This is a genomic window from Halorientalis pallida, from assembly GCF_049605515.1.
Classification (GTDB): domain Archaea; phylum Halobacteriota; class Halobacteria; order Halobacteriales; family Haloarculaceae; genus Halorientalis; species Halorientalis pallida_A.
This window is the reverse complement of sequence record NZ_CP187158.1, coordinates 2,907,219-2,960,410: the sequence shown is the minus strand read 5'-3', so window position 1 is coordinate 2,960,410 and position 53,192 is coordinate 2,907,219. Positions and strand designations below refer to the sequence as shown.

At 67.4% G+C, this 53,192-nt stretch carries 60 protein-coding genes and 1 other RNA gene (2 of these 61 cut by a window edge); 24 read left to right on the top strand and 37 right to left on the bottom strand.

All coding sequences use genetic code 11. The features are described 5' to 3' along the window. The 4 genes from ACOZ4N_RS16885 to ACOZ4N_RS16870 form a co-directional block, all read left to right on the top strand. Positions 1-416, top strand: partial view of a hypothetical protein gene (locus ACOZ4N_RS16885; protein ID WP_424017525.1) — the 3' portion only. It extends 76 nt beyond the left edge of the window; only the last 416 of its 492 coding nucleotides appear in the window; its start codon lies beyond the left edge, outside the window; it ends in the stop codon at positions 414-416. A gap of 178 nt (positions 417-594) precedes the next feature. Beyond that, on the top strand, positions 595-3,234 hold the full coding sequence (locus ACOZ4N_RS16880; protein ID WP_424017524.1) for a valine--tRNA ligase: 2,640 nt from the start codon (positions 595-597) through the stop codon (positions 3,232-3,234). 250 nt (positions 3,235-3,484) lie between these two features. Next, a complete protein-coding gene (locus tag ACOZ4N_RS16875) occupies positions 3,485-3,835 on the top strand; it encodes an SHOCT domain-containing protein (RefSeq protein ID WP_424017523.1) in 351 nt (116 codons plus the stop codon). Next, the gene (locus ACOZ4N_RS16870) at positions 3,835-4,428 is read left to right on the top strand and encodes a DUF4188 domain-containing protein (protein ID WP_424017522.1); all 594 of its coding nucleotides are present in this window, start codon (positions 3,835-3,837) and stop codon (positions 4,426-4,428) included. Before ACOZ4N_RS16875 ends, ACOZ4N_RS16870 begins: the two co-directional genes overlap by 1 nt. Before the next feature lies 1 nt (position 4,429). Here the strand turns inward: ACOZ4N_RS16870 and ACOZ4N_RS16865 are convergent, their stop codons facing one another. Continuing rightward, complete coding sequence (locus ACOZ4N_RS16865; RefSeq protein ID WP_424017521.1) at positions 4,430-5,071, bottom strand: TetR/AcrR family transcriptional regulator; 642 nt, start codon at positions 5,069-5,071, stop codon at positions 4,430-4,432. A gap of 155 nt (positions 5,072-5,226) precedes the next feature. After that, a complete protein-coding gene (locus ACOZ4N_RS16860) occupies positions 5,227-5,466 on the bottom strand; it encodes a DUF7576 family protein (protein WP_424017520.1) in 240 nt (79 codons plus the stop codon). 88 nt (positions 5,467-5,554) lie between these two features. Here ACOZ4N_RS16860 and ACOZ4N_RS16855 point away from each other — a divergent pair, with 88 nt between their 5' ends. The 5 genes from ACOZ4N_RS16855 to ACOZ4N_RS16835 all read left to right on the top strand — a co-directional run bounded on the left by ACOZ4N_RS16855 (position 5,555) and on the right by ACOZ4N_RS16835 (position 9,032). Beyond that, positions 5,555-6,163 carry a class I SAM-dependent methyltransferase gene (locus ACOZ4N_RS16855; RefSeq protein ID WP_424017519.1) on the top strand — a complete coding sequence of 203 codons (609 nt, stop codon included), beginning with the start codon at positions 5,555-5,557 and terminating at the stop codon, positions 6,161-6,163. Between the two features lie 64 nt (positions 6,164-6,227). Next, positions 6,228-6,746, top strand: a complete 519-nt coding sequence (locus tag ACOZ4N_RS16850; RefSeq protein WP_424017518.1) for a GNAT family N-acetyltransferase — start codon at positions 6,228-6,230, stop codon at positions 6,744-6,746. Positions 6,747-6,791: 45 nt separating this feature from the next. Beyond that, entirely contained in the window at positions 6,792-7,901 is a 1,110-nt protein-coding gene (locus ACOZ4N_RS16845; RefSeq protein ID WP_424017517.1) for an aminopeptidase, read from the top strand. An 87-nt stretch (positions 7,902-7,988) separates the two neighbouring features. Then, entirely contained in the window at positions 7,989-8,555 is a 567-nt protein-coding gene (locus tag ACOZ4N_RS16840; protein WP_424017516.1) for a sensor histidine kinase, read from the top strand. A gap of 42 nt (positions 8,556-8,597) precedes the next feature. Then, a complete protein-coding gene (locus ACOZ4N_RS16835; RefSeq protein ID WP_424017515.1) occupies positions 8,598-9,032 on the top strand; it encodes a dCTP deaminase in 435 nt (144 codons plus the stop codon). Here the strand turns inward: ACOZ4N_RS16835 and ACOZ4N_RS16830 are convergent. Together ACOZ4N_RS16830 and rnpB are read right to left on the bottom strand one after the other, a co-directional pair. Next, positions 9,029-10,015, bottom strand: coding sequence for a matrixin (locus ACOZ4N_RS16830; protein WP_424017514.1), 987 nt, complete (start codon positions 10,013-10,015; stop codon positions 9,029-9,031). The genes ACOZ4N_RS16835 and ACOZ4N_RS16830 overlap by 4 nt on opposite strands. 79 nt (positions 10,016-10,094) lie before the next feature. Then, positions 10,095-10,502, bottom strand: an RNA gene (gene rnpB, locus ACOZ4N_RS16825) — RNase P RNA component. 123 nt (positions 10,503-10,625) lie between these two features. Between rnpB and ACOZ4N_RS16820 the strand changes: the two genes are divergently transcribed. Beyond that, entirely contained in the window at positions 10,626-11,231 is a 606-nt protein-coding gene (locus ACOZ4N_RS16820) for a TIGR00296 family protein (RefSeq protein WP_424017513.1), read from the top strand. Here the strand turns inward: ACOZ4N_RS16820 and ACOZ4N_RS16815 are convergent. From ACOZ4N_RS16815 to ACOZ4N_RS16805, 3 genes are read right to left on the bottom strand one after another with little or no spacing between them, the layout of a single operon-like run. Next, on the bottom strand, positions 11,213-12,133 hold the full coding sequence (locus ACOZ4N_RS16815) for a bile acid:sodium symporter family protein (RefSeq protein WP_424017512.1): 921 nt from the start codon (positions 12,131-12,133) through the stop codon (positions 11,213-11,215). The genes ACOZ4N_RS16820 and ACOZ4N_RS16815 overlap by 19 nt on opposite strands. Next, positions 12,134-12,529: a DoxX family membrane protein gene (locus ACOZ4N_RS16810; protein WP_424017511.1), complete on the bottom strand. Its 396-nt coding sequence runs from the start codon at positions 12,527-12,529 to the stop codon at positions 12,134-12,136. It lies immediately after the preceding gene. Then, on the bottom strand, positions 12,526-12,759 hold the full coding sequence (locus tag ACOZ4N_RS16805; RefSeq protein WP_424017510.1) for a SelT/SelW/SelH family protein: 234 nt from the start codon (positions 12,757-12,759) through the stop codon (positions 12,526-12,528). The genes ACOZ4N_RS16810 and ACOZ4N_RS16805 overlap by 4 nt, the downstream gene beginning before the upstream one ends. Positions 12,760-12,864: 105 nt before the next feature. On the opposite strand from ACOZ4N_RS16805, the gene ACOZ4N_RS16800 reads away from it, so the two are divergent. Together ACOZ4N_RS16800 and ACOZ4N_RS16795 are read left to right on the top strand one after the other, a co-directional pair. Beyond that, positions 12,865-13,221 carry a winged helix-turn-helix transcriptional regulator gene (locus tag ACOZ4N_RS16800; protein ID WP_424017509.1) on the top strand — a complete coding sequence of 119 codons (357 nt, stop codon included), beginning with the start codon at positions 12,865-12,867 and terminating at the stop codon, positions 13,219-13,221. Between the two features lie 77 nt (positions 13,222-13,298). Next, complete coding sequence (locus tag ACOZ4N_RS16795; protein ID WP_424017508.1) at positions 13,299-13,718, top strand: CBS domain-containing protein; 420 nt, start codon at positions 13,299-13,301, stop codon at positions 13,716-13,718. Here the strand turns inward: ACOZ4N_RS16795 and ACOZ4N_RS16790 are convergent. From ACOZ4N_RS16790 to ACOZ4N_RS16780, 3 genes are read right to left on the bottom strand one after another with little or no spacing between them, the layout of a single operon-like run. Then, the gene (locus tag ACOZ4N_RS16790; protein ID WP_424017507.1) at positions 13,712-14,860 is read right to left on the bottom strand and encodes a nicotinate phosphoribosyltransferase; all 1,149 of its coding nucleotides are present in this window, start codon (positions 14,858-14,860) and stop codon (positions 13,712-13,714) included. The two genes, ACOZ4N_RS16795 and ACOZ4N_RS16790, sit on opposite strands and share 7 nt — an antisense overlap. 31 nt (positions 14,861-14,891) lie before the next feature. Further along, entirely contained in the window at positions 14,892-16,211 is a 1,320-nt protein-coding gene (locus tag ACOZ4N_RS16785; RefSeq protein WP_424017506.1) for an Hvo_1808 family surface protein, read from the bottom strand. Beyond that, entirely contained in the window at positions 16,208-17,731 is a 1,524-nt protein-coding gene (locus ACOZ4N_RS16780; RefSeq protein WP_424017505.1) for an Hvo_1808 family surface protein, read from the bottom strand. The genes ACOZ4N_RS16785 and ACOZ4N_RS16780 overlap by 4 nt, the downstream gene beginning before the upstream one ends. Before the next feature lie 79 nt (positions 17,732-17,810). Between ACOZ4N_RS16780 and ACOZ4N_RS16775 the strand changes: the two genes are divergently transcribed. Beyond that, positions 17,811-18,383 (top strand): cysteine hydrolase family protein, encoded by a 573-nt coding sequence (locus ACOZ4N_RS16775; protein ID WP_424017504.1) that lies wholly within the window; start codon positions 17,811-17,813, stop codon positions 18,381-18,383. Here ACOZ4N_RS16775 and ACOZ4N_RS16770 read toward each other — a convergent pair. Next, on the bottom strand, positions 18,380-18,823 hold the full coding sequence (locus ACOZ4N_RS16770; protein ID WP_424017503.1) for a PaaI family thioesterase: 444 nt from the start codon (positions 18,821-18,823) through the stop codon (positions 18,380-18,382). The two genes, ACOZ4N_RS16775 and ACOZ4N_RS16770, sit on opposite strands and share 4 nt — an antisense overlap. 81 nt (positions 18,824-18,904) lie before the next feature. After that, complete coding sequence (locus tag ACOZ4N_RS16765) at positions 18,905-19,762, bottom strand: hypothetical protein (protein WP_424017502.1); 858 nt, start codon at positions 19,760-19,762, stop codon at positions 18,905-18,907. 83 nt (positions 19,763-19,845) lie between these two features. Here ACOZ4N_RS16765 and ACOZ4N_RS16760 point away from each other — a divergent pair, with 83 nt between their 5' ends. The 3 genes from ACOZ4N_RS16760 (at position 19,846) to ACOZ4N_RS16750 (ending at position 23,028) form a co-directional block, all read left to right on the top strand. Next, on the top strand, positions 19,846-20,556 hold the full coding sequence (locus ACOZ4N_RS16760; protein ID WP_424017501.1) for a lipoyl protein ligase domain-containing protein: 711 nt from the start codon (positions 19,846-19,848) through the stop codon (positions 20,554-20,556). A gap of 62 nt (positions 20,557-20,618) precedes the next feature. Then, the gene (locus ACOZ4N_RS16755) at positions 20,619-22,052 is read left to right on the top strand and encodes a dihydroorotase (RefSeq protein WP_424017500.1); all 1,434 of its coding nucleotides are present in this window, start codon (positions 20,619-20,621) and stop codon (positions 22,050-22,052) included. Positions 22,053-22,191: 139 nt separating this feature from the next. Next, positions 22,192-23,028 carry an AAC(3) family N-acetyltransferase gene (locus tag ACOZ4N_RS16750; protein WP_424017499.1) on the top strand — a complete coding sequence of 279 codons (837 nt, stop codon included), beginning with the start codon at positions 22,192-22,194 and terminating at the stop codon, positions 23,026-23,028. Between the two features lies 1 nt (position 23,029). On the opposite strand, the gene ACOZ4N_RS16745 is transcribed toward ACOZ4N_RS16750, so the two are convergent. From ACOZ4N_RS16745 to ACOZ4N_RS16735, 3 genes are all read right to left on the bottom strand, one after another. Further along, positions 23,030-23,419, bottom strand: coding sequence for a hypothetical protein (locus tag ACOZ4N_RS16745; RefSeq protein ID WP_424017498.1), 390 nt, complete (start codon positions 23,417-23,419; stop codon positions 23,030-23,032). Positions 23,420-23,467: 48 nt separating this feature from the next. Beyond that, positions 23,468-23,857: a hypothetical protein gene (locus tag ACOZ4N_RS16740; protein ID WP_424017497.1), complete on the bottom strand. Its 390-nt coding sequence runs from the start codon at positions 23,855-23,857 to the stop codon at positions 23,468-23,470. Positions 23,858-24,176: 319 nt separating this feature from the next. After that, positions 24,177-24,971, bottom strand: coding sequence for a DUF5806 family protein (locus tag ACOZ4N_RS16735; RefSeq protein WP_424017496.1), 795 nt, complete (start codon positions 24,969-24,971; stop codon positions 24,177-24,179). 132 nt (positions 24,972-25,103) lie between these two features. Between ACOZ4N_RS16735 and ACOZ4N_RS16730 the strand changes: the two genes are divergently transcribed. Beyond that, a complete protein-coding gene (locus tag ACOZ4N_RS16730) occupies positions 25,104-25,472 on the top strand; it encodes a universal stress protein (RefSeq protein WP_424017495.1) in 369 nt (122 codons plus the stop codon). After that, entirely contained in the window at positions 25,469-25,993 is a 525-nt protein-coding gene (locus tag ACOZ4N_RS16725) for an N-acetyltransferase family protein (RefSeq protein WP_424017494.1), read from the top strand. The genes ACOZ4N_RS16730 and ACOZ4N_RS16725 overlap by 4 nt, the downstream gene beginning before the upstream one ends. Here the strand turns inward: ACOZ4N_RS16725 and ACOZ4N_RS16720 are convergent. From ACOZ4N_RS16720 to ACOZ4N_RS16705, 4 genes are all read right to left on the bottom strand, one after another. Further along, positions 25,985-29,296 (bottom strand): VirB4 family type IV secretion system protein, encoded by a 3,312-nt coding sequence (locus ACOZ4N_RS16720; protein WP_424017493.1) that lies wholly within the window; start codon positions 29,294-29,296, stop codon positions 25,985-25,987. The two genes, ACOZ4N_RS16725 and ACOZ4N_RS16720, sit on opposite strands and share 9 nt — an antisense overlap. A gap of 6 nt (positions 29,297-29,302) precedes the next feature. Next, complete coding sequence (locus ACOZ4N_RS16715) at positions 29,303-30,694, bottom strand: hypothetical protein (protein WP_424017492.1); 1,392 nt, start codon at positions 30,692-30,694, stop codon at positions 29,303-29,305. Positions 30,695-30,832: 138 nt separating this feature from the next. After that, positions 30,833-31,372 carry a hypothetical protein gene (locus ACOZ4N_RS16710; protein ID WP_424017491.1) on the bottom strand — a complete coding sequence of 180 codons (540 nt, stop codon included), beginning with the start codon at positions 31,370-31,372 and terminating at the stop codon, positions 30,833-30,835. 345 nt (positions 31,373-31,717) lie between these two features. Next, on the bottom strand, positions 31,718-32,167 hold the full coding sequence (locus ACOZ4N_RS16705; protein WP_424017490.1) for a universal stress protein: 450 nt from the start codon (positions 32,165-32,167) through the stop codon (positions 31,718-31,720). A gap of 94 nt (positions 32,168-32,261) precedes the next feature. Here ACOZ4N_RS16705 and ACOZ4N_RS16700 point away from each other — a divergent pair, with 94 nt between their 5' ends. From ACOZ4N_RS16700 to ACOZ4N_RS16690, 3 genes are all read left to right on the top strand, one after another. Further along, entirely contained in the window at positions 32,262-32,717 is a 456-nt protein-coding gene (locus ACOZ4N_RS16700; protein ID WP_424017489.1) for a universal stress protein, read from the top strand. 48 nt (positions 32,718-32,765) lie between these two features. Next, a complete protein-coding gene (locus ACOZ4N_RS16695; RefSeq protein WP_424017488.1) occupies positions 32,766-33,875 on the top strand; it encodes a DHH family phosphoesterase in 1,110 nt (369 codons plus the stop codon). A gap of 111 nt (positions 33,876-33,986) precedes the next feature. After that, positions 33,987-34,178 carry a hypothetical protein gene (locus ACOZ4N_RS16690; RefSeq protein ID WP_424017487.1) on the top strand — a complete coding sequence of 64 codons (192 nt, stop codon included), beginning with the start codon at positions 33,987-33,989 and terminating at the stop codon, positions 34,176-34,178. A gap of 1 nt (position 34,179) precedes the next feature. On the opposite strand, the gene ACOZ4N_RS16685 is transcribed toward ACOZ4N_RS16690, so the two are convergent. From ACOZ4N_RS16685 to ACOZ4N_RS16600, 18 genes are all read right to left on the bottom strand, one after another. After that, a complete protein-coding gene (locus ACOZ4N_RS16685) occupies positions 34,180-34,608 on the bottom strand; it encodes a DUF5807 family protein (protein WP_424017486.1) in 429 nt (142 codons plus the stop codon). Positions 34,609-34,966: 358 nt separating this feature from the next. Then, on the bottom strand, positions 34,967-36,721 hold the full coding sequence (gene flaJ, locus ACOZ4N_RS16680) for an archaellar assembly protein FlaJ (RefSeq protein ID WP_424017485.1): 1,755 nt from the start codon (positions 36,719-36,721) through the stop codon (positions 34,967-34,969). 2 nt (positions 36,722-36,723) lie between these two features. Next, on the bottom strand, positions 36,724-38,394 hold the full coding sequence (locus ACOZ4N_RS16675; protein WP_424017484.1) for a type II/IV secretion system ATPase subunit: 1,671 nt from the start codon (positions 38,392-38,394) through the stop codon (positions 36,724-36,726). 2 nt (positions 38,395-38,396) lie between these two features. Further along, positions 38,397-39,161 carry an ATPase domain-containing protein gene (locus ACOZ4N_RS16670; RefSeq protein ID WP_092690932.1) on the bottom strand — a complete coding sequence of 255 codons (765 nt, stop codon included), beginning with the start codon at positions 39,159-39,161 and terminating at the stop codon, positions 38,397-38,399. Then, a complete protein-coding gene (locus ACOZ4N_RS16665; protein WP_424017483.1) occupies positions 39,158-39,613 on the bottom strand; it encodes a flagellar protein G in 456 nt (151 codons plus the stop codon). Before ACOZ4N_RS16665 ends, ACOZ4N_RS16670 begins: the two co-directional genes overlap by 4 nt. A gap of 16 nt (positions 39,614-39,629) precedes the next feature. Further along, complete coding sequence (locus ACOZ4N_RS16660) at positions 39,630-40,085, bottom strand: hypothetical protein (protein ID WP_424017482.1); 456 nt, start codon at positions 40,083-40,085, stop codon at positions 39,630-39,632. Position 40,086: 1 nt separating this feature from the next. Then, positions 40,087-40,524 (bottom strand): flagellin, encoded by a 438-nt coding sequence (locus ACOZ4N_RS16655; RefSeq protein ID WP_424017481.1) that lies wholly within the window; start codon positions 40,522-40,524, stop codon positions 40,087-40,089. Then, the gene (locus tag ACOZ4N_RS16650; protein WP_424017480.1) at positions 40,508-42,346 is read right to left on the bottom strand and encodes a FlaD/FlaE family flagellar protein; all 1,839 of its coding nucleotides are present in this window, start codon (positions 42,344-42,346) and stop codon (positions 40,508-40,510) included. Before ACOZ4N_RS16650 ends, ACOZ4N_RS16655 begins: the two co-directional genes overlap by 17 nt. Before the next feature lie 208 nt (positions 42,347-42,554). Next, positions 42,555-43,073 carry a chemotaxis protein CheD gene (locus ACOZ4N_RS16645; protein ID WP_424017479.1) on the bottom strand — a complete coding sequence of 173 codons (519 nt, stop codon included), beginning with the start codon at positions 43,071-43,073 and terminating at the stop codon, positions 42,555-42,557. Beyond that, complete coding sequence (locus ACOZ4N_RS16640) at positions 43,070-44,275, bottom strand: chemotaxis protein CheC (RefSeq protein ID WP_424017478.1); 1,206 nt, start codon at positions 44,273-44,275, stop codon at positions 43,070-43,072. Before ACOZ4N_RS16640 ends, ACOZ4N_RS16645 begins: the two co-directional genes overlap by 4 nt. A 1-nt stretch (position 44,276) precedes the next feature. Then, a complete protein-coding gene (gene cheY, locus ACOZ4N_RS16635) occupies positions 44,277-44,636 on the bottom strand; it encodes a chemotaxis protein CheY (protein WP_129069963.1) in 360 nt (119 codons plus the stop codon). A gap of 150 nt (positions 44,637-44,786) precedes the next feature. Further along, positions 44,787-45,296, bottom strand: a complete 510-nt coding sequence (locus tag ACOZ4N_RS16630; protein WP_424017477.1) for a hypothetical protein — start codon at positions 45,294-45,296, stop codon at positions 44,787-44,789. 21 nt (positions 45,297-45,317) lie between these two features. Then, positions 45,318-45,971 carry a DUF7500 family protein gene (locus tag ACOZ4N_RS16625; RefSeq protein ID WP_424017476.1) on the bottom strand — a complete coding sequence of 218 codons (654 nt, stop codon included), beginning with the start codon at positions 45,969-45,971 and terminating at the stop codon, positions 45,318-45,320. 92 nt (positions 45,972-46,063) lie between these two features. Continuing rightward, positions 46,064-46,681 (bottom strand): archaellin/type IV pilin N-terminal domain-containing protein, encoded by a 618-nt coding sequence (locus ACOZ4N_RS16620; protein ID WP_424017475.1) that lies wholly within the window; start codon positions 46,679-46,681, stop codon positions 46,064-46,066. Between the two features lie 250 nt (positions 46,682-46,931). Further along, positions 46,932-47,210, bottom strand: a complete 279-nt coding sequence (locus tag ACOZ4N_RS16615; protein ID WP_129069959.1) for a DUF7521 family protein — start codon at positions 47,208-47,210, stop codon at positions 46,932-46,934. Between the two features lie 147 nt (positions 47,211-47,357). Further along, a complete protein-coding gene (locus ACOZ4N_RS16610) occupies positions 47,358-47,693 on the bottom strand; it encodes an ArsR/SmtB family transcription factor (protein WP_077206592.1) in 336 nt (111 codons plus the stop codon). Between the two features lie 163 nt (positions 47,694-47,856). Then, the gene (locus ACOZ4N_RS16605; RefSeq protein WP_424017474.1) at positions 47,857-48,582 is read right to left on the bottom strand and encodes an RAD55 family ATPase; all 726 of its coding nucleotides are present in this window, start codon (positions 48,580-48,582) and stop codon (positions 47,857-47,859) included. A gap of 134 nt (positions 48,583-48,716) precedes the next feature. Continuing rightward, on the bottom strand, positions 48,717-49,175 hold the full coding sequence (locus tag ACOZ4N_RS16600; RefSeq protein ID WP_424017473.1) for a chemotaxis protein CheW: 459 nt from the start codon (positions 49,173-49,175) through the stop codon (positions 48,717-48,719). A gap of 250 nt (positions 49,176-49,425) precedes the next feature. Here ACOZ4N_RS16600 and cheB point away from each other — a divergent pair, with 250 nt between their 5' ends. The 3 genes in view from cheB to ACOZ4N_RS16585 are tightly spaced (at most 3 nt apart) and all read left to right on the top strand, a layout consistent with a single transcriptional unit that may run on beyond the window. Then, on the top strand, positions 49,426-50,544 hold the full coding sequence (cheB, locus tag ACOZ4N_RS16595; RefSeq protein WP_424017472.1) for a chemotaxis-specific protein-glutamate methyltransferase CheB: 1,119 nt from the start codon (positions 49,426-49,428) through the stop codon (positions 50,542-50,544). Between the two features lie 3 nt (positions 50,545-50,547). Then, positions 50,548-52,560, top strand: coding sequence for a chemotaxis protein CheA (gene cheA / locus ACOZ4N_RS16590; protein WP_424017471.1), 2,013 nt, complete (start codon positions 50,548-50,550; stop codon positions 52,558-52,560). A 1-nt stretch (position 52,561) separates the two neighbouring features. Beyond that, on the top strand, positions 52,562-53,192 hold the 5' portion of the coding sequence (locus ACOZ4N_RS16585; RefSeq protein WP_424017470.1) for a CheR family methyltransferase. Its footprint extends 188 nt past the window's final position; 631 of the gene's 819 nt are visible here — the first part of the coding sequence; the start codon lies at positions 52,562-52,564; the stop codon falls past the right edge of the window.

The following is a 53,192-nucleotide window of genomic DNA, read 5'->3' as shown; positions in this document are numbered from 1 at the left end:
CGGACCGCTGGGTCCCGGTCGGGATGGCCGGGGCGGCGATCCCGGATCTGCTCAAAGTCGAACGCCTCGTCGACGAGCGGGTCCTCGAAGGCCTGCTCGGGGTGCCCTTCTCCTACGCGCCGATCAGTTCGCTCGGTGGCGTCCTCGTCGTCGCGGCCGGTATCGCGCTGTGTTTCACCGAGCATCGGGCGCGCGTGTATGGCCTGCTCGTCGCTGGCGGCGCGAGTTCGCTCGTCCTCGACGGACTGCGGATGTACGCCGACGGGCACGCCGGGTTCTGGCTGTACCCGCTCTGGTGGCGGCCGCCGACGCCGAACCTCTACGTGACCTCGGATCCGCGTGTGACCGGCGTCGCAGTCCTCGTGAGTGCCTGCGTGTTTCTGCTGGACCGGCACGTGTTCGAGACGGGCCGGTGACGGAAGAAGCGAAAAGTTATACACTCGACCGGAACAACCGGGAGGTATGGGCCCGATGTCGTCGGTAGTACGTTAGCGCGGCGACCAGTCGCACGTATTTTCGACCGGGCGGGCCGGACGAGGGGCCCGTCGCGGACCACAGCGACGACGTGAAACCGACACCAGGGCAATCTGAACTATGAGTGAGCTACCCGACAACTACGACCCGGACCAGGTGGAGCCGAAGTGGCGCGACGAGTGGCAGGAGATGGACGTCTACGAGTACGACGGCGATTCCGACACGGACTACGTCGTCGACACACCCCCACCGTACCCGACCGGTAACCTCCACATCGGGAACGCGCTGGGCTGGTGTTACATGGACTTCGCCGCCCGCTATCACCGGCTCGTGGGCGACGACGTGCTCTTCCCGCAGGGGTGGGACTGTCACGGCCTCCCGACCGAGGTGAAAGTCGAGGAGAACAACGACATTCACCGGACGGACGTGCCCCGCGACGAGTTCCGCCAGATGTGCATCGAGCACACCGAGGACCAGATCGACGCGATGAAAGAGACGATGCACACGCTGGGCTTCTCCCAGGACTGGACCCACGAGTTCCGGACGATGGACCCCGAGTACTGGGGCACCACCCAGCGGTCCTTCGTCGAGATGGCCGACGACGAGCTGGTCTACCGGGACGAACACCCCGTCAACTGGTGTCCCCGGTGTGAGACCGCCATCGCCGACGCCGAAGTCGAGACCGAGGAGGGCGTCGAGGGCACCCTCTACTACGTCACCTTCGAGGGGGCCGACGAAGACACCGAAGACATCGAGATCGCCACCACGCGCCCCGAGTTGCTGGCCGCGTGTGTCTCGATGGCCGTCCACCCCGACGACGAGCGCTACGAGGACCGCATCGGCGACCGCTTCGAGGTTCCCCTGTTCGGCCACGAGGTCGAACTCATCGCCGACGAGGAGTCCGATCCCGAGTTCGGGACCGGCGCGGTGATGATCTGTACCTTCGGGGACAAACAGGACGTCGAGTGGTGGGCCGAACACGATCTGGACCTGCGGATGGTCTTCACCGAGGACGGCCACCTGAACGAGGACGCCGGCGAGTATGCCGGACTCAGCATCGACGAGGCCAAGGAGGAAATCGCCGCCGACCTCGACGACGAGGGCTATCTCGAAGACACCGAGCCCACCGAACAGGCCGTCGGGCAGTGCTGGCGGTGTGACACGCCCATCGAGATCCTCTCGAAGGAACAGTGGTTCGTCGAGGTCGACCAGGACGCCATCCTCGAACGCGCCCAGCAGGTCGACTGGATCCCCGAGCACATGTACGACCGGCTGGAAGACTGGACGACCGGAATGGAGTGGGACTGGGTCATCTCCCGCCAGCGCGTGTTCGCCACGCCGATCCCCGCCTGGTTCTGCGCGAGCGAGGACTGCGACCACATCCACATCGCCGGGCCCGACGAACTCCCGGCCGACCCGACGGACGAGGACCCCGGTATCGATTCCTGTCCCGAGTGTGGCGGCGACGAGTGGACCGGCGAGACCGACGTGATGGACACGTGGATGGACTCCTCGATCACGCCGCTGTACGTCCGGGGCTGGCCCGAGGCCGAGTTCGAGCCGACGACCCTGCGCGAACAGGGCCACGACATCATCCGCACGTGGGCGTTCTACACGCTCCTCCGGACCGGCGAGATCGCCGACGACATCCCGTGGGAGGAAGCCCTGATCAACGGCATGGTCTTCGGCGAGGACGGCAACAAGATGTCCAAGTCCCGGGGCAACTTCGTCCAGCCCGAGGAGGCCGTCGAGGAGTACTCCGCCGACGCCTTCCGACAGGCCATGGCGCTGGGCGGCCAGCCCGGCAGTGACATCCAGTTCCAGTGGAAGGAGGTCAAGTCCGCCTCCAAGTTCGGCACCAAGATCTGGAACATCACGAAGTTCGCGTCGGGCCACCTCACCGAGGACGACCTCGACCGGCCCGATCCCGCATATCGGGACGCCGACAAGTGGATCCTCTCGCGCACCTCGCAGGTCGCCGACAGCGTGGCCGAGCACATGGACGACTACCGCTTCGACGCGGCCCTGCGGGAACTCCGGGAGTTCGTCTGGCACGACCTGGCCGACGACTACCTCGAACTCATCAAGGGTCGCCTCTACGAGGGTCGCCCCGGCGAGGCAAACGCCGCGAAGCAGGCGCTGGCGACCGCGCTCTCGGCCTCCCTGCGGATGCTCTCGCCCTTTGCCCCCTTCCTGACCGAGGAGGCCTACGACGGCCTGCCCCACACCGAGGGGAGCGTCCACGCCGCCGACTGGCCCGACATCGACATGCACGACGCCGAGGCCGAACTCGCCGGCGAACTCATCGCCGAAGTCGCCGCCACGGTTCGGGGCTGGAAATCCGACGCCGGCATCGCGCTGAACGCCGAACTCGACAAGATCGAGGTCTACCCCGAGGAGACCCCCGAGCGCGCCGTCGACACCTACGACCTGAGCGAGGCCGTCAACGCTCCCGTCCACGTCCGTGAGGGCGTCCCCGCCATCGAACTCGTGCCCGTCGAGATCGACCCCGACCACAGCGTCATCGGCCCCGAATTCGGCGAGCAGACCGGCCAGATCGTCGGCGCACTGGAACAGGCCGACCCCGAGGACGTGAAACAACAGCGACAGCTCGACGGCGAGATCGAACTCGATCTCGGCGAGGAAGTCGCCGTCGTCCCCGGCGATGCCGTCGAAATCCACGAGGAACACCGCGCCGAATCCGGTGAGGAAGTCGAGGTCGTCGAGAGCGAGCGCGCGACGATTCTGATCTACAACTAAATTTTTACTGCGTCGGGTTGCGCGCCGACGGCGCGCAACCACTCCTTGCAAAAATTTAGTATAAAAACATCCCGGACGCGAGCCACTGGCTCGCGTCCGGCGAACCGCGCTCGCTCTGCGAGCGCGGATGCTGGTGGTTCCGCACCGCAACGACGGTCAGCATGGCCTCTGGTCCATCACCGAACCGCCACGGTCACAAAGTAAGTGCTTACTCAGTAGCTTTATTGCGGATGACACCATACGTTCGCGTATGACCACTCATCGAGCGGCGTTCGGCGGAAAACTCGACGGAGCGGCGGGCGAGGCCGTCGCGCGGACGGCCGGGGTCGTCTCGCTCGCGGTGCTGGCGGTCGGACTCGGCGGGCTGGCGCTGGGAATCGACTGGGCCTGGATCGCGTTCCCGGTGGGGTACGGCGGCGTCCTCCCGCTGGCGGTGAGCCGAGCCAGGTCACGGGCCGACACCACCGGCACCACCGACGGCGCGACCGACGTGGACGACGACGCGCTGGCCGCGCTTCGGCGACGCTACGCCGAGGGCGAGATCGACGACGTGGAGTTCGAGCGCCGCCTCGAACGGTTGCTGGAGACGGAGGACGACTGATGGGCGTTCTCGACCGGGTTCGGCGCGGGCTGGCCGCGCTGGTCGGCCCGGAACGGCGCGCGGACGGCGGTCGGGACGAGGATCACGTCGTCACGGAGAAAGTGCAGGCCGACCGCGACGGCGAGTTCGTCGTCTTCCAGATCGGCATGCGGATCAACCGGTTCTGGAAGGTCCACCGCTGGCTCCCCGTCGCGCTGGCGGCACCGCGGATGGTCCGGGAACTGCAGTCCGACCCCGACTCCGGCCTGCTGGGGAGCCGAACCGTCGTCGGCCCCGGCCTCCGGAACATCGGCTTCGTCCAGTACTGGGACTCCTTCGAGGACCTTCGCGAGTACGCCCACGACGCGGAGCGACGCCACCGACCGGCGTGGGTCGACTACTACCAGGACGGAACCGCCGACGACAGCGCGGTCGGGATCTGGCACGAGACGTACGTCGTCGGCGAGGACGACCACGAATCGGTGTACAACAACGTCCCGCCCCACGGGCTCGGTGCGGCCGAGGGGACCGATCTCGTCCCGGCGACCGGCGACCGCGAGACCGCGACCGACCGCCTCGGGCGGCACGAGCCACGGGACGCGGGCGGCGACTGAGCTACTGCCAGTCGGCCGGCGGGTCGACGCCCTCGGCGAGGACGGTTCGCTCGACGTAGTCGAACAGCCGCGCCCGGACCATGGCATCCACGTCGTCCATTCCCAGGGCCATGACTGCGCCGGCAGTGCCGTCGGTGGTCATCAGCAGGTACGCGGCCGTCGCCTCGGGATCGACCGGCCGGAAGACGCCGGCGTCGATGCCCTCCTGGACGACGCCCGCCAGGTCGTCCAGCACGGCCCGCTCGTAGTCGACCAGTCGGTCGTGAAACCGCTCGTTGTGGGGCGCGTGGGAGAGCAACTCCATCATCGCGACGTTGATTCCCCGGTCCAGTTCGTCGTCGGTGTCCCCAAGGAGCAGGTCACAGGCGGCGTACAGGCGGGTCACGGGGTCCTCGTCGTCGAGGGCCGCGAGCCGGCGGGAGAGTCGCTCGACGGCCCACTCCAGGAACGCGACCACGAGGTCCTCTTTGGTGTCGTAGTGATAGAACAGGAACGCCTCGCTCTTGTCGGACTGGGCCGCGACGCGTTTGGTCGTCAGCCCGGCGTAGCCGTGTTCGGCCAGCGCGCGCAACACCGACTGGACGACCTCCGCACGGGCCGGTTCGGGCACGTCCTCGCCGTCGGCGCCGGACTCCTCGCTCATGCCCCCGACTCCGTGACCGGCCCATGTCAACCCACCGGGACCGTCACAGCGACCGGCCGGGTTCTCCGGCACGCTACAGTTTACCACGCCGAACGTGGAACGAGGTGACTCACCGTCAGACCCGGACCGCGAGCGGGGCCCCGTCGAACGCGGTCTCAGCCGCCGGCGAACAGCCGGAGCCAGCCGCGAAAGCAGTCGTCGCCACAGTAGACGTGGCGCTGTCGGGCGTCGCTGGCCCGGTCGAGGACGGTCGCGATCAGGTGCCACTCGTCGTCGAAGACGTGTCCGCCACAGCTGGGACAGTCGCGCACGGTCTCGCTGTCGGGGTGCCGACCGACCGAGACGGCCTCGACGTAGTAGCGACCGCCGACGTGGTGGGGCGTTACCAGCCGCATCGTCCGTGGTTGGGGCGACAGCGACATGAACTCCACGCCGTGGTGGGCCCGACCGAAGACCGATAGCCGTCCGGCCCGTACGCCGGCCATGGACCGCAGGCAGGTCAGGGAGTCCTGGGAGGCGCTCTCGGAGACGTACGCGCGAACGCGACCGACCGACGGCAACGACGTGGCGCTCCTCGACGAACTGGTCGAACTGCTCCCCGAGGACGCGCGGGTGCTGGACGTGGGCTGTGGCGACGGGCAGCGGACGCTCGCGAACCTCGACGGAACCGAGCGCGTCGGCCTCGATTTCGCCCGGGCGGGGCTGGAGCTGGCCGCGCGAAACGTCCCCGTGGCTCGCCTCGTGCAGGGCGACATGACACGGCTCCCCCTCGAGACGGGGAGCGTCGACGCGATCACCGCCTACCACGCCGTCTTCCACGTCCCGCAGGCCGACCACCCCGACGTGTACCGCGAGTTCGCACGCGTCCTCCGCCCCGGTGGCCTCGTCCTCACGACCGTCGGCGGGTCGCGCTACGAGACGGTCCGACGCGGCTGGCTCGGGAGCGACGAACGGATGTTCTTCAGCACGCCCGGCCGCGACCGCACCCGCGAGCAACTCCGGGCGGCCGGGTTCGACGTTCGCTGGGAGCGCCACGTCGACGATCCGCTCGGGAGCGCCGCCCTCTTTTTCCTCGCGGAACTGACGGGCTGAGCGCGGGTCGCGCGGAACAGTCGGCCCGCCCACCTTTTTCAGTCGACGGGGCGGACGGGTCGGTATGCCCGGCCACACGTTCCTCCGTGGCGACCGGCTGACCCTCCGGACGGTCGCGCCCGACGACCACGAGTTCCTGCTGGAACACGGCAACGACCCCGCGGTCCGGGACGGCGCACCCACGCCCACACCGGTCGACGAGGACGACCTCGCCGCGTTCCTCGACGACGACGCGGCCGTCCAGTTCCTCCCCTGCCGGGACGGGACACCCGTAGGGTTCGTCTTCCTGTTCGACATCGAGCCTCACCGAGACCACGCCGAACTCGGCTGCTGGATCGACCCCGACCAGCAGGGCGAGGGGTACGCGACCGAGGCGACCGAACTCTGTCTCGACCACGCCTTCGCCGATCGGGGTCTCCACAAAGTCGTCGCCCGCGTGTTCGAGCACAACGACGCCTCGATGGCCGTCCTCGACGAGCTGGGCTTCCAGCGGGAGGGGCGACTCCGCGAACACGACTACATCCGCGGCGCGTACCGGGACACGCTCCTGTTCGGCCTGCTGGCCACGGAGTTCGAGCGGTGAGCGGGGGACCACTGACATTTTGACGGTCCCGCCCCTCTCGCCGGCATGGATCAGCGCGTCTACGACCACGCGGAGACGCTGGTGGACTGGAGCGCACGCATCGAGGCCGGCGACGACGTGGTCCTCCGGGTCGCGGAGGGGGCCCACGACCTCGCGGTCGCCGTCGCCGAGAAACTTGGCGAACGCGGCGCGAACCTGCTGACCGTGTACAGTGCCGACGAGGTGCGCCGGGCGTACCTTCGCGCGCACGACGGCGAGTTCGACGACGATCCCGCCTACGAACTCGACATGTACGAACAGGCCGACAGCGTCCTCTCGCTGGGCGGCGGGCGAAACACCACGGCGCTGGCGGACGTGCCCAGCGAGCGCCGGCAGGCCGCGGCCCGCGCACGGGAGGGTATCCGGGAGGCCCGGCTCGACACAGACTGGGTGTCGACGATCCACCCCACCCGCTCGCTCGCCCAGCAGGCCGGCATGGCCTACGAGGAGTACCGGGACTTCGTCTACGACGCCGCCCTCCGGGACTGGGAATCGCTGGCCACGGAGATGGGCCAGCTGAAGGACCTGCTCGACGACGGGAGCGAGGTCCGGATCGTCGGCGAGGGGACCGACCTCACCATGTCCATCGAGAACCGGATCGCGGTCAACAGCGCCGCCTCGGTGGCCTACGACTCGCACAATCTGCCAAGCGGCGAGGTCTTCACCGCGCCGGTGGCCGATTCCGTCGAAGGCACCGTCACCTTCGACGTTCCCATGACCATCTCGGACCGCCGGGTCCGGGACGTGGAACTGACCTTCGAGGACGGCCAGGTCGTCGACTTCTCGACCGCCCAGGGCGAGTCCGCCATCGCCGAGACCCTGGAGACCGACGCCGGCGCGAAACGCCTCGGCGAACTCGGGATCGGGATGAACCGCGGCATCGACCGCCCCACAGACACGATCCTGTTCGACGAGAAGATGGGCGGAACGGTCCACATGGCGCTCGGCCGGGCGTACGCCTCGAACTTCCCGGAGGGTCACGCCGAAGAACGCAACGAGTCGGCGGTCCACGTCGACCTGATCCGCCGGATGGACGAGGGGTCGCAACTGGTGATCGACGGCGACGTGGTGCAGGCGGATGGTGTATTTCGGTGGGAAGACGGGTTCGAGGCGTAGTCCCGGACCCCTTCTTCCACCACTCGACTATCGAATGGAAAAATTCGGATGTGAGACTTTTTACCGCACCTGTCGAATTCCGGTGTGATGGTCGCGGGAGCCGTACTGAAGGGGGCGTTGCTGGGGAGCGGCATCGTCGCCCTCCTCGGCGCTTACGGGCTGTGGCTGTGGGGCCGGTCCCAGCGGACGCAGGTGTCGCTGGCGGACACGGCCACCGCGGCGTGGGAGGAGACCGCACCTCCGTCCGCGCAGTTGACGGTCGAGGTGGACACGGACCTCGCGGTGTCGGCCGACCCGGAGAAGCTACGGGGCCTGTTCGAGGCCCTGTTCGAGAACTCGGTCGCGTACGGCGGCCGAGACGTGACCGTCCGACTCGTGCGGACTCGCGACGGGTTCGCGGTCGAGGACGACGGGCCGGGCATCCCCGAAGACGAGCGCGAGCAGGTCTTCGAGCTGGGGTACAGCACCCGCGCCGACCGGCAGGGACTCGGCCTCGGTATGGTCCGGACGCTCTGTCACGCCTACGACTGGGCGGTCGAGGTCGAAGCGAGCGAGGACGGAGGTGCGCGGTTCGTCGTCTCGAACGTCCACTTCTACTCCACCTGGGAGACCGACGGCGACGAGACCGTGGCGAGGGCGGACGCGAGCGCCTGAGCCGGGTCAGACTTTTTCAGTCGCGCACGACGATGCGTGGGTATGCAGGCCGATCCATCGCGGTTCGTCGATGGGATCGTCCACGAACCGACCCAGACCGAGGAGGGCGGCCTCGACCTGACGGTCGCCGAGATCTACGAGGTGACCGACCCCGGCCGCGTCGACTTCGGCGGCGGCGAACTCGACCCCGCCGAGGCCGAGCCCCACCCCAGCGAGAAGCGCAACGACGACGACGACTACGAGTGGTGGCACCTCGACGCCGGCCAGTACCTGCTCGAATACAACGAGTCCGTGGCCGCGGACGCGCCGGCGGACCGCCGACTCGTCGTCCAGACGCGTGCGGAACTGCTGGCCCGCGGGGCCTTCCACCCGACGCTCAGAGTCGCGGAACTGGACCGCGTGCCGCTGTCGGTCGGCGGTGCCGGACTCCGGCTGAAGGAGAACGCGCGCGTGTCGACGGTCGTCGGCCTCGACTAGCGCCACCAGGTACTGCGTCGGTCCTCGTAGGAGGCGTCGCGGAACGGCGGCGCGAGGTCGGACTCGTCGGCGGCACCGAAGGCGTCGCCGAGCCAGCGGCCGACGTGCCAGCCGACCGCGTCGGGTGCCAGTCCCGTCAGGTAGATCTCGGCGCGGGTGTACCGTTCGCTCGTGCCGTCGCCGTCCGGGTCGATCCCGGTGAGCTGGCGACAGGAGCCCCGCGACCGGTCGATCCCTTCACAGGGGAGTTCGTCGGGGAAGGCGATCACCACGTCCGCGGCCGCGCGGTCGTCGACCCGGCGGAAGGAGACGTTGGCCGGGACCGTGCCGGCCGCGCCGTCGGCGTAGTAGTCCAGCGCGTGGCCCACCTGTTCGCGGACCTGCGCGCGGTCCTCGGCCGAGACGTTGCCGGCGTCCACGTAGACCGACAGCTCGGGGTCACTCCAGGGGACGGGCCGCTCGGTCGCGTCCGGCCGGGGTTCGGTCGCGAGCGTACTTTTGGCCATCATCACGTCGGCCGGCCGGTCGTCGTGGCCCTGCCCGAGGATGTGGCCGAACTCGTGTTTGAGGACCTGCCGGGTCGACTCGCGGTCGAATCCGCGCCTGACCCGCACCGTGACGGGTTTCGGCTGTTCCCGGAGGTCGTCGGCCAGCGGCGCACAGCCGGCGGCGTGTTCCTCGGTGCCGCAGTCGGTCACTTCCGCGACGACGCGGACCACCACGTCCGGGTCCTCCGCGTCGGCTCGCAGGGTGAACTCGACGGGATGGCCGAGGTACTGCTGGGCGTTGTCCTCCCAGAACGCGATGGCCGCGCGGGTGTCGGCCGTGTAGTTGTCGGCGGAATCCCGGGGTCCCGCGTCCACGGCGACGACGAACTCGGTCTCGGACCACGGGTCCGTCCCCGCCCCGAGCGTGTCACTGGGCAGTGAACACCCGGCCAGGACGACGGCGGCGAGGACGGCGACGACGACGGCTGACCTCATCTACCGGGTAGTCGGTGTCGACGGTCAAGACAATTGTGGGCGAGACGACGCGCGATAGCGGTCGCTCACGGAGTCGAGTGGCTGAGGGGAGTAAGCCCCCTTCTGTTCGGTCCGGCATTCGGCTACGCGCCCGCGCCAGGTCGCCGAATCCGGCGGTGTCCGGGCTACCTGACGACGCGGGCTTGCACCGGTGAGGGTTCGCCGTTCCATCCGTTCTCCGCGGTCGACACTTGGCCGGTTAACTCTCCCTCCCTTACGATCGGGATTCGCAGGCCGCATCGCTCGCGCGGAGGGGTCCTCGAAATCCCCGACGGGATTTCGGGATGCCACGGTCGCGAAGCGACAGTGAGCATCTCGTTTCTGTTCCAGAGCCAGCGGTCTCCCGCTCCGGGCTTGCGCCCGGTCACCTGCCCGGACGGTGGGGGGACTTTCCTCATGCCCCTTGCGCGACTGCGGTCCGGGGCACGGTGGCCGGACTCCCTCTGCCACCGAAAGGTAAACGACGCCCGGGATTAAGGCGTTCGGTCGATTCGGAACCCGGTCAGACCAGGAATTCCGGAGGGACGATGATTTAGGAATCTTCAAGGAGCCGGTGCGCATAACAAAGACAATGTCAGAGGCAGCGGGCAATCTCACGCAGACGGACGGCGTCCGAGCCGTGGAACTGGCCCGGAACGCCGTCGAGTCGTTCGTGGAGAACGGCACACGGGAACAACTCGGGAGCATGCGCGACGCCTTCTACCTGCGGACCGGGGCGTTCGTCCGACTGGAGAACACCCACGGCCGGGGCCGGCTGCGCGGCTGTGCCGGCAGTTACGACTGGAACGACCACCTCGGGGAGGCCCTGGTCGACGCGGCCATCGACGCCGCCAGCGAGGACTCCTGTGGGTCGGGCGTCGACACCGCCGAACTCTCCTCGATCTCGGTCTCGGTCTGTATCGTCGGCAACGTCGTCCTGACCGACGACCCGCTCGCGGACATCGAACTCGGCCGCCACGGCGTCGCCGTCGAGCGCGGTGCGGAGAGCGGCTGGCTCTACCCCACGGTCCCCATGGAGAACGGCTGGAGCGCCGCCGAGTACCTCGACCGGGCCTGCCGGACCTCCGGCTTCGCCCCCGGTGCCTGGGAGGACGACGACACGATGGTCACCCTCTTCGAGGGCCGGGTCTTCCGCGAGCGCGAACCCGAAGGCTCGATTCAGGAACTGACGTTCTGAAGCCACCGGACGAGCGTCGCACTCGTTGCCATCTCGACGATACCGAAGACGACCGCCGGGAGCGCCGCTGCTGGAACGCCCGCGCTCACGAGCAACCCCGCTGCCACCGCGAAGTCCCGCATCCCGACCGAGAACAGCCCGGCGATCCGCTCCGCCCGCCCGAACGATATCGTGGCGACCCAGCCTCCGGCGTAGCCGAGGAGGTTCAGCAGGAGCGCGCCCGCACCGACGGCGACCACGAGCGGTCCGCCCCGACGGAGGACGGCCGCGTTCGCCGCCGTGACGATCCCGATGATCGCGATCACCATCAGCGCCGACACCGCGGTGTAGTGTCCGTCGTAGCGACCGACGCGCGCGGGGTATCGCGACCGGAGCGCGACCGCGACCGACATCGGTCCGACGACCGCCAGCAGGAGGCTCTCGACGATTCGTCCGGTCTCGAACGTCGTCCCGGCGTCACCGAGGAGGACTGCGACCGCACCGGGGACGAGGACGAGCGAGCCCAGTCCCACGAGGACGAGAACGGTCGTCGACAGGGCCGTGTCGCCGCCGCCGAGTTCCGTCATCACCGGCGCGACCAGTTCCGGCGTCACGGCACCCAGGACGACGAACCCCAGCGTCAGCGTCGGCGAGAGCGCCAACAGACGGGCGATCCCGTAGGCCAGCACGGGCATCCCGGTCTGGACGAGGAGGATCACGCCGAGCGCCCGGCGACGGACCGACCGGAAGGCAGTCGGCGAGAGCGTCAGCGAGATACTCCCGATCATCACCGCCAGTATCGGCGTCGAGAGCGGTGTCAGCACGGCGACGCTCGGCACCAGGAGGCCGACGGCGACCGAGAGCAGGACCCAGACCAGCAGGTACTCCTCGACCAGCGCCGCGGCCCGGGCCAGCGCCGTCATTCAACAGCCAGTCCGGGGACCGGCGTCACGACCCTGTCGGTTCAGCCGCGTCAGTTCGTCGGCGGCGACGACGGCACACCCCAGGAGGACGGCCACGTTCTGAGGCGTCGGCCCCGCCGTCCCGGCGGCGACGAGCATGATCGGCACGAGCGCGGTTACGGCCGGCAGGAGCCACCGGTTCGCGACGAGCGCCGCGGCCGCCGCGAGTTCGACGACGCCGACGGCGACGACGAGAATCCCCGGTTCGGGGAGTCCGAGCGCGGTGAAGACGGCGACCGACCGCTCGTAGGTCAGGAACTTGCCGGCGCCGGGGACGGCGACGAGCGCCGCGACGACCCCGCGGGTGAGCTTGACCGCCCACGCTGGGATAGCATCCCGGAACACGGTCGGAGTCACGACACCCGCTCGCGGACGGCGGCGGCGATGGCTTCGCTGTCGTACGCGTCGGTTTCCTTGTCGAACACCGTCTCGCCGTCGACGCGGACCCGAAAGACGCCGCCGTCGCCGGGGCGAAGCGAGACGAGCGTCAACTGCTGGCCGAACAGGTCGAGCAGGTCGTTCTGGAGGGTGACGGCGCGGTCGCGCAGGCCACAGGGCACGCAGTACTCGATCTCGACTCGCGTCATGTGCGGACCGAGGGCGGGTCGGGGCAAAACCCTAGGACAAGGTCGCGCTAACCCGGTTACGAGCGGTTACCGAAGCGTCTTCCCGAGCGCGACGAATCCTCGCGTATGAGCGACGCGCCGAGCGAGGACTGTCTCGCGGGCTGGTGTGCCGACGACGACTGGTGTGCGATCACCTGTACGGCCGATGTCGTCGGCCGGAAGTGGCACCCCGTCGTCGTCGCCCGCCTGCTCGACGACGGGCCGATGGGGTTCGCGACGCTCGCCGAGTCGATCGCCGAGGTCTCCAACACCGTTCTCTCGGACAGTCTCGAGGACCTCGAAGACAGCGGCGTCGTCGACCGCCGCATCGTCAGCGAGCGACCGCTTCGCGTCGAGTACGCACTGACACCGCGGGGCGAGTCGCTGGAACCGGTCATCGACGCGATGGCGGCGTGGGGCCGGAGCGAACACGCGCCCGGGTGACGGTGGTTCCCACGCGCTGGGAACGCTCATCAGGGTTAGCCCGCTGGCCACCCACGTTCTAGATGGAGGGATCGACTATGACAGTCCGAGACGTTGCGACCACGGGGATCGAGACGGCGGGCCCGGACGCGACGGCGGAAGCCCTGGCCCTGCGCATGGAGGAAGTCGGCGTCGGGAGTATCGTCGTCGAGACGGACATGGAGCCGGTCGGCATCGTCACCGACCGCGACCTGGCGGTGGAAGTACTGGCGGCGGGCCATGCCCCCGACGAGGTGACGGCAGCCGACATCATGACCGAGACGCCGGTGACGGTCGAGGCCGACGCGGGCATCCTGACCGCGACGAACGCGATGGCCGAACACGCCGTGCGGCGGCTCCCGGTCGTCGACGACGGCAAACTGGTCGGCATCGTCACGATGGACGATCTGGTGGTCCTGCTCGTCGCCGAACTCGGGAACCTCAGTCGCGTCGTCGAGGCCGAATCGCCCACTTACTGAGCGCCGAGCCCCACCCGCTCGGCGTCTTCGAGCGCCCGGTCCGCCGCGGCATCGATGTCGAACTCCCGGACGATCTCGCCGTCATCGAGCAACGGCTCCAGCAACGGTTCCCCGTCGTCGGGCCCCTCGCGGTCGGCCAGGCCGATGTGGTGCCCGCCGTCGTCGGTCCGGTAGACCTGCTTCGTCCCGGAGAGCTTGCCCCGCTTGGCCGCGGGTTCGCCCGCGACCTCGACGATGTCCAGCGCGAAGTCGACGGGATCGGCGTTGCTGACGTAACTGCCGACGCCGAAGCCGTCGGCCACGTCCCGGAGTTCGCGGATCGTCTCTGGCGTGATCCCGCCGCTGGCGAACACGGCCACGTCCTCGTGGCCGCGGGCGTCCAGTTCCCACCGGACCTCCCGGAGGATGTGCCGGAAGTTCCCCCGCCGGGAGCCGGTGGTGTCGATCCGCACGCCGTCGAGGTCCGGGATGGTCTCGGCGGCCCGGACCGCTTCGTCGGTCTCGTCGCTGTAGGTGTCACAGAGCGCGATGCGGGGGACCTCGGGCGCGACCGCCTCGTCGAAGGCCCGCCAGGCGTCCTCCTGGTTGCCCTTGCCGAACGAGATCATCAGGGCGTGGGGCATCGTGCCGCCGGCCTCGCGGTCGATCACGTCGCCCCCGGCCACGTTGGAGATGCCGTCCATCCCGCCGATCAGGGCACTGCGCTCGATCATCGCCGCGATGGCGGGGTGGACGTGGCGAGTCCCGAAACTGAGGACCTGCGAGTCGGGCGCGGCCCGCTTCGCGCGCAGGGCGCTCGTCGCGGCCGCCGAGGCGTGAGAGAGGAATCCCAGCAGCGCGGTCTCGTAGACCGCGAAGTCGCGATAGGGGCCCTCGATCCGGCAGACCGGCCCGCCGTCGAACAGGTGGCCCTCCCGGAGCGCGTAGGCGTCGACGGGCAGGCCTTCCAGCAGGTGAGCGGCGTCTTTGACGCCAGCCAGCGCCTCGAACTCGCCGGTCGGGAACTGGTCGGCGGTGACCTCGGCGACGACGTGGGGATTGTGTCCGGCGTGGTCCAGTGCCTCGACCGTCCGGTCGAAGTAGGCGTCGGTCGCGCGGCCCTCGGCGATGGCCTCGGGCGAGACGATGTCGAAGGAACGCATTGCCGGCGATACCGTCGCCCGGACGAAAAACCTACTCGTCGCCGCCGATGCGGTCGAGCGCCCCGACGGTCGGCCCGTTGACGATCCGGACGCGCCGCCCGTCCCTGGTCACGCGGAAGGCGTCGCCGAACTCGTCGGACTCGGGCAGGACGTACACGTTCCGTGCCGGCCGCTGGCTCGCCCGCGAGCCGAGGATCGCCCGGTAGGCCCGGACGAACTCACGGGCGTCGGCGGTGGTGTCCCACCGACTCGCCCAGACGTAGCCGCCGCGGTCGCCGTTGCGGTAGGGGACGATCCGGTCGCCCGCCCAGCCCGCCGAGTAGCGGCTCTCGTAGTCGTAGACCGCGCGGCCCTGCACGTCGACGGCCCCGTTGGCCCACAGCATCGCGTAGATCGCCGCCTCGCCCGCCCGGTCACCCGGCGGGTCGCGGTCGTACCGGTTCCACTCGTCGGTCGAGCGGTCGGCGACGGTCACTGCTTCCGGACGCTCGTCGGGATAGGCCTCGGGGTGGATCACCTGCTCCGTACTCCTCGGGAACTGCTCGTAGAGGGCGTCGACGGCCGCCCAGCCGCCCCGGTCGCGGATCGCCTCGACGAACTCCGGCCCGGTCGCGTAGGGGGCGTAGATCGTCAGGAACAGCCCGAGGTTGAGGTCGCCGTTCCCACCGCCGCCGCTCCCCTGGCGGGTCGGACGGTCGATACAGTCCCACGTCTCGCCACAGCGGTCGGCGTACATCGTCTGGAGGTTGTTGGCCTCGCCCTCGATCACGCTCAACTGCGCCCGGCGGGCGTCCTGGGTCTCGGTCGCGACACCGAGCGAGAGTTGCTGGTGCTGGAGCGCGTGGACGAGTTCGTGGACCAGCGTCGAGCGGTCGACGGTCGGCGTGGCCGAGTCGCTGACGAGGACGATCTCGCCGCCCCGCGTCGAGTAGAAGCCCTGGACGGAGGCGTCGAGTGCCTGCCCACGGTCGTCGGCGGTCGAACTGTTCTCCCCGACCAGCAGGAGTGCCTCGTAGAGCTGGTCGTCGAAGCGGTCACGGCCGCCGCCACCGCCGTAGCGCTCGCTGTACTCCTGTCGGGAGATCACCTCGACGGGCACCGATCGGCGAAACTCCTTGCCCCGCAGGTGTTCGATGCGGGCCATCGCCCGGGCGACGACGACCTCGCGTTCGCGCTCGTTCAGCCCGTCGTCGGCCGAGACGCGGATCGGGTCGTCGTACCAGTGCCCGTTCTCCCAGCCGATCCGGTCGAAGACCGGGTCCGGCCGGCCCTCGCCGTCGATGGGCGCGTTACAGCCCGCCAGCGCGACGAGTGCCAGCAGGGTCAGCGCAGCCGCGACGTTCCGTCTCACGGCTGGTGGACAGCGTCGAGGGCGTCGACCGTCGGCGCGTTCACGACGGTTACCGTTTCGTTCTCGCGAGTCACCCGGAAGGCGTCACCGAAGCTGTCGTCCTCGGGGATGGTCCAGACGAACTCGCGGCCGTCGGCGGGGCTGGCACCCCAGTACTGGAGGAGCCGTCGGTAGCCGTCGGCGAACTCCCGGGCGTCGGTGGTCGAGTTCCAGGTCAGCCGCCAGACGTAGGCCGTCTGGTTCCGGCCGGCGTCGGCGTTCTCGTAGACGTGGAGCCGGTCGCCCGCCCACCCGTCGGTCATCGGGAGGTCGTAGTTCAGCGGGTCCGAGCGGTCGTTCCGGTTGACGACCTGGTCCGGGGTGACCAGCGCCGGTCCCGACGAGTCGTACAGCGTGTACGCGAACATCGCGCTCAGCGCGGACTGGCCCAGCCGGCCGTAGTCGGCGCGTTCGGTCCCGGCCACGGGCGACGCCGGCCGGACCCGCGTCCAGCCGTCGGTCGCGGTGTCGGACAGCGCGACCGTCTCGGGCGAGTCCCGCGGCGGCGTGTACTTGTCGGGGTAGATCGCCTGTTCGGCACTCTCCGGTGAGTCCCCGAACGCGGCGTCGACGGCGTCCCAGCCGCCCTGCTCGCGGAGGTGGCTGATCAGCCCGGGCCCGTCGCTGTACGGGAAGAAGTTCAGCAGGTAGATCCCGAAGTGGATGTCCGACGGCGGGCTACTGGTCGCGGAGAGACAGTCCCAGCCGTCGCCACAGCGGCCCTCGTAGGCCAGCCCGACCGTCCGGGCCTCGCCCTCGATCAGCGCCGACTGGCCGTTGTTCTCGTCCCGGGTCTCGCCGGTGATCGCCGAGAGGTTGTGGTACTGGTCCTGCATCGCGTGGACGAGTTCGTGGCCGAGCGTGCGCTCGTTCCGGAGTTGGGGCTGGCCGCTGTCGGAGACCAGCTTGATCGTGTCGTTGCGGGGATCGAAGTAGCCCAGCACGTTCTCGCCCTGGTTGTCGAGCTGGGCCTGGATCGAGGAGCGATCCTCGCCGACGAAAAAGAGCGCCTCGTACTTCGCGTTGTCGAAGGTCCGGAGCGATTCGGTCAGTTCCGGCTTGCTCTCCGATTTGAACTCGGCCCGGGAGATGATCTCCACGGGAACCGACTCGCGGAACTCCCGGTCCCGGACGACCTCGACGCGGGCCATCGACCGCGCGACGACGGCGTCCAGTTCGCTCTCGTTCAGCCCGTCGCCGTTGGTCACCGACAGCGACTCGTTGGCCCAGTAGCCGGCTTCCCAGCCGATCCGGTCGGTCGCGGGGTCGTCGAGCGCCGTCCGGTCGTCGGGGTCGGTCTTGTCGGTCCCCGTTCCGGCGTCGCCCGGTTCGTCGTCGGTTTCGGCGGTCGCTTCGACGGCCCCGCCGTCGGTCGGCGTGTCGGTGGTGGCTCCGGGCACGTCGGTCCCACTGCCCGGGACCCCGCTACAACCGGCGAGGACGAGGAGGGCGGCGAGTATCAGTCCGTGAGCGGCACGCATACCCCGACCCTTGGCCCGACGAGTCAAAAGTGGACCGACCGGGGAAAGGCGTTTTTCCGGGCCAGCCGTACGCCCGCACATGGACTTCGACACCGACTCGACGGCAGTAGTGGTGGTGGACATGCAGAACGGCTTCTGTCACCCCGAGGGGAGCCTCTACGCGCCCGAGAGCGAGGCCGTGGCCGACCCCATCGGCGACCTGATCGGGCGGGCCCGCGATGCCGGCGTTCAGGTGATCTACACCCGGGACGTACACCCGCCCGAGCAGTTCGAGGACGCCCACTACTACGACGAGTTCGAGCAGTGGGGCGAGCACGTCCTCGAAGGCTCCTGGGAGGCCGAGATCGTCGAGGAACTGGCGGTTCGACCCGAGGATCACGTCGTCGAGAAACACACCTACGACGCCTTCCACGAGACGGAACTCGACGGCTGGCTCTCGGCGCGCGGGATCGACGACCTGCTCTTTTGCGGGACGCTGGCCAACGTCTGTGTCCTGCACACCGCGGGCAGTGCCGGACTCCGGGACTACCGGCCGGTGCTGGTCGAAGATGCCATCGGATACATCGAGGAAGCACACCACGAGTACGCGCTGGACCACGCCGACTGGCTGTTCGGCGAGGTCACGACGCTTTCGTCGGTGGCCTTCGACTAGTCGATCCGGAAGACGCCCTGACCCGAGGCGACCGTGATCGGCGTGCCCTGCGGGTCGCGGCTCTCGACCGACGCTTCGGCGACCGCGGAACCCTCGCCGCTGTCGACGACGCTGGCGGTGGCTTCCAGATCGTGGGCCGCGTCGTCGAGGAAGTTGACCGTCGTACTCAGGAGGTCGACCCGGTCGTTGACGGGATCGGGCATCGTCGTACGGATCGCCAGTTCCGTGGTCTGCTCGACCAGCGTCGTCACGATGCCGTCGTGGATCTTCGGTGGATCGGCCTCCTTGTCGGTGAACCGCTCGTCGAACGGAATCGTCAGATTCGCCTCGCCGTACTCGATGTCGCCCATCTGCACGCCCAGCCAGGAGAGATACCCGTTCTCCCGTTCGACTGACATCCGGAGCATCACCGGTGCGCCTTCCGGAAGGTCGTTGGCCATGTGTGCAATACGTGTACACCCGCCCATCTTTTACTCACCGGTTCTTTCGACCTGTGAACTCACCTCACGGCGCTGTCGGAGTCACGCGAGCGAGACCGACACGTCGTCCCCGACCGCGAACTCCTGATCCGGGCAGACGAGTTTCACGCCCAGTGAGTCGCGCCCACAGAACAGCGAGAGTCCCGTGATCCGTCGGTCGTTCGCCCGCACGGTCACCTCGTCCCACGCGACCGTCCGCCCGTCGCTCGTGCCGACCCGCTGGCCGAGGAACGTGACCGATCCCGCCGACCCGCCGAGGACGCCACCGCCCTCGTAGTGGGGGAGGCCGCCGTCCAGCACGCACTCGGTCCCGTCGACGGTCGCGGCCAGGCCCGCGAAGCTTCCCGGACTCGGGTGTGTCGGCGCGTCCAGCACGGCATACGTCTCGCCGGTCTCGACGACGGTCCCGGTCCCGTCCCAGCCGACCGGAACCACGTCGACGCCCAGGTCGAGCGAGAGCGACCCCGACGCCCGGTAGTGGTTGGCGTCGGGCGAGCGAAACCCCAGGTGGACGTGATCGTCGACCCAGGGGGCGAAGAAGCCAGAGCGGATCAGTCGACCGAGCGAATCACCGACCGCGACCCGGTCGCCGGCCGAGACGGCGGGATCGACGTGGAGGACGCGGGCGACGTACTCGCCCGTGTCCACGAGGATCAGGTGGTCGTGCTCGACGGCGTAGGGCTTCGGTGGGGCGTCGACCGTCCGGGTGTCCAGCACCTCGCCGGCGACCGGCGAGGGGGCCGGGCCGCCGTCCGCCGGGTCCCGGTCGTCGTCGCCGCCGATCGCCACCTCGGGGTAGAGGTCGACGGCCGCGCCCGCGTCGTGGGCGGCGTAGGGGGAGTTGTACAGGGAGAAGCGGGGGTACCGATCCAGCAGAGCGGCGTCGAGCGTGACGGCCATTGACGAACGATGGGCCAGATCGGATTTCAACCCGTCGGGAACGAGCCGTCAGGTCCTTATTCGGTGGTCCCCCTCTCTGAGACATGCGAGTTGTCCGGGGACGGGGCGAGGACGCCGAGGCCGACCGGGCAGTCACCCAGTTCCTGATCGAACACGCGGGCACCGCCGACGAGCCCGCCGTCCGGGTCTGGCGACCCCACCGACAGGTCGCGTTCGGCCCCCGGGACACCAACAGCGAGGGCTACGAGGCCGCCGTCGCCGCCGCCCGCGAGCGGGAGTTCCCCACCACCGAGCGCCGGGTCGGCGGCCGGCCGGTCGCCTACACCGGTGACACCATCGCCTTCGCGCGGATCGAACCCGTCGAGGACGAGCGCCAGGGAATCGACGAGCGCTACGCGGCCGTCCGCGTCGACGTGCGCGACGCCCTCCGCGAGATCGGCGTCGACGCCGAGCGCGGCGAGCCCGAGGACGCCTTCTGTCCGGGGAGTTACTCACTGCAGGCCGCCGGCGGCAAGGTCTGTGGCATCGCCCAGCGGGTCACCGGCGACGCGGCGCTGATCGCCGGCATCGTCGTCGTCGACGGCCACGACGAGATCGGGGCGGTCCTCGATCCGGTGTACGACGCGCTGGACGTGCCCTTCGACCCCGACACCGTCGGGAGCATCGAGCGGGCCGGCGGCGAGGTCGATCCCGTCGCGATCATCATGCGCATCGAGGACGCGCTGGTGGGCGACCACCTCGGCAGCGTCGAGTGGGTCGACGACCTGCCGACCGTGGAGTGGGTCGGGGAGTGAGGGGGACCGACCCCAGGTGAGCCGTCCGCGAGTTTTAGGACCCACCCGCTCCCAGGGTGGGTATGCTCATTCGGAACGCGACGCTCCCGGACGGTCGGGAGCGCGACGTGCTAATCGAGGGGGAGACCATCGCAGCCGTCGGCGAGGACCTGCCGATGCCCGATTCGGCCGACGAACGGTTCGTCGACGCCAGCGGCAAGCGACTCCTGCCGGGGATGATCGACGCCCACGTCCACTTCCGGGAACCCGGCTTCTCGCACAAGGAGACCTGGGAGACCGGGAGCCGCTCCGCCGCGGCGGGCGGGGTGACCTGCGTCGTCGACCAGCCCAACACCGACCCGCCGACCATCGACGGAGCCGCCTTCGACGAGAAGGAATCGCGCGCGAGCGAGGGCTCGCTCGTCGACTTCGGCATCAACGGCGGCGTCACCGAGCAGTGGGTGCCAAGCGCCCTGCTCCAGCGACCGATGTTCGCGCTGGGCGAGGTCTTCCTCGCGGACTCGACGGGCGAGATGGGCATCGACGTGGAACTGTTCGCCAGCGCGGTCAAGACCGCCGCCCGGCAGGACGCCGTCGTCACCGTCCACGCCGAGGACGCCACGGAGTTCGAGCCCGGCGCGAAGGAACGCGACGACGCCGACGCCTGGAGCGCATACCGCACCGCCCGCGCCGAGGCCGCCGCCGTCCGGGCCGCCGCCGAGGTCGGCGACCGCTTCGACGCCCACCTCCACGTCGCCCACACCTCCACGCCGGAGGGCATCGACGTGGCCAAAGACCACGGCATGACCTGCGAGGTCACGCCCCACCACATGTTCCTCTCACGGCGTGACCTGAGCGACCTGGACACGTTCGGCCGGATGAATCCGCCGCTTCGGCGGGAACGCCTCCGGAGCAAGGTCTGGGAGCGCGTCGTCGACGGCACCGTCGACATCGTCGCCACCGACCACGCGCCCCACACCCGCGAGGAGAAAGACGCCAGCATCTGGGACGCCCCCTCCGGCGTCCCCGGCGTCGAGACCGCCCTCCCGCTCCTGCTGGAGGCCGCGCGCAACGACGAGATCTCCTACGAGCGCGTCCGGGACCTCACGGCCGCGAACGTCGCCGAGGTGTTCGACCTCCCGACGAAAGGCCGGATCGCGGAAGGCATGGACGCCGATCTGGTCCTCGTCGACCCCGAGGACAGCCGCGAGATCCGCGGCGAGGACCTCCACTCCAAGTGCGAGTGGACGCCGTTCGAGGGGAAGCGAGGGGTGTTCCCCGAACTCACGCTGGTCCGCGGCGAGGTCGTCTACGAGCGGTTCGGACCGGAGTCGGCCATCGAGGCCGCAGAGCAGGGCGAGACGGCCGACGAGCGGTTCGGCGACGCGGTGGGGGTCAACGTCCGCGCCATCGAGCGGTCGGCCGAATCGGACACGGCGGCGACCGACACCGACGGCGGGCCCGACAGCAGTGCCGGCGGGACCGGCGGCGACGGCGGCGGTCCCACCCAGGGCTGACCGGGGTCGCCGGCTAACCACCGCTTACTGACGGGCCCCCGGTTGGGGCAGTCTATAACTAACCGGTTCGAGCGGGCAGTGCCGCGTGATGGTGCGCCACCTCCCGGAGCTACGGTCGAAACTCCGTTTCGACGGCTCTGTGAGCGGTGCGCTCCCGGTGACGCCGTCGACGCACGTGCCGCCACCCACGACGCTCGCAGGAGCGCTCTGGAGTAGCGCGAAACACTACGCCGTCCGACAGCGCGATACGCCGACCGGCCCCGTCGACGAGGCCGTCTTCGCCGAGATTCTGGACGGCTACGACGAGGAGGCGGTGTTCGTCCACGTCGGCCTCAGCGACGTGAACGCGGCGTTCGACGGCGATCCCTACGAGTTCGTCCGCGACCACCTCGACGCCCGGTTCGACGCCGTGCTCACCCCCGCGTTCACCCAGTCGTTCCGCCGGACCGGCCGGTTCCACCGCACGGACACCGAACCCGAACTGGGCGCGTTCGCCGCCCTGTTCTTCGAGGAGGCCGACTACCGGACCGCCGACCCCCTGCACTCGATCCAGGTGCGCGGGGACTACCGCTTCGAGGGCTGTACCGTCAGGGACACCTTCGCCCCCGACGGCTGTTACGGCCAGCTCGAACGCGACGACGTGCGCATCCTCGACATCGGGACCCGCTGGCTCGTCAGCACGCAACTGCACTACATCGAGCGCGTCACCGACGTCCCTTACAGCGAGACCGTCGAAGTCGAGGGCACAGTCCGGTACCCCGACGGCACGGAGGAGGACGTGACCCAGCGCAACTACAGCAAGAACAACTACCTCTACTTCTGGGACCGCCTGGGTATCCAGCGGGACCTGATCGAGGACGGCGTCCTCGACCACCACGACCTCAACGGCCTGCGCGTCATCTCCGTGTCGGCCCGGGACCTGCGGGACGCACTCGAACCCCGGATCGCCGAGGACCCGTACTACATGGTCCGGTAGCTCAGACCGCTCGCTCGCGCCCGTCGTCGAGTCGATACTCGGGAACCGGCAACACGAACCCGTAGACGAGACGGTTACAGAGGACGCCGACCCCCATCCCGGCGACGGGGAGCGACAGCGACGGACCGAGCGCCGGGCGCGTGAGCGCGAGCGCGCCGGCGAACGCGAGCGGCAGGAGCGCCAGGGCCACGAGCGCGACCGTCCTGCTCACCGTTCCCGCGAAGACGCCCCTGTCCGAGAGATACAGGAGTCCCCCCATCCCGACGGCCGTACTCAGGCCACCCAGGACGTGCTGGAGCGCGATCCCGGGGCCGTACAGCGACGCGCCCAGCAGTAGCAACGGCACCGCACCCAGTCCGTCCCCCAGCAGGACCTTGCGTTCGGCCCTCATACCCCACTGTACGCCGAGATTTTACTAAATACTCACGGACGAGGTGGTTCACCAGGCACCCTCACGCGCCCGCGCCAGCCGCGACTCCGGAATCGGTCGGACGATGCCGTAGACGAAGCGGTACCCCACCAGCGCGACGCCGCCGCCCAGCAGCGCCGCCCGTGCCACCGCACCGAGAGAAGCCAAATTCAGACCGATCAGCACGATCCCGAGCAGGACGACGACGCCGAGCAGGGCGGCGTACGCGGTGAGTTCCTGCCCCTGACTCCCGAACCCGTCGCGGTCGGACTGGTACATGATCCACCCCGTCCCGACGAGGGTAGCCGCGACGACGGGAAGCACCCACGGCTGGAAGGCCAGCAGAAGCGGCACCGCGAGGACCAGCGCCGCCGCGCCGCTGATGTAGTCCAGCAGAACGATCTTGAGACGTTCGTTCACGGAACCCGGTTCGAAGCAGAGATACACAGTGCTTTCGGTCCAGAAGTGAAACGGACAGCCACCGATGTCGGACTGTGCTGTCCACTTCCCTCAGTCAGAGAGGAGCACAGTCGAACGGTCGTCTGGTGGTCGCGGGTTCAGCATCCGCGCACCGGAGGCGCGGGGTCCCCTCGTCGCGAAGCCTCGGCTCCGCGACGAGCAGTTTTTCGCCCACGTTCGCGAGAGCGGCGCTCTCGCGAGCCCGTCAGAGATTTCCGATCTCTGGAGACGTTTTTGCGAGCGGGGTGCGCGGAGCGTACCCCGCGAAGTGAAAAGGTGGTTAGTCGTCGGCCTCGGCTGTCGAGCCGCCGCTGTCACCCTCACCGCCGTCCAGTTCGCCGCCGCAGTGGGGGCACTCGTCGTGTCGGAGGGCGGCGGAGTGTTCCCGCACGTCCCGCATGACCTCGGAGATGCGGTCCTCGGCTTCGAGTTCCTCCTCGACGGAGAGTTCGACGCCCTCGACTTCGAGCAGGAACTTCGCCACCTCGGTGGCCTCGTACATCACGTCGTCGAGTTCCTCGGCGGTGAAGAAGTCACACATCGCGCCGTAGAGGAAGGTCGCGCCGGCCTTGCGGACCTTCTCCTCGAAGGCGGCGCGGGCCTGGTTGACCGCCTGGGGGGTGTAGGTGTCGGTCATGAAGGGGACCAGCTCGGGCAGGTTCTCGCCGATCTTGGTCATCTCGACGCCGGTCTCGGTCCGGAAGTCCGCACAGAGCCGGGCGATGGCCCACTCGCGGGCGGTGATGTAGGTCCGGTCCCGCAGGAACTCGTTGGCGCGGTCGTAGGTGCCGCCCTCGATCTTCTTGAAGCGGTCGTACTTCTGCACGTCGTCAGGCACAGCCTGATGGGCTGCCGAATCGGACGATTCGGCACCGTCATCAGGCACGGACGGTTGCGGGGAGGTACCCGCGGACTCGCCCTCGTCGGGCACGGACGGGTCGGACGACTGGTCGGCGTCGTCCGGCGCAGTCCCGTCGGCGGCCGCGTCTGTGGGCTGGTCGTCGGGCGGGGACTCCCGGGCGTCGCGGTCGTCGTGGGGCCGGTCGTCGGCGTCGGACTCGGGAGAATCGGGCATATCAGGTGTGCGTACCCCGGGCGAAAAAGCGTATCGGCGGCGTCGGTCGTGCGTCAGACACACACGATTTCGGCCGTCCGAACCGCACAACCGGGTTGAGGGTTTTTGACCCGTCGGTGCGAGGACACGGGTATGAAAGTGTTGCTGGGCATCGGCGGCAGCGACGGATCGTTCGAGGCGCTCGCCGACACGGTCACGCGGGCCGAGGAGGCCGGCGACGCGGTGACCGTCGCCATCGTCGACCGCGACGACATCGCCCTCACACCCGACGAGATCGAGACCGAAGTCCGCGAGCGGCTGGCCGAGACCGGAATGGACCCCGAAATCAGACAGCTCTCGGGCCATCCCGGCAGTCGGCTGGTCGAACTCGCCGAGCAGGAACAGTTCGACCGCCTGGTCGTCGCGGGGGGCGAACGGAGCCCGCTCGGGAAGATCAACTTCGACGAGACACTCGAGTTCGTCCTGTTGAACGCCGAAACGACGGTGACCCTCGTCAGATGACCCGGGAGTATCCCGACGAACCCGCCGGTGAGTTCCCGAGCCCGCCCGACACCGTCACCGACGGCGAGGGCCGCGAGATCCGGTACCGCACCGGCAGCGACGACGACACCGAAGCGCTCGTCGAGATGTACCTCGACTTCGAGGCCGAGGACCGCGCCCAGGGGATTCCGCCGGTCCGTGAGGGGCCGATCCGCGACTGGCTCGACGTGTTGCTCTCCGACGACTGCCTGAACGTCGTGGCGCTGCACGACGACGAGCCGGTCGGCCACGCGACGCTCGTCCGCGACGAGGACGGGAGTTACGAACTGGCGATCTTCGTCGTCCGACCCTATCAGGGCGCGGGCATCGGCACCGAACTGCTCGAACACCTGCTCGGGTACGCACAGGACGAGGGCGTCGAACGCGTCTGGCTCACCGTCGAACGCTGGAACGACCCCGCCATCGCGGTCTACAAGAAGGTCGGCTTCGAGATGACCAGCACCGAGAGTTTCGAGCTGGAGATGGCCATCAGGTTAGAATAGGTCCACGTCGTCCGGATCGGGTTCCTCCTCGGACTCGTCGAGCCACGGCGGCGTCCCGTTGGGATCGGTCGCGGCCTCGGTCGTCGACGCCCGTTCCCCGTCGAGTCCGGGATCTATCGGATCGCCGGTCTCGGCCTCGGTTTCCTCCGGCTCGGGCGGTTCCAGCGTGGACTCGTCGGGGTCCTGTCCTTTCCCGTCCGTGATCGGTTCCGCCTCGGCGGTCTGTGAACCGGTGAGGGGAACGCTGGGATCGACGGTGATCTCGCCGTCGACGATGATCCCCTCCTCGACGGTCCCCCAGTGGCGCTGGACGTACTCGTGGAAGTTCCCGTGTTCGCGGGGCGTGTAGTTGTAGACGAGATCCTCGAACGGCGAGGCCTCCACGTACGTCGGGAACCAGCCCTCGTAGTCCTCGAAGTACGTCAGCGCCTCCGAGTAGCCCTTCCCGGACTTGCCGGGCGTTGCCTCCTCGCGGATCCAGTCGATCTGCTGGCGGTTGAGCCCGAACTCGGCGAGCGTCTCGGGCGAGACCCGCGGCGTCCGGAAGAAGTTGATCGTCGAACACTGGTCGATGATCGTCCGCCGTTCGTTCTCCTGGCCCACGTCCCGCTCGGAGGACTGCTGGATGAACTCCCGTGGCGACTGGCTGATGAACCACAGCGCGGCGTCGTACCGGGCCCACTCCCGTGCGGCCTTCTGGAGCCAGCGAGTCATCTCCTCGGAGTGGAACAGGACGTGGGCCTCGTCGATCATGAAGACGAGTTTGCCCCGCGTTCGTTTGGCCTTCTGTGCGACCTGCCCGAGCATGAGCTGGAGCATGATCGACTTCTCGGCGTCGCTGGCGTCCCTGAGTTGCTGGAGGTCCAGATAGGCCATGTCCACGTCGGGGTTCATGATCCCCGCGCCGGTTTCGAGGTGGTGGTACTTCCCGCCCTCCTTGAACCCCGAGAGCTTGTCCAGCAGGTCGCTGACCCGCTCGACTTTCTGCTCGATCTCGGCGGCGTGTTCCGTGTGGGTGTACGACTCGGGGTTCTCCAGCATGTCACCCAGCGTGTCGATGAAGTCCTCGATGGTCGGGCTCTCGCGGGCGTGGCTGTCCAGGTCGTCCTGGTAGATGCCCGCGCGGTTGTAGGTGCCCTCCAGCCCCTCCTCGATGGTGGCGACGTAGTTGCCGGGATCGATCCCCTGCGAGCGCAGGATGCCGGCGAAAAACTGCGTGGCCTCCTCGATCTTCATCCGGTAGGGGTCGACGCGGCCGCCCGCGGACTCCCGGACGTGATCGGGCAGCGGCTGGATGTCCAGCGGGTTGATCGTCTGGGTGCCGTCGACGACGATGTGCTCGCCGCCCAGCAGTTTCGTGATGCCGTCGAACCCGCTCTGGGTGTCACAGAGGATCAGCGTGTGGTCCTCACTCTGGAGGTACCAGCGCGCCGCGGCCTTCGTCGAGGCGTAGGTCTTCCCGCTCCGGGACTTCCCGATTGTCAGGATGTGGGGGGCGCTCTCGCGCTCGAAGGGGTCGGCCTTCAGCATCGCGCCGTTCTGTTTGTTGCGCCCCCAATCCATCCCGGTCGGTTCGCGCACGTCGGTGCCACAGAAGGGGAATGTCGCGCCGATGGCCCCGCCCGGCACCGAGGTCGTCTTGTCGATCTTCGAGGCCTCGGTGAAGGCGTCACGGCCGGTCGGCGCACCGGACTGGAACGCCTCCAGCTGGCGGCTGGTCGGGACGACCGTGAAACAGTCCGCGGGCGAGGATTCGAGCGTGTCGCGGATCATCTCGGCGTCGTCGGAAAGCACCGAGCGCTTGGCGAACTCGACGTCGTCGAACTCCTCGATGGCCGACTCGGCGCGCCTGAGCGCGGCCTCGGTGTCGGCTCTGACGGTGACGTAGCCCGCGAAGTCCCAGGGCTGGGTCCGTGTCGTCCGCAGGAGTTCGCGGTACTTGACGTAGGCGTCCACGTCGCGGTCGATGTCCGCCGCCGACACGTCGGAACTCTCGCGGCGCTCGTGGCCCTCGGACTCGATGTCGGCGATGACCTGTTCGAGTTCCGCGACCTTCATCCGCTTGTCGCTGGCCCCGACGTGGAAGCACACGTCCACGTCGACACCCCTGAGCGTGAACAGGTCACGGAGGAACAGTGACTGGGGCTCGACGGGCCACTCGGCGATCCAGAAGGTCCGACAGAACTCGTCGCCCACCTCGACGTAGTCGCCGTGCACGTCGAGTTCGTCGGGCGCGAACAGTTCGTCCATGCGGGCCTGCTGGGCCTCGGAGAGTTCCTCCTCCTCGATGGCCCGGATCAGGTTCTCGCTGGGCACGGCGTCCTGCCCGGTCCAGTACTCGCTGAGGAGTTCGATGTGTTCTCGAACCCCGATCCGGGCGGCGTTCAGGCCCGTGATGCCGTCGATGGCTCCCTCGACCGTCGAGAGTCGGTCCAGCAGGGTGGCGTAATGGCGCTTGTCGGCCGCATCGGGATCGACGCTCGAAAGCGGGTTGAGCATGTCCCAGACGCTCACGTCGCCCGGGGACTGCACGTCCCCGGGCGTGACCTCGACGACGACGTAGTAGCGCCAGTCGTTGGCGGCCCACTGGGGCCGGTCGGTCTCGCGGTACCAGTCGGCCACGTCCTCCAGCAGTTCCCGCTTGTACATCGCGGTCTGGAAGTCCTCGTCGAGCGTGTTGGCGCTGCCCGCGCGCTGTTCGTACTGCCCGACGATCTCCTCGGCGTCGTACTCGCCGGTCGTCGCGAACAGCTTGAAGTCGAAGTCCTTGATCTGCTCGTCGACGACGCTGGACAGCTGTGCCGCGAGCCCGTCGAGTTCGCGGTCCGACCCGAGCGCGGCGTTGGTCGGATCGACCCGGACGACCCCGACGTAGCGGCCGTCGTCCATCTTGGCGGTCCCCTCGGGCTGGAACCCGCGAACGCCGGGGATCGACCGACCGACGACCTCGTCGTGGTCCCAGGGAAGGGTCCGCGAGCGCCAGAGCGACCGGAACCACGCCTCCACGCGTCCGCGCGGCGAGGAGTACCAGTCGGTCGTGATCTTGGCCGCCGTCGCGACGAAGGTGAGGAGGCCAGCGGCGATCAGGGCGGGGAAAAAGAGGCCCCACGCGTCGGACATCAGCGCCATGAGCGCGACGAGCGCGAGACCGGCGGCTGGCAGGTACAGCAACAGGTCCGAGGTCGTCAGCGGACCGATGATCTCGATGGAGGTATCGATATAGGGCGGGATCAACTGACTCGGGTCCCGCGTGCTCCGCTGTTCGCGTCTCTCGTCGTTCGGTCGTGGAAGATCGTTCGACATCCGTCCTTACCTCCTGTCCTCCGTATCGCCGCCGTCCGCTCGCCGGTCGGGTCGTCCGTCCGAGCCCCGCGGCAGGCCGCGTCCGCCGTCGGCACGGCCCGACTCCAGCTGGCCGGCCCGTCGGTTCGGCAGTCCCTTCGAGCCGCGGTTGGCCGGCCCGACCCGCTCGACGCCGCCGTCGGGACTGCGCCGGAGCGACTGGTTGAACTTCCGGCGGATATTGCCCATCCGCTCCTGGTAGCGTTTGTCCTCCCGCCCCTTCTCCCGGAGTTCGTGCAGGCCGAAGATCAGCAGCGTCCGCGGGATCATCTTCGTCAACACGGTGTAGGGCAAGAGCAGGAAGGCGACGGTGATGCCCACCGTGGCCGCCACCTCGTTGGCGACCGGCGTCCCGAACTGGAACTGCACGAGGAACCGGAAGATCGTCGCCTGCAGGAGCTTGATGACGACGAGCGACCCCATGAACGCCAGTGCGATCTTCCCGGCCGAACGGGCCATCGTCGACCGGTAGGCCATCAGCACCCACATCGCCGGCCACACCGCCGCACAGACGAACGCGAGGATGTACTGGACGTACAGCACGCCCAGCGCCGTCGTCAGGAAGAACCCCTTCGCCCCGCCCAGCACCGCACCGAGGACGCGTTTGTCGACCTCGGCGTTGCGCAACACCGACTGGTACTGGTCGTAACTGGGTGCGATCATCTGGACCACCGTATCCGCCAGGTGATAACAGAAGGCGATGATGATCCAGCCGACCAGGATCATCACGAACCCGCGCACGAATCGTTTTGCAGTCCCGCGGTCGGGTTTGCGGTTGCCCTTCCCCATGGCGAGCATCAGCGCCGGCAACAGGCCCGCGAACCCGAGGAACCCGAAGACCCAGTGGTACGTCTGGGTCGTCACCCAGCGCTGTCCTTCCGTAGTGTCACCGGTAGGGTTCAACCAGCTGACCGGCGACGCCGGCTCACCGGGGGCCGGGATACCGAACACGATGCCTTCCTCCTGGAACTGCGCGACGACCTCGCCGGCGTCCTCGGCGAAGCCGTTCAGCAGCGAGATGACCGCGCCCTCGACCGCGTCCTGGGCGACCGTGCCGAGGTCGATGCCAAGGAAGCTACTGTCGCCACCGCTGCCGTCACCACCACCGCCGCCGCTCGTGTCGTTACTGTCGTCGATGCCGGCACCGAAGTCGATCTGGCCGTCGGTAGCGCTGCCGTCGCTCGTCCCGTTGCCGTCCGTGTCGTTCCCGGTGCTGTTGTCGGTCTGCAGGGGGAGCGCGCTGTCAGTCTGCTGTGTCGCGGTCGCATCTGCCGGCCCGGACAGCGCGCCGGCCGTCGCCGAGGCGGGGCCCGCAAGCACCGTACAGAGTACCAGCACGAGCAGGATGTGGCGTTTCATGGATTCGACGCTCCCGAAACTGCGAGTAGTGATGTGACTGTGCGACCGTCCGGAGGCGACCCCCCGTGTGCGTGACGCCGGCTCGCCGGGCACCGTCGCAGGTCCCCGGTCGGGGCGGAGAGCACTCCTCGGCCGTCCTCAGAGCGGCAGGCTCGCCGCGGTCGTGAGGATCGCGCCACCGCCGATGGCGTCGATGAGGCAACTCGAGATGCCCAGCTGCAGGACGTTGTCCAGCAGCGCCACGAACAGCGGCGGGACGAACGCGCCCGCCGCGGTCTTGCCCGCACCGGCCAGTGCCTGTTTCCCCTCGAACTGTTGCTGTGCGCGCGAGGAGCCGAGCTTGTTGAACGCGACCGTTCCCTGAATGACCGCTTTCACCAGCAGGAACAGCGAGATCGCCGCCACACCGAACGCGATCAGCGGCGCAATCGGCGGTGCCCCATCACCGCACAGCACGTTGTTGACGTCGGAAACACCGTTCTGTGCCGCCGCCGGCATGACGAACGCCGTCGCGGTGAGCCGCACCATCACCACTCCGAGCAGTGCCGATGCGACCAACACGAGAATCGCCAGCAGGCGACTCGCCCGCGGCGAGAGCGCGAACAGCTGACGGTCGAGTTCCAGCCAGAGATTCGCGAACGGTTCGCCGAGCCGAGCCCGCACGCTGTCGGCTGTCATCTCAGGCACCCCCCAGAGCGCCCGTGTGTGCTTTCCACTCAGTACTGACTACGGCCTGTGCTACGTGTTGCGTTGCTTGCTTCCCCATATGCTAAACCCCCCTTAGCATATCCGGATCGATATCCGGTATATGTCATATACTTACTGAGGAGTATGATAAACGTTGGGGTCGTTTGTCGAACCTACCTATAAGTAGCCTCTATAGCGCTCCCGAAACCGCCCGTCCGCTGTCGGTTCGACTTGCTACCCGATCCGAAACGGAACTCGACGGACGAGAACAGAAACGGACCCACACACGTTGTTTCCCCTACATTTCGAGCGGTCGGTCCCCACTGTGACAGGTAATCACACGGAGAGGACGGGCTGGCTGGCGTACTGGAGGACGTACTCGGCGGCTTTCCCGAGGACCTCGTCGGGGTCACCCGACACGGGTTCGCGCGGGACCACGAGGAAGTCGGCGTCGACGGCGTCGGCGGTGTCGAGGATGACGCTCCCGGGGTGGTGGGTGAGCTGTGTCGTGACGAACCCAAGCGCCATCGAGTGGCCCATCGAGATGTCGTGGTCGGCCGCGAGCCGGTCGACGGTCTCCATGAACTCCTCGGTGTCGGCGGCCACGGTATCGCCTTCGAGTTCGCCCGACTCCAGACTGCGGACGACCGACTCCTCGAGGACGTACAGCGCGTGGACGTCCGCGTCGTACCGCTCGGCCACGGCGACGGCGTACTCGGCGGCTTCCAGTGACTCCTCGCTCCCGTCCAGCGGGGCGAGGACCTGGTCGAACTCGACGGCTGACATGCTCGACCGTCCGCCCGGCAGGGGCAAAAAGGCACCGAGCGGCCGGTTGGACGCGTCGGGCATTTTATGCCGGCGCGAGCGGTAGCGCCCGGTAATGTTCGATACCGTGGTGATCGCGACGGACGGCTCAGAGAGCGTCGAGCGGGCCGTCACCGTCGCGCTGGACCTGGCGGCGAAGTTCGACGCCGAGGTCCACGCGCTGTACGTGATCGACGGCAGCGACGTGGAGGGGTCGCCCGAACAGGTGCGGGCGGAACTGCGCGACGCGCTCGAAGACGCTGGCGAAGAAGCGCTGGAGACCATCGTCGATCACGCCGACCGCGAGGTCAACACCGCCGTCCGCGAGGGGAAGCCGGTCACCGAGATCTGTCGGTACGTCGACGACTTCGACGCGGACGTGATCGCGATGGGGACCCGCGGCCGCCACGGCGAGCACTCCTTTTTGCTGGGGAGCGTCGCCGAGGGCGTCGTCCGGCGGTGTCCCACCCCCGTCCTGACCGTCCGCCAGCTCGACGCCGACGAGGAACCCACGACCGGACTGGGTGCCTGACACCAGGCGGACCGTGCCCTTCTTGACGCCCGCCGCGTTGTGGGCGGTATGGACGACTGGCTCATCGACGACGAGCGGCTCTCTCTCACCCGGAAGTCACTGCTCCCCGGCGAGGGGTTCTTTCACCCGGACTCGGTCGCCGAGGCCGAACAGGAACGCGAGGCACGCGAAGCGCTCACCGACGCCCCCGCGGTGGTGATCGCCGACCCCGACGCCGACGGCCTGGCCTGTGTGGCCCTGCTCCGGGAACTGGTCGCCGAGGCCGCGCTGATCCCCGCCGGCCCGCGCGACATCGCGACCGCCCTGGAGTACGTCGCCGAGTACGCCGACCCCGAGATTCCGGTGTTCGTCTGTGACCTCTGTCCCGACGCCGAGACGGACCTGGAACACCTCGAACTGGTCGCCGACCGCGCCAGCGAGATCCACTGGTTCGACCACCACCAGTGGGACGCGGACGTAGGCGCGCGCGTGGACGACCTCGTGACCCGACGCGTCGTCGGCGAGTCCGACGAGGAGTGTTCGGCCGACGTGGTCGCCCGCTCGCTCGACGCCGACGTGCCCGAGTACCTCGCCGAACTCGCGGTCGTCACCCGCGATCACGACCTCTGGCTCCGCGAAGACCCCCGGAGCGACGACCTCGCGGACTACGCCTACTGGGCCGACCCCGAGGAGTACATCGAGACGGTCCGCGAACACGGCGCGGACCTCCCCGCCGAGGTCGAGGACTTCCTCGCAGAACAGCGCGTCGAGAAGGAGGCCCTCATCAAGCGGGCCGTCGACCGCGCGGAGATCCACGAGATCGGCGACTGGACCGTCGGCGTCACCTACGGCCGCTGTTCACAGAACGAGGTCGCCGAAGCGCTCCGCGAGCAGGGCACCGACGCCGCCGTCATCGTCAAACCCGCCGGGAGCGCCAGCATCCGCGGCACCGACGCGTTCGAGCGCGCCCACGAAGTCGCCGCGAAGGTCAACGGCGGCGGCCACCCCAAGGCCGCGGGCTGTAAGCCCGACATCTACGACGACATGCTGGACTACGCCAACCACTGGACCACGAGGGGCGCGGTCGCCCGGCAGGTCATCATCGAAGCCTTCCACGACGTGAAACGCGAGGTGGAAGCCGAGGAAAACGACGAGGCAGGCGTCGAGGCCGAAGAATAGCCGACTAGTTGCGCGTTATCTGCCGAGCTAGATCCCGTTGCAGTCGTGCGATTTCGGTCCCGAAACCGACTTTACCACCAGGCCGACAGGGTAGCCATGGCTTTCCCCTCGATGGTACGCGTCGCGTCGAAGCACCCGAAGCTGTTTCTCACGCTGCTCGGCGTCGTCGGCGTCGGTAGTGGGACGATACTGCTCCTGCAGGAACTGGTGCCGGACAGCGGTGCGGCGCAGGCGGGGCTGGTGATCGCGATGTTTCTGGTGTGCGCGGTCTACGTGGGGACGACCCACGAGGACTCCGAGTAGCTCAGTCCTCGGCGACCCACTTCTCGGAGTAGGTCGTGTCGCAGTCACACCGGGCGTAGGCGTGGATCACGTCCCCCTCGGCGTAGAGGCCGCCGACCTCCTCGTTCTGCTCCTCGGCGAAGGCGAAGACGAAGCGGGCGTGGTGGTCGCCGTCCTCGTCGGCAGCAGGACACACTCCCCCGGTACAACCCCGGTCGATCTCACCCTCGTTGCCCATCGCGGACTGGGCCAGCGTCATCGGATCGACGCCGACCGCCCGCTGGAACGCCGCCCGGCCTTCCTCGCCGGGGAGGATCAGTACAATGCCCCCCTCGACGCTCTCGCCGACCTTCGCGAGGCGGTCCATCCCCGAGACGGCGCGCTCGTCGAAGTACAGCAGTACGTCGTCGGGGCGCTCGCCCGCCAGAAACTGCTCGCGTTTCTCGTCCATGCCCGCTCTCGCGCGCGTGGACACTAAAGGAACGCGAAGGGGAGTCGTGGGGGTTGGTTTGCCGGGGCGTTCGTGGTGCGTCTCGTGGTGGCGCGCGCCGTCGAGTGGCCGAGCGACCGTGAGGACGCGAGACGGAAGCGCGAGGGACGAGCGAACGACCGACGGGAGTGAGCGAGTCGGCTGGGGAGGGTGTGGTACGCGGTAGCTGTCGCGGCGCGGGAGTCACCAGCATCCGGCGGCCGCAGGCCGCCGGTTCCCGGGATTCGCGCCAGCGGCGCGAATCCCGTGTTTTTCCCCACGTTTTTGCAAAGGGGGTTCGCGCGAAGCGCGAATCCCCCTGCAGTAAAAAGTGGGTTCCCTAGATAGTGAGAAAGCTGCTGACCATCGACTTCGTGAAGATAGCGATAACGGACCCGAGCCAGACGAGGATCACGAAGTGCATGTAGGCGTTGAGCTTGTGGCCGCCGTCGGTCTCCCGGATCATCAGCGAGGACAGCAGGGCGTTGAACACGATGACGACGATCAGCAGGAACTCGATCAGCGGGATGTTGTAGACGCTGGTGTTGATCAGCGAGTTGACGTTGAACTCGGAGGCGGTCGTCAGGTCAAGGCTCATGTTGGCGAGGATGTTGACGACCTGCAGGCCGATGAAGAAGGCGAAGGTCGCGGCCGCCGAGATCCCGTACAGCAGGCCGATCAGCGTCGTCGCGGCCTGGGACCGGCGCTGGCGCAACTGGAGGACGACGTTCATGTTCTCGGAGATGAGCTCACCCAGCTGTTTGGGCGAGCCACCCATCTCCCGGCCGATGAGGAACATCTCGGAGAACTTCTGGATCAGGTAGGACCGACAGTCGGCAGTGAAGTACCGCCAGGCCGAGGAGGGCTCGATCCGCATGTTCAACCGCTTGTAGAGGTCGTCGATATTCTGGGTGATCGCGCCGAAGTCTTTCTTCCGGAGCGTCGAGAGGACCATCGAGGTGGTCGACTGCTTGGCCCCCTCGGCGGCACCGAGCGCGCGGATGAAGGATGGGAACTCCTCGTCGCGGGCGGCGATGGATTTCTCGACGTTACGGACGTAGAGGCCGGGGATCAACAGCGGGGTGATCGGGACGGCCACGTACAGGGGCAGCGGGATCGAAGACAGCGGGAGGAGCATCTCGAGCGTGATCGGGCTGAGCCCCAACAGGCCGCCCAGCGAGACGAACGCCAGCACGAGCGTCAGGGAGACGCCGGTCGCGTAGACGGCGATCAGCTTCGTGTCGAGTTCGGTCGTGATCTCCTCGGGCTGGTACCACAGCGGGTCGTGGGGTGCCATCGTGCGAATGACGAGGTAAAAGCCCGTCTGGACGAAGATAAAGAGGAGAATGACGGCGCTGACGGTCGCGGTCGGGTTCGTCCCGGTCAGGATCGGGAGGACGACGGCGAAGACCAGCGCGAACGTCATCGAGAGGATCATCGACATGTACAGGTCCTTCATGACCTCCAGGTTCTCCAGGGAGCCGGTGTAGACGGTCTCGTAGTTCTGCATCACCTGCTCCTGTTCGGAGAGGAGGAAGTCCTCGAGGGGCTGGCCGGCACCCAGCGTGTAGGCGAGCCGGTCGAAAAAGTCCGCGAGGGCGTCGCTCGGCACCTGTCTGGCGCGGCGGCGGAGCGCGTCGTCGAGGCTCTGGTTCCAGGTGTCGACCAGCTGGACGACCCGGCGCATCTCGTCGGCCAGCGCCCCGTACTCCTCTTCCTCTGCCAGGGCCCGGAACACTTCCATGCGGTCGATCCGGGTGGTCGACAGCACGGTCATGTGCGTGATCACCAGGTGGAGCCGGTTGTTCAGCGCCTTCTTCTCCTGTGAGAGGAGGATCTTCGGGTAAAAGAGGGCGGCGGTGAACAGCAAGAGTCCCAGCAGGGGGACCGGCACCCGGACGAACGTCGGCGCGTTGATCAGCAGTGCGCCGACGACGGTCAGGAGCATGAAGCCGGTCGCCGGCAGCAGGATGACCAGCATGTACCGCCGCATCGGGACGTGCATCTGCTGATACGACTCCAGCAGGTCGTCGACGACACTGGCGACCGAGAGTCTGAGTTCTTCGACGGTGCTGGTCGATTCCTTCGAGGCCATGGTCAGGTCTCGCGGTGGATGTCGAAGGGGAGGCCCTCGATCCCGTCGCGCTGGAAGTCGGCGATCAGTTCGTTGACCTCGTGGTACCCCAGGACGCCCTCCTGGATGGCGCGCTCGATGATCTTCGCCCGGAAGTCCAGATCGTCGTAGATCTTCCGGGTGTCCTCGTACCCCAGCAGGGTCGCGATCTGTTCTTCGAGGACGTAGGAGTTGTTCATCCCCTGGAAGACGATCTCGTCCTCGACGGGGTCCCAGTAGAACGCCTGCCGGGTGACGACCCCGTCCATCTCCTTGGAGTAACCCTCGATCTCCTGGACGGAGGTCACCCGACGGAGGACCTCGTCGCCCTGCTTGACCCGGTTCTGGAACAGCGCCACGTCGGCCACGTCCATGAACGTCTCGGGGACGTTGATCGGGTCGCTGGTGAACCGCTGGATCATGCTGACGATGTCGCTCGCGTGGAAGGTCAGCATGACCGGGTGCCCGGTCTGGGCCGCCTGGAACGCCATCCGACCCTCCGCCCCACGGACCTCGCCGAGGATGATGTAGTCGGGACGCGAACGCAGGGCGGCCGCCACCAGGTCGAACATGTCGACCCCGGTGCCTTCCTCCTCGCCCTCGCGGGTCAGGAGCTGCTGCCAGGTGTCGTGGGGCGGGATGACCTCGGCGGTGTCCTCCGCGGTGTAGATCTTGGCGTCCCGGGGGATAAAGGCGAACGCGGCGTTCAGCGTCGTGGTCTTCCCGGACGCCGTCTCCCCGACCACGAACACCGTCTGCTCGTTCTCCAGGCAGAGCCAGAGGTACGCCGCGAGTCGCGGGCTGAGGGTGCCCCACTTGGTGATCTGGAACATCGACAGCGGCGTCTCGTCGCCCTGGCGGATGGTGAGGCTCGGCCCCTTGAGGCTCACGTCGTCGGAGTAGATGAGGTTGAGACGGGAGCCGTCGGGCAGGGTGGAGTCGACGATGGGGTCCGAATCGGAGACCGGGTCGCCGATCCGTTCGCCCATGTTCCGGAGCCACTGGTCGAACTCCTCGGGTTCGCCGAAGTCGACCGTGGTTTCGAGCATGCTGTAGACCGCGTGGTCGACGTAGGTCTCGTGGGGGCCGATGACGTGAATGTCCTCGTTGGCCGGGTCGCGCATGATCGGTTCGAGCGGCCCCAGGCCGACGATGTCGCGGTTGAGGATGTAGCGGATGTCCTCGTAGGTCTCCCGTGACACCTCGACTTTCCCCATGTCGACGACCGAGGAGAGTTTGCTCATCACGCCGGTGTCTTCCTCGTCTTTGATCCGGGTGGTCTCCTGGAGCAGTTCCTCGATCCGGTCGTCGTACTCGGCCTCGTCGGTCGGTGCGGGTTTGGTCACCGACTTCTGGAGGAGTTTGTCCCGAACCTGCTGGTAGACGGCCGCCTCGGTCTCGTCGAGTTCCGGTTCGATGGCGTAGTACTTGGTGTCCTGGCCCACGTCGCCGTAGATGTGGACGAAGATGGGGCCACCGACCGGGTAGAGGACGTTCGGCCGGTCGGTCTCGTACTCGTCGTCGGCCTCGTCGATGAACAGCGGGAACTCGCCCGTGATCTGCTTGAACTTCTTCAGGTGGTCCTGGAGGTGGCGCCGCCTGGCGGCGTACTGCCTGAGTTCGTCCGACGGCTGGGCGGTTCCGTGTTCAGTCATGGTTATGCGACGCTACGGCTCTCGATCACGATGCCGGTCCCCGAGCGAACGGAGTACCCGATGGAGTCACCGACCTGTTCACCCATCCCGGCGAACCGCTTCACCGAGATCTGCCGGCGCACGTCGTTGCCGACCTCGACCATCTCGAGTTCGAGGAACACGTCCGCGATGGAGCGGAACGGACCGATGGCCTCCTCGTCCAGCGTCGAGGGGTCGACGGTGAGGACGATCACCTTCCCCCGGGAGATCACGTCCCGGAAGAAGCCGATGATCTCCAGGGCGGCCTGGCGTTCCTCGTTCTGACGGACCAGCGCCTCGAACTTCGGATCGTTCCGGAGGATCGAGTCGAACGTGTCGATGATGATCACGTCGGTGCCCCACATCACTTCGGCCTCCATCAGACGCTTGAGCAGTTCCTTGCGGTCGCCCTCCTCCTCCTCGCCGCCGGTCAGCGTGTTCGTGTCGCCGATGTCGGCGTGGAGGAACAGGCAGTTCTCCTGCAGGAGGTGATCGACCATGTCGTAGGACAGCGAGTGCATCTGGTCGAGGAAACTCCCGACGGTGAGCTCGGTCGACAGCATCGTCACCGAGTGGCCCTCCTCACAGAGGCCGTAGGTGAACCGCTGGCTCATGGCGCTTTTCCCGGCCCCGTAGTCGCCCTCGACGAGGACGATACTGCCGGGCGGGATGCCGCCGCCGAGTTCCTTGTTGAGCCGGTCGTGATCCGTCAGGCCGAGCGAGTAGAGATCTTGTGTTGCGATGCTCATATGCGGAATCTAAACACCTCCTCGTCTTCGTTGACGATGACCTTCACGCGGTGGTCACCGGCCGTGAGCCCGCCGTTCGGACTGATCTCCAGCCGAACCACGTCGCCGGGGTTCCAGCCGTCGGCCCCGTCGAGCAGGGTCACCGTCACGTTGGTTTCGTACTGGCCGTCAACCAGCACGTCGATGGCTTCGGATTCGGATCGTAACTCCCGCGAGCCGGTGTTCTTGACGTAGATGGTGACGTTCTCCGTCGTCTCGTCGTAGACGGCGGCCGAACCGCTGTCGCTGATCACTTCGATGTCGGTCCGGACGTTCTCGCTGACCGATAGTCCGCGGTCGTCGATGGCCTGGCTCACCTGACTGATGCTGTCGGTGAACACGCCAGCGACGCTCGCGGCGATCACGATGGAGGCGATGAACAGGATCATGTGCGACACCGAGACGCTCGCCATCAGTCACGCACCTCCGTCAGCATGTTGACCCCCCCGTGATCGCCCGGGTTCCTGCGACGCCCGGGCCGGTGACGACCTTGACGCGCTCGGGCGTCCCGTCGACGGAGACGTTGAGCGACAGGCGCTCGGTCGGGAACCAGTCGCTGGTGTTCCCGTCGCCGTCGACGGTGGTCTCGGACTGCCAGCCCGTCCGGTAGACGCCGTCGACCAGCACGTCCGTGTCGTCGATCTCCAGCGAGGTCTGCCCCTCGTTGGTGACGTTGACCCGGACGGTGCAGGGCGTCGTGTCGATCACGTCGGCCGCCGTGACGGTGATCGCGGTCTCCTGCACGCGGTCGAAGCGCTCGTTCTGGCCCTCGCTGGCCTCACGAACGCGCTCGAAGGAGTTGGCCGAGGCGCTGTAGAACACCCCGAACGCGAGGAACGCGCCGACGACGATCACGGCGAACGACGAGGTCACGCTGACACCCATCTCAGTTCACCTCCGCCGTCCGGGCGACGCCGTTGCCGGTCACGACGGTCACCTGTGCCGGCACTTCGCTCGTCCGGACCGTGATGTTGAGCTGTTCGCCCGGCAGCCACAGCCACGTGTCGTCCTGGCCGGCGACGGTCGCCGACCCTTGCCAGTCGGTCACGTAGTCGTTCTCGATCAGGAAATCGGTCGTGTTGAGCGCGAGCGCGCTCGCACCGGTGTTCTCGACCAGCACCGTGAGCCGGTCGTTGGTGCCGACGTACTCCGTGGACGTGACGTTGATCGCGGTGTTTTCGGTCTCGAGGGCGTCGTCGGTCCGGGCGTCCTGTGCGTCGGAGACACGCTCGTGGCCGTCGGAGACGGCGCCGTAGAGGATGCCGAAGCCGATGAACATCCCGGCGAAGATGATCGCCGCCGAGCCGCTAACGCTGAAGCCCATCACCACCACCTCCACGGGCCAACAGTCGCATGGCCGCCCCGTCGGCGGCGTCCTCGCCCAGTTGGCTGATGTAGCGGAGACTCTGGGTGTGGTGATCGATCGTCAGCGATCCACCCGACCCGCCGCCGTCGTAGCCCGACAGGAACGACCGCAACTCCGCGGCGACCGACTCGCTCACCCAGTCGATCCGCTCGTAGTACTGGATGGCCTCGGCCGTCTCGCGCACGTCCGACTCCTCGACCAGGAACTCCAGCCACTCCATGACGATCAGATCGGCCGCGTACCCGTCCGGGAGCGTCCGAAGGTAGGGCTTGCCCGGCCCGTCGTCCGCCGCCGTCCCGTCCGTCTCGGCCGGACTCGCCCGATCCGTCGCGGCGGCGTCGGGCGTCGCGGCCGCGGGCTCCGGCTCCGGTTCCGGTTCGGGCTCCGAGTCCACCGCCGGTTCGGGCTCCGGGTCCGGGTCCATCGCCGATTCCGCCTCGGCGTCCGGTTCGGGCTCGGGTTCCGGTTCGGGCTCGGTCTCGACGGCCATCGCACCGGCCCCGTCGGCGGCCTCGTCTGCGTCCTCGCCGGCTTCGCCGTCGTCGTCGCCGGCCGACGGGAGGACGTCGTCGACATCAGTGGACTCTACCACGTCGGCGTCCGCGTCGTCCGCGGCGTCGAAGTCGTCGTCCAGGTCGTCGAACCCGTCGTCTTCGGCTCCCTCCCCGAATCCGTCGTCGAGGTCGTCGCCGTCGTCCTCGAGGTCGTCGGCGGGTTCGACCACGGGTTCGTCGTCGGCCTCGTCGTCCGCGGCGTCGTCGGGCTCCTCGCCCTCGGCCCAGTCGGCGTCGCCGGACTCGTACTCCTGTTTGAGTTCCTGGAAGGACTTCCCACCGTCGCCGTCACCGCCGTCGTCACCACCGTCGTCGAGGTCGTCACCACCGTCGTCGAAGTCATCGAAATCGTCGCCGCCGTCCTCGAAGTCGTCCATGTCACCGAAATCGTCCATATCGTCACCCTCGTCGTCGAAATCGTCGAAATCGTCGTCGAATTCGCCCATGTCGTCGCCGCCGTCGTCACCGTCGTCGACCACGTCGCTGACGCCGCCGAAGTCGTCGCCGACGTCCTCCACGCTGTCGTCGCCCTCGTCTTCCACGAGGTCTTCGTCGAAAAAGCCCTCGGCGTCGGCGTTGGCGATCTCGTCGTCGATCTCCTCGTCGTCGCCGTCGTCGTCGTCGCTGAACAGACCGAAACTGCCCTCCTCGAAGCCGCCACCGCCAGCGCCGGCCTGGATGTCGTCGGCGAAGGGGTTGACGCCGCGGGTGACCATCTCGTAGATGTCGAGCAGTTTCCGGATGTTCTCGTCCAGGTCCTGGACCTGCTCGCCGATCTGCTCGTTCTCGTTGCGGACGGTGTTGACCGTCGACTGGAGACTGCCGACCTCGTTTTCCAGCTCGTCCAGCCGGTTCTCCAGCTCGTCGGTGGCCGGACCGCCACCGCCGCCACCGTCCATGTCGCCGAATCCGTCGCCGCCGTCGTCGAACCCGCCGAGGTCGTCGTCGCCGCCGAGACCGCCCAGGTCGTCGAGGTCGTCGCCGCCCTCGTCGGCCATCAGACCGCCGTCGTCTCCCATGTCACCACCCATGTCGTCACCCATATCACCGCCGAGATCGCCCTCCTCGTCCTCGTCGGAGAGGATCGAATCGAAGACGTTCTTGATACTCATTCCGACCACGCCGCTGGCCAGGAGCGCCACCAGCGGGGCCAGTCCCTCCGGAACCAGCCCCTCCACGCCGGCGGCGAACACGAACCCAACCGGGCCCGCGGCGAGACTACTCATCACTGGCAGTATTCGCCCCTTACGGCCTTCAACCTGTCGCTTATAGTATCATGAGTGATACTCGTCAGACGCTTCAACTGGAGATTTCGGGCGAATTAGCCGAAATCGGGTTTCAGACACACCATCTACCGATAGGGCGTCGTTCCCGCTATAGGGAATTCTGTTATCATCGATAGAAACACCGCTCGTTTAAGTACCCCCGGTCGACTCAGATCGTCTTGCTGCCCTTGTTGGCGCTTTTGACCGTGAGGTCACCGGACGCCCCGTCGAGGCGGAGCGAGCGGCCGTGGTCGCCGCCCACGTCTTCGCTGACGAGGGGGACGCCGAGGTCGTCGAGGGTCGCCTCGACCTGTTTCATGTTCCGGACGCCGATGCCCGACCCGTTCTCCGAGAAGTCGAGCATGTCGCTCCCGCCGGCGACTTTCGCGTGGACGCTGTCGCGGCTCGCGCCCAGTCGCTCCATCTCCAGCAGGAGCGTCTCGATACCGGTATCGGCGTACTTCGCGACGTTCGGATCCTCGACGCCGTCGGCCGACGGGAGCATCACGTGGACGAGGCCGGCGACGCCAGCCTCGTCGTCGTACAGTGCGACGCCGAGACAGGACCCCAGGCCGCTGGTCGTCAGCGTCGCGTCGCTGGTCGTCACTTCGTACTCCGCGATGCCGACCTTGACCCGTTCCTGTTCGGGACTGCTCGCCGTACCCGTGCTACTGTCGTATACTTTCATTCGAAGATCGTTTCGACGTCCGGCTCGGTCTCGTCTTTCCGTGCGACATCCAGTTCCTCGAGCGCCTGCCGTAGCTCCGCGTCGTCGGGGAGGGCGTGGATCTCACAGCCGAACTCGAGGTCGGCCGTCTGCATGTGCGACTCGATGATGAAGGCGTGTTCCTGGTTCTGGCCGACCTGGGCCGCCAGCGGGTCGATGATCGCCCGCCCCATATCGTGGACGACGCGGGGTGGCGTGTGATCGACGGAGGTCTCCAACACGTTCGCCCAGCCGTCGATGAACCCGCTGGTCATGATGTTGCCCATCTCCTCGATGGCGCTCTCGTGCATGTCGGTGAAACCCTCGCCGTCGGGCTCCATCGGCATCAGCGCCTCCGCGACGTTCATCGCCGACTCCTCGTCGAACAGGATCATCAGGTAGCCGCTCGGCGTCCCCGAGAACTCGACGGCGGTCCCGACGTAGGACTTGTTGTCAACCTGTTTGGGCACGTCCTCGACGGGCGCGAAGCTGATCTGGGTCACCTCCGCGTCGGTCTCGATGCCGGTCATCTGCGTGACGTTGGCCGCCGCCGTCGCGGTCCCCTCCTTGGTCATCTCGTTGAACACGGAGAGTTTGTCGACCGGGACGGCGTCCTCGCCGGTCCCGCTGTCGGCCATCAACTCGGTGAGCTGGTCGTAGGCCGGCAGCATGTAGATGTAGAAGTGCAGGTCCTCGCCCGGCCACTCGATGTGGCTCTTGAAGACGAACACCTGCTCGTTCGGGTCGTCCGCGGCCGGCAGCACGTCCGCGCCGGTCGCCTCGACGTACTCCGGCGGCGAGTGTTCGATGGTCGCTCCGAGGAAGTCGGCCCACCCGTCGATGAAGCCGCTCATCATGATGTTGCCGATCTCCTTGACGCTCGACTCGACCATCTCGTCGCCGGCCGCACCGCCCGGCAGTGCCTCGACGATCGGCCCAGTACAGGCCTCCTCGAAGACCAGCGTCGTGTCGCCGACCAGCGCGCCTTCGAGATCGAACCCGATGCCGACCAGATCCTGCCCGGCGAGTTCCTCGCCGATGTCGGCCCGGTCCATGAGGGTGATCTTGGTCACCTCCACGTCGGCCTGGATGCCGGTCATCTGGGCCAGCATGGCGGTCGCTTGCTGGGCACCCTCGGCGGCGAGCTGGTTGAACGTCTCGAGCGACTGGATGTCGACTTCCATCCTACGCCCCGACTGCGTCCTCGATGGCCTCGATCACGCTGGGCTTCTGGAAGGGCTTGGTGATGTACCCGTCCGCACCGGCCTTGACCGCCTCTTTCATCTTCTCCTCCTGCCCGACGCTGGTACACATGATGACCGTCGCCTCCGGGTCACCGTTCTTGATCTCGTCGGTCGCCTCGATCCCGTCACGGATGGGCATCACGATGTCCATCATGACCAGGTCCGGCCGCTGTTCTTTGTACACCTCGACCGCTTCGACGCCGTTCTCGACCTCGCCGACGATCTGGTGGTCCTCCTCCAGAATCTCCCGTAGCAGGTTCCGCATGAACTCCGAGTCGTCCGCGATCAGTACCTCTGACATGGTTACCGGTTCGTACTTCGAATATCGGGATAAACCCTTCCGTCAGATTATCGCGTTTGAATACGGGCTACGACGCGTGACGTGGGTATTCGTCGCACGGAAGGGGGCGGGTGACGGGACGAACCGTTATCAGTTCTGCAGTCGCCGGCGTCACTCGCGGACCGGCACGGTCACGTTTCGCCGGTAGACGGTCCGGCTCTCCTCGAAGCTCTGGACCCGGACGACGACGGTCGCCCGATAGCTCTCGTTTCGGATGCGCGCGTGTGGAAACGCACGGTCGTCCATCCGGAGCGTGACGCGGCCGTCGACGCGTTCGTCCAGCGGTTCCGTCACCGAGCGCTCGAAACCGAGTTCCGGGACCGAGACGAGATAGAGCACCCGGGGCCGGTCCTCGACCTGTCGCACGTCGACGACCGCCGGGGGAATCCGGAGGTAGGAGACGTTGGTCCCGAACCGCCCGGGCGTGATCGCCAGGTCGGCGGTCGGGTCGCCGACGATACTCGCGTTGGCGGTCCCGTCCCCGAGTTCGGCCGCGCCGCGGGACTCCGGCGTGAGGTCGACGACGCCGACGAGCGGCCCCGACAGGACGAGGACGACGAGAACGACGGCGGCGGTACCGAGCTGGAGGTGCCGGACCGACGGCGACGAGCGGTCAGCCATGTGTCGCCGGCGTCGGTGGCCTCACAGTTTGAACCCCTCGTCCTCGCGGATCTCCTCGAGCAGGTCGGCGATGGAGTCCTCGGGCGAGAGATCGGTCGATTCGAGCGTCCGGACGATGGCGTCGGGCGGGTACCGGATCGGGACGTTCGCCTCCATCAGCAAGATTCCGAGCACCTCCTCGACCGGCGTGTTCCGGTCGATCTGCTGGGCGTACCACATGACGAGGCTCTCGAATATGGTGACCACGTCGTTCGAGACCATCCGTTGCTGGGAGACCTCGCCGTCGAACGCCGCGGTGATGTCGAACCCGTACCGCGAGTTCGCCGCTCGCATATCGTCGGTGAGCCACTCGTGGACGGTCCGGGCCGTGAGTTCCGGTTCGGGATCGGGTTCGGACTCCGGTTCGGGCGGTGCCGGGGCCGACGGCGCGCCGGCCGGCCCGGGATCGGTGTCGGGCTCCGGCGGCACGGGCCGGTCGCTGGCCGTGTCACCCTCGATCTGGCCGGTCGGCTCGGAGCCGGTGTCGGCGATGGGATCACCCGACGAGACGACGTAGCGGCCGTCGTCGAGTTCCTTGACCCGTTCGTCCTCGGCGATGTCGAGTTCCTCGGGTGAGAGGACGGGCCCCTCCTCGGGGTCACCGCCGGTCGGCTCCTCGTCTCGGCCCGGGGGCATGCTAGATTCTGCCGTGACCGAGGGCAATAATTCCGTCGGTGGGTTCAGTCGTCACTGGCCGGTCTGAAGAAAACGAAAAGTGCGCGACCGGGTTACAGCGTGGCGGCCGTCTGCCCGCTCAGCGACTGGGGCACAGTGAGCCGCACCGTCGAGGCCGAGCCGTCCTCGGTCGAGACGCGGAGCGTCACCGATTCTCCCTCCGACAGGAAGGCGCCGGTCCCGATATCGGAGAGGTCGATCGTCAGCCGCATCCGGTCGTCCGGACTGTTCACGATCGTCGCGGAGCCGTCCTCGTCTTTGATCGCCGTGATCGTGAAGCTCCCGTCGTTGGTACCTTGACCTTGGTTCGCCGCCTGCTGTGAGACGATGTCGTAGGTGTTGGCGTCGGAGACCCACTGGATCGTCACGTCTTCCAGGTCAATGTCCTGTGCGCCGGGTGCCTTCGTCACCGTCAGGTCGACCTGCCCGATCGTCACGTCGTCGGGCGCGTCACTGGTGACGACGCCGGTCTTCGCGACGACGTCCAGCCGGTTGGTCACCTGCTGGCTCGATTGCTGCCCCGTCTCTTCTGACTGGCTCTGCAGGAAGCCGGCCGTGTTGATCAGGACGCCCGCCGCGATCGCGGCGACCAGAACCATCGCGATGAACACGATGAGGGTCCCGATACCGACCTGACCTCGGTCTTCGTCTTTGCTGAATATCTCGAACATGGCTATGTTACCTGTGCCCGAGCGACCGTCACGGCCGTCCCGGACTCTACACTGACAGAATCAAGTCTTGGTAATAAACCTGACCTGCCAATTATCGAGTCTGAAAACGGGCGATTAGCTGTCGATTACAGAGATTTGTAACGCCAGTCTGGAGAATTTCGATATGATAATCGGATTCAGACTGCAGTTTTATCGATGATAATACCGGCTTCGTCCGGCGGTTTGATCGGGGAGGGCGCGGGAGCTGCGATCACTCGTAGGTGACGAGGCTGTACATCACGAACAGGTACCCGAACGTCGTCAGCCCGCTGTTGACCATCAACAGCCACCGAGTGCCCTCGAAGTCGTTGATGAACGCACTGATCATCGTCGCGGCGGCACCGGCAACGGCCAGCGAGAAGCCCAGCGAGAGATGCAACATCGCCTGTCGTGACGTTTGTACGTACGCGCGTATGGCCATGCCGACCATCGTCAACCCGGCCACGACGAAGACCAGGGTGGAGGCGGCATAGAGGATTTCTACTGTCATCACAATCTGTCCCTACGACAAGAAATGGCAGACCCAACCTTAAATCCACCCTTGAAAATATCTGTGTTGATAACTACCCGTTACAGCGGGGCAAGAATCGCCCGACGGCAGCGCCCCTCGTTTCCCCCAGCGGATCGAGTGCTGAAATTAGCTCTCCGACAGCGTCCGCCACGCCTCGTCGAGTTTGTTGGTGACTTCCGACCGTTCCTCGACGGCCACGGACAGCTCCCCCGAGAAGTCCACGGTGATCTCGTCGACGTTGCGCCGGTAGACCTTGATCCGCCGCCGGTCGTCCGAGAGGATGTTGTCGTGGAGTTCGAGCAGGTCGTGTTCGGTCAACTCGTCGATCCGGCGGTAACAGGTGGCGATGGGAATGTCGAGTTCCTCACTCAACCCCTGTGCTGACTGGGGCTCGTCGGTCGCCTCCAGGATCTCGGCGCTGTACTTGTTTCCAAGCGTTCGTAGAATCTCAGCAGGTGGCATTGATTATCAGATAATGAATTTGCCCAATTATAAAATTGACGGGTCGAACGACGGATCGAAACGGGCCCGATACCCCGGGCGCAACCGCGGATTTCAGATCCTCGTAACCGGACAGGAGCCAGTTACACCCGTTATCGAAGCGAATAACGGGCGACAGAGCCGCTCAGATCGGCGATTCGTCTTCACTCATCATCGAGAACGCGCTGGCGTTCTGATGGACCGTGATCCCGCCGTGTTCGATCTCCATCGGGAAGATGTCGGTCTCGATGTTCTGTTTGCGCATCTTCGCCACCCAGACGTAGCGGTTGACCCCCGACTCGGTGGGCGTCTGGATCAGGTAGATGTTCCCGTCGGTGAGGTAGTTCTCCAGCCCGATGTCCGTGTCGGGGAACACCGCGCCCTGTTCGTTGGTCATCAGCGTCGTCAGTTCGTTCTTCCGGAGGATGTCGGTGAACTTCAGCAGGTAGGTCCGTTTCTCCTGTTCGTTCTCGAAAAAGAGCTGGAACATCGTCAGCGAGTCCAGCACCATCCGCTGGTACTCTTCGTCCTGGATGTCGTCGAGCAACAGGTCCAGCGAGGAGGTGAAGTCGTTCTCCCGGAGCAGGACCTGCTTGTCGAACACCTTGATGTCGCCGCTCTCGACGTAGTCGGCCCAGTTCTCGAAGCCGATGGACTCGGCGGCTTCGCGGATGTCTTCCTCGTTTTCCTCGAACGAGAGGTAGATCCCCTTCTCGTCGAACATCTCGACGCCATTGTAGATGTACTGCAGCCCCAGGATGGACTTCCCGGCCCCCGGATTCCCGCTGACCAGCGTCGTCGAGTTCTTGACGATCCCACCGTTGAGGATCTGGTCGAGTCCGTCGATCCCCGTCTTCGTTAGCTCGATCATGTTCCCTTGGAGAGGCGTATACGCCGCGAATTAAAAAAGGGTCCGCCGTGTGGGCAGAAAAACCTTGTTCTCTAACTGGTCGTCAACGGCGGCCAGACGTGGGCTCGGGGCTGTATCTGGGACGGTCGGACCGCTCACTTGTGGACGGCCTGCGGATCGACCCAGATGACGAACCCCTCCTCGTCGTCGTCCTCGTGGTTGATGACGCCCCGAACCGCCTCGCGACCGCTCTCGGGCGCTTCCTCGATGGTGTCGGGATCGAGCTTGACGACCTGGTGGACCTCGTCGACGAGCCATCCGGCGGCTTTCCGGTCGGCGATGATCTCGGGGTCGAACACGATGATCCGCTGGGCGTCGGCGTCGGCCCCGTCGATGTCGAAGATCGTCTTCGGGTCGACGATGGCCGTCGTGCGCCCGCGCAGGTCCATCACGCCTTTCACGTAGTCGGGTGCGTTCGGGAGGCCGGTCAGTTCGCCCACGTCGACGATCTCGGTCACGTAGTCGATGTCGACGCAGTACGTCTCCGGCCCGAGTTTGAACTCCAGTACCTGCCCCGTCGCCTCGGCGGTGTCCGTCGGTGTCGCCTGTGACATAGTAGAGTCGACCGTCGAAGTCGGTCTACTCCCAACTGAACGCGGATCCGGACTTAAGACTGCCCCCTGGGCTATCACATTTGATTACGGGGGCGGTGTCTTTATTGGGTGCTCGCGGATACCACCGGGACAGAACTCACGGATGCCGAAACGCCCGACGCGGACCGACCGTCTCGCACACGCAACGGCGACCGTCGGCGACGCGTCCCCCCGTCGCGACCGACCGGCCGGTTCCCACGGAGGGAGCTGAATGGCACGGGCGACCCGGGCCGTCGTCACCGACGATTCCCACTTCATGCGGAGCGTCATCTCCGATATGCTCGAGGAGAGCGGCGTCGAGGTCGTCGCGGAGGCACGGAACGGTCGCGAGGCCGTCAGCGCCGTCCGCGAGCACGAGCCCGACGTGGTGACGATGGACGTGGAGATGCCCGAGATGAACGGCATCGAGGCCGTCGAGGAGATCATGGCCACCACGCCCACGCCCGTCCTCATGCTGTCGGCCCACACCGACGAGAACGCCGACGTGACCTTCGAGGCCCTGGAGAAGGGCGCGGTCGACTTCTTCACCAAACCCGGCGGGGAGGTCTCGATGGAGATGTCCCGGCTGGAAGACCAGCTGGTCGAGATGGTGCAGTCGGTCGCCGAAGTCGACGTGAGCGTCGGCCCGGGCACCGACGCGACCACGCCACAGGAGGCCTACACCGAGGCCGTCGAGGCCGCCGAAACGGCGACGGCTGGCTCGGCCACTGGGGCCGACTCCGGCACCGTCGCGGAGCCGGCCGCCTACGTGGACAACCCGACGCTGTTGCTCGGGTCGTCGACGGGAGGCCCGACGGTCGTCGAGCGGATCATGGCGGAGTTACCGCTGGAGGCGGACCTGCGCGTGCTGATCGTGCAGCACATGCCCGACGGCTTCACGGGTCGGTTCGCGAAGCGCCTCGACAGTCGCAGCGACTACGACGTGGCCGAGGCGACCGACGGCGCACGTATCGGCGGCGGCGAGGCGCTGGTCGCCGCCGGCGGCAAGCACATGGAGGTTTCGAACTACGCACGCGGGCGACTCCGCGTGGCGCTCACGGAGGCACCGCCGGAGAACAGCGTTCGGCCGGCCGTCGACGTGACGATGCGCACCGCCGCCGACTGCATCACCGACCCGATGGTGGCGGTCATCCTGACCGGCATGGGAACCGACGGTGCCGACGGCGTCCGCGCCGTCGCGCGAGCGGGCGGTCGCGTGATCGCCCAGAACGAGGCGAGTTCGGCAGTGTACGGCATGCCGAAACGAGCCGTCGAGACCGGCGTCGTCGACGACGAGCTCGCACTGGAGTCGATCACCGACGCCGTACTCGACGCGCTTACGGAGGCCTAAATTATGGACGACCAGTATCTCGACGCGTTCATCCGCGAAAGCGAGGAAGCGATCACCGAACTGAACAACTCCCTGCTCGCCCTGGAGTCCGACCCGGAAGACGAGCAGGCGATGGAGTCGATCTTCCGGAAAGCCCACACGCTGAAGGGGAACTTCGGCGCGATGGGCTTCGAGGACGCCAGCGATCTCGCCCACGCCATCGAGGACCTCCTCGACGAGATGCGAGAGGGCAACATGGAGGTCACCCCCGAGGTGATGGACATGATCTTCGCGGGCGTCGACCAGATCGAGGTCATCGTCGGCGAGATCGAAGAACACGGCGAGTCCACGACCGATACCGACGAGATGGTCGCCGAGATCCGGGGCGTCCTCGAAGGCGGCCCCGACGCCGCCGGCGACGACGGGAGCGACGCGGCGGGCGACGCCGCCGAGGAAGCCAGCGACGACACCACCGAGAGCGAGAGCGACGCGGCCGAACCGGACGCGGATGACGACGGCGCGGACGACGACACGGACGTGACGGTCGACACCTCGGTGTTCGCGGACGCGAGCGTCGACGCCGACGAAGCCTACCACGTCCGCGTCGAGATCGGCGACAGCAACATGCTCGGCGTCGACGGCATGCTCGCCGTCGAGGCCGTCGCAGACACGTTCGGGTTGCTGGCCGCCGAGCCCGCCCGGGCGAAGATCGAGGACGGCGAGTACGAGGGCGGGTTCGACCTGCTGGTCGACGCCCCCGACACCGACGTGCTCCGTGGGAGTCTCAACAGCGTCTCCAAGATCGACGCCTTCGCCGTCGAGCACGTCGACGAGTTCGCCGACGACGACGACGGGGGCGACGACGCCGGCGCGACGGCGGCGTCGACGGACTCCTCGGTCGACGAGATCAAGTCCGTCCGCGTGGACGTGGACCGGCTCGACGAACTCCACGGCCAGGTCGAACAGCTCGTGACCAGCCGGATCAAGCTCCGCCGGGCCGTCGCCGACGGCGACATGGACGCCGCCGGGGAGAACCTCAACGAACTGGACAAGATCAGCGCCAACCTCCAGAACACGGTGATGGACATGCGCCTGATCCCGCTGAAGAAGGTCGTGGGCAAGTTCCCGCGACTCGTCCGGGACCTGGCGCGGGAACTCGACAAGGAGGTCGACTTCCGGATCGAGGGCGAGGACATCGAACTCGACCGGACGATCCTCACCGAGATCTCCGACCCGCTGATGCACATCCTCCGGAACTCGGTCGACCACGGGATCGAACCCCCCGAGGAACGCGAACGGAAGGGCAAACCCCGCGAGGGGACCGTGGAGTTGCGTGCCACGCGCGAGCGCGACCACGTCATCATCGAGGTCGAGGACGACGGCGCGGGGCTTGACGTGGCGGACATCCGCGAGCAGGCGCTGGAACACGGCGTCCGCACCGAGGAGGAACTCGAACGGATGGAGGAAGGCGAGATATACGACCTGGCCTTCCACCCCGGTCTCTCCACGAAAGACGAGGTGACCGACACCAGCGGCCGGGGCGTCGGGATGGACGTGGTCCACGACACCGTGACGCAACTGGACGGCTCCGTCTCGGTCGACTCCGAACCCGGCGAGGGGACCACCGTCTCGCTGCGCCTCCCGGTGACGATGGCCATCGTCAAGGTCCTGTTCGTGCAGGTCGGCGACGAGCAGTACGGCGTCCCGATCAAGAACATCGACGAGATCAGCCAGATGAACGGGACGAAGATCGTCAACGGCGAGGAAGTCATCGAACACAACGACGACATCTACCCCATCGTCGACATCGCCGAGGCGTTCGACGTGCCCGACGCGAAATCGAACGGCGACGGCATGCTCGTCCGGATTCGCGAGTCCGAACGGCAGGTCGCCCTGAAGTGTGACGCGGTCACCCAGCAGGAGGAAGTCGTCGTCAAGCCCCTGGAGGGCATCCTCAGCGGCACACCCGGTCTCTCGGGGACGGCGGTGCTGGGCGACGGCAACATCGTCCACATCCTCGACGTGGTGACCCTCTGAGATGACCGACAGCAGACAGGAGTCCCGCGAGGCCTTCGACGACCTGCTCGGGTACATCCAGCGCGAGGTCGGGTTCGAGACCGGCTTCTACAACGACGCCTATCTCGACCGACGGATCACCGCCCGGATGCGCCGGACCGGAGCCGACAGCTACGGCGAGTACCGCGACCAGTTGACCACGGACGACGGCGAGGCCGAGCGCCTGCTCGACTCGCTGTCGATCAACGTCACCGGCTTCTTCCGCAACCCCGAGGCCTGGACGGGCATCCGGGACGTGCTGCGCCGCCTGACCGACGAGCGCCGGTCGGTCCGGGCCTGGAGCGCCCCGTGTGCCGACGGCCGAGAGCCGTACTCGCTGGCGATGCTCGCGCTCGACGACGACGAGATCAACGCGCGCCGGCTCTCGATCCTGGGGACCGACATCAGCGACGACTCGCTGGACGTGGCCCGACGGGGCGTCTACGAGACCTCACAGACGACCGACATCGGCGAGGAACTGGCCCCCCTGGAGGACTCGACGGGGTACGTCGAACAGGACGGCGACCGGTTCCAGGTGAAAGATCGGGTGAAAGACCTCGTCGAGTTCGAGAACCACGACCTCATCAGGGGCGACCCCAAGCGCGACTTCGACC

Excerpts from the sequence above, each read along its gene's own strand:
- ACOZ4N_RS16880 (WP_424017524.1), top strand. The coding sequence starts at position 595 with ATGAGTGAGCTACCCGACAACTACGACCCGGACCAGGTGGAGCCGAAG.
- ACOZ4N_RS16875 (WP_424017523.1), top strand. The coding sequence starts at position 3,485 with ATGACCACTCATCGAGCGGCGTTCGGCGGAAAACTCGACGGAGCGGCG.
- ACOZ4N_RS16870 (WP_424017522.1), top strand. The coding sequence starts at position 3,835 with ATGGGCGTTCTCGACCGGGTTCGGCGCGGGCTGGCCGCGCTGGTCGGC.
- ACOZ4N_RS16865 (WP_424017521.1), bottom strand. The coding sequence starts at position 5,071 with ATGAGCGAGGAGTCCGGCGCCGACGGCGAGGACGTGCCCGAACCGGCC.
- ACOZ4N_RS16860 (WP_424017520.1), bottom strand. The coding sequence starts at position 5,466 with ATGCGGCTGGTAACGCCCCACCACGTCGGCGGTCGCTACTACGTCGAG.
- ACOZ4N_RS16855 (WP_424017519.1), top strand. The coding sequence starts at position 5,555 with ATGGACCGCAGGCAGGTCAGGGAGTCCTGGGAGGCGCTCTCGGAGACG.
- ACOZ4N_RS16850 (WP_424017518.1), top strand. The coding sequence starts at position 6,228 with ATGCCCGGCCACACGTTCCTCCGTGGCGACCGGCTGACCCTCCGGACG.
- ACOZ4N_RS16845 (WP_424017517.1), top strand. The coding sequence starts at position 6,792 with ATGGATCAGCGCGTCTACGACCACGCGGAGACGCTGGTGGACTGGAGC.
- ACOZ4N_RS16840 (WP_424017516.1), top strand. The coding sequence starts at position 7,989 with ATGGTCGCGGGAGCCGTACTGAAGGGGGCGTTGCTGGGGAGCGGCATC.
- ACOZ4N_RS16835 (WP_424017515.1), top strand. The coding sequence starts at position 8,598 with ATGCAGGCCGATCCATCGCGGTTCGTCGATGGGATCGTCCACGAACCG.
- ACOZ4N_RS16830 (WP_424017514.1), bottom strand. The coding sequence starts at position 10,015 with ATGAGGTCAGCCGTCGTCGTCGCCGTCCTCGCCGCCGTCGTCCTGGCC.
- ACOZ4N_RS16820 (WP_424017513.1), top strand. The coding sequence starts at position 10,626 with ATGTCAGAGGCAGCGGGCAATCTCACGCAGACGGACGGCGTCCGAGCC.
- ACOZ4N_RS16815 (WP_424017512.1), bottom strand. The coding sequence starts at position 12,133 with ATGACGGCGCTGGCCCGGGCCGCGGCGCTGGTCGAGGAGTACCTGCTG.
- ACOZ4N_RS16805 (WP_424017510.1), bottom strand. The coding sequence starts at position 12,759 with ATGACGCGAGTCGAGATCGAGTACTGCGTGCCCTGTGGCCTGCGCGAC.
- ACOZ4N_RS16800 (WP_424017509.1), top strand. The coding sequence starts at position 12,865 with ATGAGCGACGCGCCGAGCGAGGACTGTCTCGCGGGCTGGTGTGCCGAC.
- ACOZ4N_RS16795 (WP_424017508.1), top strand. The coding sequence starts at position 13,299 with ATGACAGTCCGAGACGTTGCGACCACGGGGATCGAGACGGCGGGCCCG.
- ACOZ4N_RS16790 (WP_424017507.1), bottom strand. The coding sequence starts at position 14,860 with ATGCGTTCCTTCGACATCGTCTCGCCCGAGGCCATCGCCGAGGGCCGC.
- ACOZ4N_RS16780 (WP_424017505.1), bottom strand. The coding sequence starts at position 17,731 with ATGCGTGCCGCTCACGGACTGATACTCGCCGCCCTCCTCGTCCTCGCC.
- ACOZ4N_RS16775 (WP_424017504.1), top strand. The coding sequence starts at position 17,811 with ATGGACTTCGACACCGACTCGACGGCAGTAGTGGTGGTGGACATGCAG.
- ACOZ4N_RS16770 (WP_424017503.1), bottom strand. The coding sequence starts at position 18,823 with ATGGCCAACGACCTTCCGGAAGGCGCACCGGTGATGCTCCGGATGTCA.
- ACOZ4N_RS16765 (WP_424017502.1), bottom strand. The coding sequence starts at position 19,762 with ATGGCCGTCACGCTCGACGCCGCTCTGCTGGATCGGTACCCCCGCTTC.
- ACOZ4N_RS16760 (WP_424017501.1), top strand. The coding sequence starts at position 19,846 with ATGCGAGTTGTCCGGGGACGGGGCGAGGACGCCGAGGCCGACCGGGCA.
- ACOZ4N_RS16755 (WP_424017500.1), top strand. The coding sequence starts at position 20,619 with ATGCTCATTCGGAACGCGACGCTCCCGGACGGTCGGGAGCGCGACGTG.
- ACOZ4N_RS16745 (WP_424017498.1), bottom strand. The coding sequence starts at position 23,419 with ATGAGGGCCGAACGCAAGGTCCTGCTGGGGGACGGACTGGGTGCGGTG.
- ACOZ4N_RS16735 (WP_424017496.1), bottom strand. The coding sequence starts at position 24,971 with ATGCCCGATTCTCCCGAGTCCGACGCCGACGACCGGCCCCACGACGAC.
- ACOZ4N_RS16730 (WP_424017495.1), top strand. The coding sequence starts at position 25,104 with ATGAAAGTGTTGCTGGGCATCGGCGGCAGCGACGGATCGTTCGAGGCG.
- ACOZ4N_RS16725 (WP_424017494.1), top strand. The coding sequence starts at position 25,469 with ATGACCCGGGAGTATCCCGACGAACCCGCCGGTGAGTTCCCGAGCCCG.
- ACOZ4N_RS16720 (WP_424017493.1), bottom strand. The coding sequence starts at position 29,296 with ATGTCGAACGATCTTCCACGACCGAACGACGAGAGACGCGAACAGCGG.
- ACOZ4N_RS16715 (WP_424017492.1), bottom strand. The coding sequence starts at position 30,694 with ATGAAACGCCACATCCTGCTCGTGCTGGTACTCTGTACGGTGCTTGCG.
- ACOZ4N_RS16710 (WP_424017491.1), bottom strand. The coding sequence starts at position 31,372 with ATGACAGCCGACAGCGTGCGGGCTCGGCTCGGCGAACCGTTCGCGAAT.
- ACOZ4N_RS16705 (WP_424017490.1), bottom strand. The coding sequence starts at position 32,167 with ATGTCAGCCGTCGAGTTCGACCAGGTCCTCGCCCCGCTGGACGGGAGC.
- ACOZ4N_RS16700 (WP_424017489.1), top strand. The coding sequence starts at position 32,262 with ATGTTCGATACCGTGGTGATCGCGACGGACGGCTCAGAGAGCGTCGAG.
- ACOZ4N_RS16695 (WP_424017488.1), top strand. The coding sequence starts at position 32,766 with ATGGACGACTGGCTCATCGACGACGAGCGGCTCTCTCTCACCCGGAAG.
- ACOZ4N_RS16690 (WP_424017487.1), top strand. The coding sequence starts at position 33,987 with ATGGTACGCGTCGCGTCGAAGCACCCGAAGCTGTTTCTCACGCTGCTC.
- ACOZ4N_RS16685 (WP_424017486.1), bottom strand. The coding sequence starts at position 34,608 with ATGGACGAGAAACGCGAGCAGTTTCTGGCGGGCGAGCGCCCCGACGAC.
- flaJ (WP_424017485.1), bottom strand. The coding sequence starts at position 36,721 with ATGGCCTCGAAGGAATCGACCAGCACCGTCGAAGAACTCAGACTCTCG.
- ACOZ4N_RS16675 (WP_424017484.1), bottom strand. The coding sequence starts at position 38,394 with ATGACTGAACACGGAACCGCCCAGCCGTCGGACGAACTCAGGCAGTAC.
- ACOZ4N_RS16670 (WP_092690932.1), bottom strand. The coding sequence starts at position 39,161 with ATGAGCATCGCAACACAAGATCTCTACTCGCTCGGCCTGACGGATCAC.
- ACOZ4N_RS16665 (WP_424017483.1), bottom strand. The coding sequence starts at position 39,613 with ATGGCGAGCGTCTCGGTGTCGCACATGATCCTGTTCATCGCCTCCATC.
- ACOZ4N_RS16660 (WP_424017482.1), bottom strand. The coding sequence starts at position 40,085 with ATGGGTGTCAGCGTGACCTCGTCGTTCGCCGTGATCGTCGTCGGCGCG.
- ACOZ4N_RS16655 (WP_424017481.1), bottom strand. The coding sequence starts at position 40,524 with ATGGGCTTCAGCGTTAGCGGCTCGGCGGCGATCATCTTCGCCGGGATG.
- ACOZ4N_RS16650 (WP_424017480.1), bottom strand. The coding sequence starts at position 42,346 with ATGAGTAGTCTCGCCGCGGGCCCGGTTGGGTTCGTGTTCGCCGCCGGC.
- ACOZ4N_RS16645 (WP_424017479.1), bottom strand. The coding sequence starts at position 43,073 with ATGAAAGTATACGACAGTAGCACGGGTACGGCGAGCAGTCCCGAACAG.
- ACOZ4N_RS16640 (WP_424017478.1), bottom strand. The coding sequence starts at position 44,275 with ATGGAAGTCGACATCCAGTCGCTCGAGACGTTCAACCAGCTCGCCGCC.
- cheY (WP_129069963.1), bottom strand. The coding sequence starts at position 44,636 with ATGTCAGAGGTACTGATCGCGGACGACTCGGAGTTCATGCGGAACCTG.
- ACOZ4N_RS16630 (WP_424017477.1), bottom strand. The coding sequence starts at position 45,296 with ATGGCTGACCGCTCGTCGCCGTCGGTCCGGCACCTCCAGCTCGGTACC.
- ACOZ4N_RS16625 (WP_424017476.1), bottom strand. The coding sequence starts at position 45,971 with ATGCCCCCGGGCCGAGACGAGGAGCCGACCGGCGGTGACCCCGAGGAG.
- ACOZ4N_RS16620 (WP_424017475.1), bottom strand. The coding sequence starts at position 46,681 with ATGTTCGAGATATTCAGCAAAGACGAAGACCGAGGTCAGGTCGGTATC.
- ACOZ4N_RS16615 (WP_129069959.1), bottom strand. The coding sequence starts at position 47,210 with ATGACAGTAGAAATCCTCTATGCCGCCTCCACCCTGGTCTTCGTCGTG.
- ACOZ4N_RS16610 (WP_077206592.1), bottom strand. The coding sequence starts at position 47,693 with ATGCCACCTGCTGAGATTCTACGAACGCTTGGAAACAAGTACAGCGCC.
- ACOZ4N_RS16605 (WP_424017474.1), bottom strand. The coding sequence starts at position 48,582 with ATGATCGAGCTAACGAAGACGGGGATCGACGGACTCGACCAGATCCTC.
- ACOZ4N_RS16600 (WP_424017473.1), bottom strand. The coding sequence starts at position 49,175 with ATGTCACAGGCGACACCGACGGACACCGCCGAGGCGACGGGGCAGGTA.
- cheB (WP_424017472.1), top strand. The coding sequence starts at position 49,426 with ATGGCACGGGCGACCCGGGCCGTCGTCACCGACGATTCCCACTTCATG.
- cheA (WP_424017471.1), top strand. The coding sequence starts at position 50,548 with ATGGACGACCAGTATCTCGACGCGTTCATCCGCGAAAGCGAGGAAGCG.